The organism is Longicatena caecimuris (genome assembly GCF_004341945.1).
GTDB lineage: Bacteria > Bacillota_I > Bacilli_A > Erysipelotrichales > Erysipelotrichaceae > Longicatena > Longicatena caecimuris.
Genome location: NZ_SMBP01000013.1, coordinates 1 through 57,671, shown reverse-complemented (window position 1 = coordinate 57,671; position 57,671 = coordinate 1). Strand labels below are relative to the sequence as shown.

The 57,671-nt window shown below is 35.9% G+C and carries 55 protein-coding genes and 1 tRNA gene (1 of these 56 running past the window's edge); 12 read left to right on the top strand and 44 right to left on the bottom strand.

From position 1 onward, the window contains the following. On the bottom strand, positions 1–572 hold the 5' portion of the coding sequence (locus EDD61_RS08555) for a PRD domain-containing protein (RefSeq protein WP_008688183.1). 289 nt of this gene lie to the left of the window's left edge; 572 of the gene's 861 nt are visible here — the first part of the coding sequence; it begins with the start codon at positions 570–572; its stop codon lies beyond the left edge, outside the window. Between the two features lie 5 nt (positions 573–577). Further along, positions 578–1,069 carry a PTS sugar transporter subunit IIA gene (locus tag EDD61_RS08550; RefSeq protein ID WP_008688181.1) on the bottom strand — a complete coding sequence of 164 codons (492 nt, stop codon included), beginning with the start codon at positions 1,067–1,069 and terminating at the stop codon, positions 578–580. 514 nt (positions 1,070–1,583) lie between these two features. Here EDD61_RS08550 and EDD61_RS08545 point away from each other — a divergent pair. After that, positions 1,584–2,618: a M42 family metallopeptidase gene (locus EDD61_RS08545; RefSeq protein WP_008978488.1), complete on the top strand. Its 1,035-nt coding sequence runs from the start codon at positions 1,584–1,586 to the stop codon at positions 2,616–2,618. Between the two features lie 57 nt (positions 2,619–2,675). Here EDD61_RS08545 and sigK read toward each other — a convergent pair whose 3' ends face one another. From sigK to sufC, 16 genes are all read right to left on the bottom strand, one after another. After that, entirely contained in the window at positions 2,676–3,410 is a 735-nt protein-coding gene (gene sigK, locus EDD61_RS08540) for an RNA polymerase sporulation sigma factor SigK (protein ID WP_008688178.1), read from the bottom strand. A gap of 585 nt (positions 3,411–3,995) precedes the next feature. Then, positions 3,996–5,048, bottom strand: a complete 1,053-nt coding sequence (locus tag EDD61_RS08535) for a hypothetical protein (protein WP_132225007.1) — start codon at positions 5,046–5,048, stop codon at positions 3,996–3,998. 3 nt (positions 5,049–5,051) lie between these two features. Beyond that, positions 5,052–5,690: a GNAT family N-acetyltransferase gene (locus EDD61_RS08530; RefSeq protein ID WP_008688174.1), complete on the bottom strand. Its 639-nt coding sequence runs from the start codon at positions 5,688–5,690 to the stop codon at positions 5,052–5,054. A 469-nt stretch (positions 5,691–6,159) separates the two neighbouring features. After that, positions 6,160–6,885, bottom strand: a complete 726-nt coding sequence (locus tag EDD61_RS08525; RefSeq protein WP_119957456.1) for a SigB/SigF/SigG family RNA polymerase sigma factor — start codon at positions 6,883–6,885, stop codon at positions 6,160–6,162. Beyond that, the gene (gene spoIIAB, locus EDD61_RS08520) at positions 6,866–7,300 is read right to left on the bottom strand and encodes an anti-sigma F factor (protein ID WP_008688038.1); all 435 of its coding nucleotides are present in this window, start codon (positions 7,298–7,300) and stop codon (positions 6,866–6,868) included. Before spoIIAB ends, EDD61_RS08525 begins: the two co-directional genes overlap by 20 nt. Beyond that, complete coding sequence (locus tag EDD61_RS08515; RefSeq protein ID WP_008688037.1) at positions 7,297–7,614, bottom strand: anti-sigma factor antagonist; 318 nt, start codon at positions 7,612–7,614, stop codon at positions 7,297–7,299. Before EDD61_RS08515 ends, spoIIAB begins: the two co-directional genes overlap by 4 nt. A gap of 129 nt (positions 7,615–7,743) precedes the next feature. Further along, the gene (locus EDD61_RS13835) at positions 7,744–7,905 is read right to left on the bottom strand and encodes a hypothetical protein (RefSeq protein ID WP_008688036.1); all 162 of its coding nucleotides are present in this window, start codon (positions 7,903–7,905) and stop codon (positions 7,744–7,746) included. A 79-nt stretch (positions 7,906–7,984) separates the two neighbouring features. Further along, on the bottom strand, positions 7,985–9,163 hold the full coding sequence (locus EDD61_RS08510) for a D-alanyl-D-alanine carboxypeptidase family protein (protein ID WP_132225005.1): 1,179 nt from the start codon (positions 9,161–9,163) through the stop codon (positions 7,985–7,987). A gap of 87 nt (positions 9,164–9,250) precedes the next feature. Continuing rightward, the gene (locus EDD61_RS08505; protein ID WP_132225003.1) at positions 9,251–9,880 is read right to left on the bottom strand and encodes an SGNH/GDSL hydrolase family protein; all 630 of its coding nucleotides are present in this window, start codon (positions 9,878–9,880) and stop codon (positions 9,251–9,253) included. Between the two features lie 349 nt (positions 9,881–10,229). Further along, entirely contained in the window at positions 10,230–11,669 is a 1,440-nt protein-coding gene (locus EDD61_RS08500; protein ID WP_132225001.1) for a GntR family transcriptional regulator, read from the bottom strand. A gap of 359 nt (positions 11,670–12,028) precedes the next feature. Next, complete coding sequence (locus EDD61_RS08495) at positions 12,029–12,559, bottom strand: 5-formyltetrahydrofolate cyclo-ligase (protein WP_132224999.1); 531 nt, start codon at positions 12,557–12,559, stop codon at positions 12,029–12,031. Next, entirely contained in the window at positions 12,556–13,953 is a 1,398-nt protein-coding gene (gene sufB / locus EDD61_RS08490) for a Fe-S cluster assembly protein SufB (protein WP_008688030.1), read from the bottom strand. The genes EDD61_RS08495 and sufB overlap by 4 nt, the downstream gene beginning before the upstream one ends. After that, a complete protein-coding gene (gene sufU, locus EDD61_RS08485) occupies positions 13,950–14,396 on the bottom strand; it encodes a Fe-S cluster assembly sulfur transfer protein SufU (RefSeq protein WP_008688029.1) in 447 nt (148 codons plus the stop codon). Before sufU ends, sufB begins: the two co-directional genes overlap by 4 nt. Before the next feature lie 14 nt (positions 14,397–14,410). Then, positions 14,411–15,643, bottom strand: a complete 1,233-nt coding sequence (locus EDD61_RS08480; RefSeq protein WP_008688028.1) for an aminotransferase class V-fold PLP-dependent enzyme — start codon at positions 15,641–15,643, stop codon at positions 14,411–14,413. Continuing rightward, positions 15,636–16,424, bottom strand: a complete 789-nt coding sequence (locus tag EDD61_RS08475; protein ID WP_008688027.1) for a SufB/SufD family protein — start codon at positions 16,422–16,424, stop codon at positions 15,636–15,638. The genes EDD61_RS08480 and EDD61_RS08475 overlap by 8 nt, the downstream gene beginning before the upstream one ends. A 1-nt stretch (position 16,425) precedes the next feature. Beyond that, the gene (gene sufC / locus EDD61_RS08470; protein WP_008688025.1) at positions 16,426–17,244 is read right to left on the bottom strand and encodes a Fe-S cluster assembly ATPase SufC; all 819 of its coding nucleotides are present in this window, start codon (positions 17,242–17,244) and stop codon (positions 16,426–16,428) included. Between the two features lie 191 nt (positions 17,245–17,435). On the opposite strand from sufC, the gene EDD61_RS08465 reads away from it, so the two are divergent. The 3 genes from EDD61_RS08465 (at position 17,436) to EDD61_RS08455 (ending at position 19,802) form a co-directional block, all read left to right on the top strand. After that, positions 17,436–18,437 carry a peptidylprolyl isomerase gene (locus EDD61_RS08465; RefSeq protein ID WP_008688023.1) on the top strand — a complete coding sequence of 334 codons (1,002 nt, stop codon included), beginning with the start codon at positions 17,436–17,438 and terminating at the stop codon, positions 18,435–18,437. 12 nt (positions 18,438–18,449) lie between these two features. After that, positions 18,450–19,334 carry a peptidylprolyl isomerase gene (locus tag EDD61_RS08460; protein ID WP_008688021.1) on the top strand — a complete coding sequence of 295 codons (885 nt, stop codon included), beginning with the start codon at positions 18,450–18,452 and terminating at the stop codon, positions 19,332–19,334. A gap of 69 nt (positions 19,335–19,403) precedes the next feature. After that, positions 19,404–19,802, top strand: coding sequence for an HIT family protein (locus tag EDD61_RS08455; protein WP_008688019.1), 399 nt, complete (start codon positions 19,404–19,406; stop codon positions 19,800–19,802). Between the two features lie 100 nt (positions 19,803–19,902). Here the strand turns inward: EDD61_RS08455 and EDD61_RS08450 are convergent. From EDD61_RS08450 to EDD61_RS08430, 5 genes are all read right to left on the bottom strand, one after another. Next, positions 19,903–21,314, bottom strand: a protein-coding gene (locus tag EDD61_RS08450; RefSeq protein ID WP_119957509.1) for an IS3 family transposase whose coding sequence is annotated in 2 segments (ribosomal slippage) — positions 19,903–20,808 and positions 20,811–21,314 — 1,410 coding nt in all. Because the reading frame shifts where the segments join, the coding sequence is not laid out codon by codon here. A 124-nt stretch (positions 21,315–21,438) separates the two neighbouring features. After that, the gene (locus EDD61_RS08445; RefSeq protein ID WP_008688017.1) at positions 21,439–22,320 is read right to left on the bottom strand and encodes a hypothetical protein; all 882 of its coding nucleotides are present in this window, start codon (positions 22,318–22,320) and stop codon (positions 21,439–21,441) included. Positions 22,321–22,553: 233 nt separating this feature from the next. Continuing rightward, positions 22,554–23,045 (bottom strand): pantetheine-phosphate adenylyltransferase, encoded by a 492-nt coding sequence (gene coaD, locus EDD61_RS08440; protein WP_008688011.1) that lies wholly within the window; start codon positions 23,043–23,045, stop codon positions 22,554–22,556. Between the two features lie 188 nt (positions 23,046–23,233). Continuing rightward, positions 23,234–23,827: a 16S rRNA (guanine(966)-N(2))-methyltransferase RsmD gene (gene rsmD, locus EDD61_RS08435; RefSeq protein WP_132225028.1), complete on the bottom strand. Its 594-nt coding sequence runs from the start codon at positions 23,825–23,827 to the stop codon at positions 23,234–23,236. Positions 23,828–23,855: 28 nt separating this feature from the next. After that, positions 23,856–25,124 (bottom strand): FtsW/RodA/SpoVE family cell cycle protein, encoded by a 1,269-nt coding sequence (locus EDD61_RS08430; RefSeq protein ID WP_008688009.1) that lies wholly within the window; start codon positions 25,122–25,124, stop codon positions 23,856–23,858. A 135-nt stretch (positions 25,125–25,259) separates the two neighbouring features. Here EDD61_RS08430 and def point away from each other — a divergent pair, with 135 nt between their 5' ends. The 4 genes from def (at position 25,260) to EDD61_RS13945 (ending at position 29,677) form a co-directional block, all read left to right on the top strand. After that, positions 25,260–25,817 carry a peptide deformylase gene (def, locus tag EDD61_RS08425; RefSeq protein WP_132224997.1) on the top strand — a complete coding sequence of 186 codons (558 nt, stop codon included), beginning with the start codon at positions 25,260–25,262 and terminating at the stop codon, positions 25,815–25,817. Between the two features lie 141 nt (positions 25,818–25,958). Further along, positions 25,959–27,800 (top strand): ribonuclease J1, encoded by a 1,842-nt coding sequence (rnjA, locus tag EDD61_RS08420; protein ID WP_008688007.1) that lies wholly within the window; start codon positions 25,959–25,961, stop codon positions 27,798–27,800. A gap of 78 nt (positions 27,801–27,878) precedes the next feature. After that, complete coding sequence (locus EDD61_RS08415; protein ID WP_132224995.1) at positions 27,879–28,745, top strand: metallophosphoesterase; 867 nt, start codon at positions 27,879–27,881, stop codon at positions 28,743–28,745. Positions 28,746–28,789: 44 nt separating this feature from the next. After that, the gene (locus EDD61_RS13945; RefSeq protein WP_207901014.1) at positions 28,790–29,677 is read left to right on the top strand and encodes a DUF1835 domain-containing protein; all 888 of its coding nucleotides are present in this window, start codon (positions 28,790–28,792) and stop codon (positions 29,675–29,677) included. A 394-nt stretch (positions 29,678–30,071) separates the two neighbouring features. Here EDD61_RS13945 and pheT read toward each other — a convergent pair whose 3' ends face one another. The 8 genes from pheT to EDD61_RS08365 form a co-directional block, all read right to left on the bottom strand. Further along, the gene (gene pheT / locus EDD61_RS08400; protein WP_132224993.1) at positions 30,072–32,477 is read right to left on the bottom strand and encodes a phenylalanine--tRNA ligase subunit beta; all 2,406 of its coding nucleotides are present in this window, start codon (positions 32,475–32,477) and stop codon (positions 30,072–30,074) included. Positions 32,478–32,489: 12 nt separating this feature from the next. Further along, positions 32,490–33,533: a phenylalanine--tRNA ligase subunit alpha gene (gene pheS, locus EDD61_RS08395; protein ID WP_008687999.1), complete on the bottom strand. Its 1,044-nt coding sequence runs from the start codon at positions 33,531–33,533 to the stop codon at positions 32,490–32,492. A gap of 275 nt (positions 33,534–33,808) precedes the next feature. Next, positions 33,809–35,929, bottom strand: coding sequence for a ferrous iron transport protein B (gene feoB / locus EDD61_RS08390; protein WP_132224991.1), 2,121 nt, complete (start codon positions 35,927–35,929; stop codon positions 33,809–33,811). After that, positions 35,919–36,161: a FeoA family protein gene (locus EDD61_RS08385; protein WP_008687996.1), complete on the bottom strand. Its 243-nt coding sequence runs from the start codon at positions 36,159–36,161 to the stop codon at positions 35,919–35,921. Before EDD61_RS08385 ends, feoB begins: the two co-directional genes overlap by 11 nt. Positions 36,162–36,344: 183 nt before the next feature. Continuing rightward, a complete protein-coding gene (locus EDD61_RS08380; protein WP_132224989.1) occupies positions 36,345–37,463 on the bottom strand; it encodes an aldo/keto reductase in 1,119 nt (372 codons plus the stop codon). A 64-nt stretch (positions 37,464–37,527) separates the two neighbouring features. Continuing rightward, entirely contained in the window at positions 37,528–38,448 is a 921-nt protein-coding gene (gene metA, locus EDD61_RS08375) for a homoserine O-acetyltransferase MetA (RefSeq protein WP_132224987.1), read from the bottom strand. An 11-nt stretch (positions 38,449–38,459) separates the two neighbouring features. Beyond that, positions 38,460–39,725 carry an O-acetylhomoserine aminocarboxypropyltransferase/cysteine synthase family protein gene (locus tag EDD61_RS08370; RefSeq protein WP_008687992.1) on the bottom strand — a complete coding sequence of 422 codons (1,266 nt, stop codon included), beginning with the start codon at positions 39,723–39,725 and terminating at the stop codon, positions 38,460–38,462. A 64-nt stretch (positions 39,726–39,789) separates the two neighbouring features. Further along, a complete protein-coding gene (locus EDD61_RS08365; RefSeq protein ID WP_132224985.1) occupies positions 39,790–40,758 on the bottom strand; it encodes a Gfo/Idh/MocA family protein in 969 nt (322 codons plus the stop codon). Positions 40,759–40,869: 111 nt separating this feature from the next. On the opposite strand from EDD61_RS08365, the gene EDD61_RS08360 reads away from it, so the two are divergent. The 3 genes from EDD61_RS08360 to EDD61_RS08350 all read left to right on the top strand — a co-directional run bounded on the left by EDD61_RS08360 (position 40,870) and on the right by EDD61_RS08350 (position 42,171). After that, positions 40,870–41,547 (top strand): TIGR00266 family protein, encoded by a 678-nt coding sequence (locus EDD61_RS08360; RefSeq protein ID WP_132224983.1) that lies wholly within the window; start codon positions 40,870–40,872, stop codon positions 41,545–41,547. A gap of 126 nt (positions 41,548–41,673) precedes the next feature. Continuing rightward, positions 41,674–41,747 (top strand) — tRNA-Gly (locus EDD61_RS08355). A gap of 127 nt (positions 41,748–41,874) precedes the next feature. Then, positions 41,875–42,171 (top strand): hypothetical protein, encoded by a 297-nt coding sequence (locus EDD61_RS08350; RefSeq protein WP_117547522.1) that lies wholly within the window; start codon positions 41,875–41,877, stop codon positions 42,169–42,171. 42 nt (positions 42,172–42,213) lie between these two features. Here the strand turns inward: EDD61_RS08350 and EDD61_RS08345 are convergent, their stop codons facing one another. Further along, positions 42,214–43,926 carry an oleate hydratase gene (locus EDD61_RS08345; protein ID WP_117547521.1) on the bottom strand — a complete coding sequence of 571 codons (1,713 nt, stop codon included), beginning with the start codon at positions 43,924–43,926 and terminating at the stop codon, positions 42,214–42,216. A gap of 250 nt (positions 43,927–44,176) precedes the next feature. Here EDD61_RS08345 and EDD61_RS08340 point away from each other — a divergent pair, with 250 nt between their 5' ends. After that, positions 44,177–44,857, top strand: coding sequence for a peptidoglycan-binding domain-containing protein (locus EDD61_RS08340; protein ID WP_008687987.1), 681 nt, complete (start codon positions 44,177–44,179; stop codon positions 44,855–44,857). 514 nt (positions 44,858–45,371) lie between these two features. Here the strand turns inward: EDD61_RS08340 and EDD61_RS08335 are convergent. The 12 genes from EDD61_RS08335 to EDD61_RS08280 all read right to left on the bottom strand — a co-directional run bounded on the left by EDD61_RS08335 (position 45,372) and on the right by EDD61_RS08280 (position 57,550). After that, the gene (locus EDD61_RS08335) at positions 45,372–46,124 is read right to left on the bottom strand and encodes a DUF1828 domain-containing protein (protein ID WP_243642706.1); all 753 of its coding nucleotides are present in this window, start codon (positions 46,122–46,124) and stop codon (positions 45,372–45,374) included. Positions 46,125–46,161: 37 nt separating this feature from the next. Then, a complete protein-coding gene (locus tag EDD61_RS08330; RefSeq protein WP_132224979.1) occupies positions 46,162–46,605 on the bottom strand; it encodes a DUF6978 family protein in 444 nt (147 codons plus the stop codon). Positions 46,606–46,975: 370 nt separating this feature from the next. Beyond that, the gene (locus tag EDD61_RS08325) at positions 46,976–48,034 is read right to left on the bottom strand and encodes a type IV pilus twitching motility protein PilT (RefSeq protein ID WP_132224977.1); all 1,059 of its coding nucleotides are present in this window, start codon (positions 48,032–48,034) and stop codon (positions 46,976–46,978) included. A gap of 8 nt (positions 48,035–48,042) precedes the next feature. Further along, positions 48,043–49,716: a GspE/PulE family protein gene (locus EDD61_RS08320; RefSeq protein WP_008687984.1), complete on the bottom strand. Its 1,674-nt coding sequence runs from the start codon at positions 49,714–49,716 to the stop codon at positions 48,043–48,045. Between the two features lie 80 nt (positions 49,717–49,796). After that, positions 49,797–51,218 carry a PulJ/GspJ family protein gene (locus tag EDD61_RS08315; protein WP_132224975.1) on the bottom strand — a complete coding sequence of 474 codons (1,422 nt, stop codon included), beginning with the start codon at positions 51,216–51,218 and terminating at the stop codon, positions 49,797–49,799. Positions 51,219–51,242: 24 nt separating this feature from the next. Next, a complete protein-coding gene (locus tag EDD61_RS08310) occupies positions 51,243–52,211 on the bottom strand; it encodes a pilus assembly FimT family protein (RefSeq protein WP_132224973.1) in 969 nt (322 codons plus the stop codon). 26 nt (positions 52,212–52,237) lie between these two features. Then, positions 52,238–53,248: a hypothetical protein gene (locus EDD61_RS08305; protein ID WP_132224971.1), complete on the bottom strand. Its 1,011-nt coding sequence runs from the start codon at positions 53,246–53,248 to the stop codon at positions 52,238–52,240. 16 nt (positions 53,249–53,264) lie between these two features. Then, positions 53,265–53,891, bottom strand: a complete 627-nt coding sequence (locus EDD61_RS08300; RefSeq protein WP_132224969.1) for a hypothetical protein — start codon at positions 53,889–53,891, stop codon at positions 53,265–53,267. 10 nt (positions 53,892–53,901) lie between these two features. Then, positions 53,902–54,630 (bottom strand): GspL/Epsl periplasmic domain-containing protein, encoded by a 729-nt coding sequence (locus EDD61_RS08295; protein WP_117547516.1) that lies wholly within the window; start codon positions 54,628–54,630, stop codon positions 53,902–53,904. 12 nt (positions 54,631–54,642) lie between these two features. Next, complete coding sequence (gene pilM / locus EDD61_RS08290; protein ID WP_132224967.1) at positions 54,643–55,554, bottom strand: type IV pilus biogenesis protein PilM; 912 nt, start codon at positions 55,552–55,554, stop codon at positions 54,643–54,645. A 17-nt stretch (positions 55,555–55,571) separates the two neighbouring features. Continuing rightward, entirely contained in the window at positions 55,572–56,765 is a 1,194-nt protein-coding gene (locus EDD61_RS08285; protein WP_008978525.1) for a type II secretion system F family protein, read from the bottom strand. Between the two features lie 14 nt (positions 56,766–56,779). Next, positions 56,780–57,550 (bottom strand): prepilin peptidase, encoded by a 771-nt coding sequence (locus EDD61_RS08280; protein ID WP_008687975.1) that lies wholly within the window; start codon positions 57,548–57,550, stop codon positions 56,780–56,782. Positions 57,551–57,671 lie beyond the last annotated feature (121 nt).

Sequence of the window (57,671 nt, the reverse complement as noted above, 5' to 3'; positions counted from 1 at the left end):
GTATCTATATAATTTACCGTCCTTTCCAAATCCTTCATAATTGTTTTGTTTTGCAAACTGCTTAAATTAGATAACGCATTGATATAGTGAAAAGCAAGAAAGGCTGCTTCATGTTCATCAAAATCTGTATGTAACGCTTGATTGATGATAGCAATGGAATGTAATGCGGCATGAAACTCATTCGTATGAAACATCTTAATTTCATTTAGCAATGGATTCTCTATTTTCTGTTTATCTTGCCATGTCGTATAGGCGAAGTATATGTGATCTAAAAGCGATAGATACAACACGTCTTTAAATTTCGTTTGTAAATCTTCTTCCGCTGTTTTAATGACTTTCTCAACGATCATAAATAATGCATAAGGCATTTTATTCAAAATGGTTTCGATATATTTTTTATTACTAGTATCACTAACAAAGATACGCTCGATAAGTTGTTTATCCACAAGTGAATGGATTGTTCGATTACATTTAATACCTATTGCTTTCCCTAAGATAATCACTTCGTGATGATGTTCATCCATTGCGCTAATAGCATTATTGTTAATCGATTTTAGATAGAAGTATTTCATTGTAATTACCTCCTAATACATTTCAATACAACATCCCCCTCATAAATATCCTGTTCTTCTCTAATTGCTTTGATATCATATTCAGCACTGTTTGTGACAAATACATAAACATCCGGTAGTATCCCCAATTTTTTAAATGTGATAAGATCTATCTCACATATAGGCTGCATTTTTTTTACTACGTCATGTACCTGTAACCTACTTTCAATCGTATTTTTCTGTAGTTTTACTGTATCTACACCAATATGTAACATTACATCCATTCCATTCTTTGTTTGTATTCCGATGGCATGTTTAGTCGGAAAGATTGATGTAACAACACCTGAAACAGGAGCATAAATCTGTGAATCACTGGCTCTTACAAAGAATCCTTCGCCAAGTGTTTTTAATGCAAAAACTTCATCATTAGATGTTTCTAAACGTTTTAACTTACCTTCACACGGTGAAACGATTTCTGTTTCGTTTACTTTTTGATTTTTAAATATCGAAATTCGCATTCTTCATACCTCCAGAGAACAAAAAAAAGGCCACATCAAATATATGATGTGGTCTAGCATTAAGTAAATGGATTGATTCCTTAATTCGCTAACCTTTATACATGTATAGTATAGCAAGGTATGGAAGCGTTTGCAACACCTATTTTTTATTTTATGAAATATCCAAGAATACAACAAAAATAATCCTATGATCACTTCTATATCACAGATACTGATATAGTTAATACATGGCTTTTTCATGGTGCTGCTTTTAAGCATATGGCAAAAGCTTATTCTATTGCAATATACATACATTAGACTACTGTTTTCAGGATCAAAGCTCCCCTGTGGTTTTAACAAAAACTTACCTTTTCTTTCCTAAGGCTCTCTTATCAAACTACGTAGTTTCACATTGAGAAAAATTGGATATCGCGTAATTTTAACAATTGTTAATAATCACCATCACAGCTTTCAGCTTTACTTGTATCTCCTCTGAAAAACTGTTAAAATAATCTTCAGAAAAGAGGTAATCTGTATGGAAATTAATAAGAAAACAATTGAGCGTGTAACCAAAAAACTGATAGAAACGCCAAGCCCTGTCAGCTATTATGAAGAAATCACACCCGTCATGGAAGCCTTAGCTACAGAATTTGGCTATGCGGTCAGTTATGATCGCAAGCGCACCATCTATATTAAAGTAGAAGGTGAACATCCAGAAAAAACCATATGTGTGGGTGCACATTTAGATACCATTGGTTTGATGATACGTCATATCAATGAGGATGGTACATTGGCACTGCGTAATTTAGGTGGCATTAACTATAATAACATTGATGGAGAATGTGTGCATGTTCATACTCGCGATGGCAAATGCTATAGCGGATTGGTTGCTTGTACTTCACATTCCACACACGTATTTGATGATGCACGAAGTGCTGTTCGCGAAGAACGTAATATGATGGTCGTATTAGATGAGCATGTCAAGTGTGCACAAGATGTTCGTGCCTTAGGTATTGAACATGGTGATATCATCTCCATTGATCCAAATTATCATTATACCGAAAAAGGGTTTATCAAGTCACGCCATATAGATGACAAAGCGGCAGTAGGTGCTGTCTTTGCCGTACTGGAGAATTTACAAAAAGCGCAGAAAAAGCCATATTACAATGTGCTCTTTGCTTTCCCCTTTTATGAAGAAATCGGACATGGTGGTGCTTGGCTGCCTCCTGAGGTTGAAGAATATGTAGCTTTGGATATCGGCTTGATTGGTCCAGATCATTTAGGAGATGAATATGGCGTATCCATTTGCGCGAAGGATAATTATACACCCTATGATCGCGGCTTGACCAGTAAGCTTATCCAATTAGCAAAAACAAACAATATTCATTATTGTGTGGATGTTTTTTATCATTATGGAACAGATGCCAGTGCCGCAATACGTGCTGGTAATAATGTATATGCTGCCGCCTTTGGCATGGGATGTTTTTCAAGTCATGGAATGGAACGCTGTCATATTGATAGTGTTGTTGAAACGGCAAAATTATTATATGCCTATCTATTAAGCAAATAAACTATATAAAAACCTGAGAACAGAGACATTTCAAATGTTATACTGTTCTCAGGTTTTTTATTCTTTAAATATATTAATCCGTGGTTCTTTTTCGCCATGCTTTGCTTCTTCTTTTTGAAACTCACGATACAATTTCATAAAAGCTCTTTTTTCAATACGTGAAACATATGATCTGGAAATATGCAATTGCTTGGCAATTTCTCGCTGCGTTTCTTCTTCTACACCGTATAAACCAAATCGTTTCGTAATGATTTCCAATTCCCTGGAATCTAAAACATGTAGAAATTGTTTTAGTTTACTGATATTATCTTCAACGACCATATCTTCAATGATACTTGTTTCTTGCGGAGAACTGATTGCATCAATCAGCGTAATCTCACTTCCATCCTTATCCGTTGCAATAGGATCATTAAGCGATACATTCTGAAAATAATTTTTAGAACTACGTAAATACATCAATATTTCGTTTTCTATACAACGCGAAGCATACGTAGTTAATTTATGCCCTTTTTCTGGTTTAAAAGAGTCAATTGCTTTGATTAAACCTATAGTTCCAATGCTTATTAAATCTTCTGTTTGTTCTTTTTTGATATCATACTTTTTTACGATATGAGCTACTAGTCGCAAATTATGTTCAATTAATTTATTACGACATTCCTCATCCTGCAAGCTTAAGCCGGCAATACAATGTGCTTCTTCTTCTTTATCTAAAGGTTGTAAAAAAGAATTTGAACGTATATAGCCGACATATCCAAGAGCACTGCTTAAAATCTCAAATATCGGAAACAGCATTTCCATCACCTATTGTCAGTATATGAAAAATCTTATCAAGATATGTCTAATCAAGATTCGTGATAATGTGTCGTAAGTATGTAAGTAAGCTATTTGAAACAAGCTTTTTATACTATTGCAAAATATAAAATAGAAACGCTGATATCGCTTAAACGCTTGGTTTTAAGTAATACTTACCAAGCTGCTATCCTATCTCATAGCTGCTTTTTGTAATTTCATAAAAATTCACTGCAGCTTTTTCCAAAAAATCATTACTTCATTTCCATTTCAAGAATATCAAAACTGATGTTCTTTTACATGATCTTTTGTACTGTTTTGTTAATAAGTTTGCTTTCATCCCCTATGTCAAAGCTAGCCTTTTTCATTTATCCCATACAATAAAAGATAATAAAAAGTCTTATGGATAGATAACAAATTCGATAAATCCATCCTTAAGACTTATATGCTTTGATAAACCACAAAAAATTACAATTAGGTATCGTATTTACCATATACGTTACGCATCAAATAACTTAATGGTCTGTCATTTTCTTAATACTTACTTATTAAATGAAAGTTCCATGATCAATACCCATTACATGTAGCTTATTTCAAAAAAGGTTGATAATAAACTTTAAAATTCATCTTTTCATTGATTTTTGCTAATGCGATAGCAAAAGCATCTTTATCAAAAACAGCTACATCAATATAAGAATAATAAATACCAACGGCGCCACCCATCGTTCTGGCAATCGACATCTCATATAAAAGTTCATTTATTTCCTTTTCCAGTTGTTGACGAACCAATGCTTCTTTTTCATCCTCATATAGCTTTTCATAATAGAAGTATCCATATTCTCCACCACAGTCTTTGAACTCCTTACACATTTCATAACTATCGCTTAAGAGTTCTTCTTGTAGCTGTGGATTCGTCGTTACGATTAATTTCATATCTTTTCGCAATGTTTCGCTAACTGGCTTTTCATCAAGTTTATAAGCCATGTAAATAGATAATGGATCATGATATTCCATCCAATCTTGATCAATGATAATATCACAAATATCTTCATACAGGTTTGGCAATAAACAGAAATTTTCTGCCTCTTCATCTGGTGTATCTATGATTTCGATGCTTGATATGCGTGCTTCAAATTCTAACTCACCAATGAATAACTCCAACATAAAAGCAACCATCGACTCACGACGCTTTTCCTCCACATCTTTTAAAGCCTCGCAATATACTTTGATATCGAGCGTTTTGCTTATTTCATTTATCGTATAATAAACATGAAAATCAGCACCAGTAACTTCTTTATCTTTTATACGTAATATCGTATGCATAGCACGCTCACTTAATGGTGGTCGTACGGCATTAATGATCCAATCTTCACTTAATGCTTGCGGAGCATCCTTTTTTAATAATGCTGTGGCAAACTGCGCATTCTTATTTCCTTGTGGTGTAAAGGTCATTTCATAAAAACCTGTATCACTCATCTCAACTTCCATGCCACACGCACAAATCGTTTTTAAATGTTCATTTAAATCTTGTAAGAGATGTGTAATCTCATGGTGATCATTTTCTCGTAACGCATGCTCTAGTTCTTCACGGTTTAATATAAAATATTTCCAAAAGTTTTGTACACGATGTTTGATATACATAAGCTATTCCTCACTTGTCCTAAGCAGCATACAATACTGCGTTAAATCATATTCCTCATGAGTAATGGTACTCATCAGATGAAAACCAATTTGTTCATATAATGGTAAATTATCTTTATGATGTGTCTCTAACGTGATATCGCGATGTTCTTTGATTGCTTCCTGTTTTACTTCCTGTAAGAGATGTCCCGCCAAACCATGATGACGCATTGCTTTATCTGTGTATAATAAATCCACATGATAATATGCACCATTCACAAATTCTCTCGTCCATTTGCTAGTGAACATATCCATACAATCAAGAGCATGATGAATACTGCGAATAGAGTGAACACCTACAGCAATTGGTATAAGCTTTATAATTAGATGTAATAATCGCAAACGATATAACAGCGTTTTTTCCAAAGTACTGTCAAAGAGAACCATAACACAATTCAAGTCTTTACTATCCGCTATAAAATAACAATATGGTCTTACTGCCTGTAAATAATGTTTCAGCAGATATGGCAAAGCCCATCGACGTGATGGTTCTGAAGGAAAAATCGTCCGATACAAGTCATCATGAAAGAAATTATCCGCAAAACTATGGTAAATTTCGCTGATTTCATCATCACTTAAATGATATACATGTTCCAAATTCATCTTTTCACATCCATTTCTGCTACCGTTTATTATATCACAGGTGTTAAAACCAGCACAAGTAAGGATAAAGAAAAGATCTTGCGCGCAACAAAACAAGAGCTTTCTTTTTATATTGAGTAATCAATCATGCTACATATGATCAACAGATAAAATGAAGTCTTACACGATAAGATGATGTAAAAAGCCTAAGTCCTCTACTTAATTTAAGCATCAAACGCTAAAGCTAACACACGCAAAACATAAGAAAAAACTTTTATAGCCAAAGACTTATAATAAGAACACCGAAAATGCCATAAGCCCATATACACATTATGTTTTTTGCAAAAAGAAAGATACTGTCTTTGGTTGCTACCGTAAAAGCATAACCAATTAAGATTCGTTTCTTTCATCAATACAAAAACCAAAAGACGATGATCAAACCATTACATTCTCTATCCATCAACTCCTTTTCTTTCGAAAAGGAATTTCATCATGTTACCATAAGGCGCTCTTTTAATTTTAATAATATCTTTTTTTCTAAACGTGATACTTGTACTTGAGATATCTGTAATTTTTTGGCAATTTCTTCCTGTTTCATTCCCAGATCATATCGATAGTGCAATAACAATTGTTCCCGTTGTTCTAAATGCGCAATCTCATTTTGCAAAGACACCTTCATAACAACATCTTCTTCTTTGCGATTACTCACCTTATCCTCTAGCAATATCGGCGATCCATCGTTTTCATAAATAGTTTCATCTAAAGAATAAACAAACTGATTCGCTTCAAAGGCTAAGATAACATCTGCAACATCCATTGACAAAGCGTCGGCAATTTCCTGATAAGTTGGTTCGCGATTCAATTTCTGCAAAAGTTCTTCCTTCTTTTTTGACATTTGCAAATAACCTTCTTTTAATGAACGCGATATGCGCATATTTCCATCATCACGAAAAAAGCGTTTAATTTCACCCATGATGATGGGCACTGCATATGTTGAAAATTTAACTTGATAACTTGTATCGAAATTGTTCAAAGCCTTCATTAATCCAACACATCCAATTTGAAACAAATCATCAATGGCTATGCGTTGACGAGAAAAACGACGAACTATAGAATATACTAACGGTGAGTTCTTTTCTACAAAAATACTTTTTGCTTCTTCATCCCCATCTTTGATTCTTTGAATCAATTCTTCATTATTCGCTGACACATTCATGTTGAATCCGTTTACGTAATGTGACGACAGTCCCTTTTCCCTTTTCGCTTGTAATATGAAAATCATCAGCAAATGTCTGCATAATTGTCATACCCATACCACTTCGTTCTAAGTGTTGTTTGCTGGTGAATAATGGTTGCATAGCTTGTGATATATCGTCGATTCCACAGCCTTCATCTGCAACGATAATTTCGATCTGATTTTCATCATAAGATACATGCACACGAACAATCCCTTCATGATTTCCCTCATAACCATGAATCATCGCATTGACAACAGCCTCTGCCAGCATCGTCTTGATTTCCATACAATCTTCCATGGATAAATTTAATGGCATTAAAAAAGCGATCGCACTCGTTCTGATAAATGCCTCATTTTCCAGATGCGCCAAACATTCCAATGTCATCTTGTTCATAGTTTTACCCCATTTCTTTCCTCTTTCATTAACTGAAAAATTCCACTCATCGCAAAAATGCGATGATTTACTTTTGATAAATTACAAATAATCAACTCACCATGATATTTTTGCAACTGCTTATAGCGAGCTAAAACAAACCCTATACCCGTGCTATCTACAAAACTCACTTCTTCAAAATCCAGTTTGACAGTTTTTGGTTGATACTGATCGATTAAATCGATACATATTTGCTTCAAATTACAAACTGTCAGATTATCCAGTTCCCCATAAAAATAAAAATATAGGGTACCATCTTTAAATTGATGTTTCATCTTTTATCCCTCCGCAGCTCATCTTAGCATGAATTCTCTTATCCTTGGGGATATTCGACAAAGGATGTTTCACTTCGACAATTAGTAATTATTCTGTCACACGAAAAAACGGATATATCTTATCCGTTTTTAATACATATCATCTTCTTGTTCATCAAAGAAATCACTTGCATATTCTTCATCATAATTAGGCATATGATCTGATTGTGCTGCTGATCTTACAACAGCAAAAATTAAGAATAGAAATGCTAATATCGCTATAAATCCAATAATGGTCCACATAACACTCATCAATTATCCCTCTTTTCAGAAGTAGTATGCCTTTAATTAGCATCGTTATGATGAGCGTAGCAAACCTTTTTTTGGATATTTACGCAAAAACATCTTTTAAGGCTTTCATAAATAAATCAGTATAATCTAGCGCTGCTACATCATGTGCAGCTTTCAATGCCGTTTCCATAGTATAACCATCACTCATTTTAATTTGCACCTTACCGATAATTTCTCCCTTTTTAAAAGGCGCATGCGTTTTACGTAAGGAAATTTCTTTCGCCGTTTCCTTTGGCTCACTGCCTTTTTCAAACACATAAACTAAATCTTTATCCGTTAACACATCTACTTTTTGCGGCTTCCCATTTTCAATTGGTATTGTTTTCATCTTAGTACCTGCTGCATATAATAAGCCTTGCTGATATTGTGAGAAACCATAATCTAGCATTTGCTTGATTTCCCCATTGCGAACTTTTGAACTAGGCTCTCCCATAACGACCGCTATTAATCGTAAATCTTTCTTTTTTGCGGTAATAGTGATACAGGACATCGCTTGTGAGGTGAAGCCTGATTTCAAGCCATCAACGCCAGGATATTGTTTTAATAATTTATTTGTATTTACCAACCAGAAAGCTTTCTCACTATCTTCGCGAATATAGGCATCATATGTTGAAGTGATTTTTAACAAATCATCTCCGCCTTCCTTAATTAAAGCTTTCCCAACAATTGCCATATCTTTAGCACAGGTATAATGCTGTGGATCATGTAAGCCAGTAGGATTCATGAAATGGGTGTTACAAAGATTTAATTTTTTGGCTTTTTCATTCATCATCTCAACGAAATGTTCAGCACTTCCTCCTACTTTTTCAGCCATGGCAACCATAGCATCATTAGCTGAGGCAATACAAATACTTTTTATCATATCTTTTACACTCATGGTTTCATTTTCTTCCAAGAATACCTGACTGCCTCCCATGCTAGCAGCATATGCACTCGTAGTAACCTCATCTTTCCAATCCAGTTTACCATCGTGCAAAGATTCAAAAATAAGTAATAGACCCATCATTTTCGTCATACTAGCTGGATATAATTTCGCCTTTTCATTTTTAGCATAAATAACTTTCCCACTTGTATATTCCATTAAGTAGGAGGATTTCGCGTTCTGGGCAATTTGGGGATCGTTTTTTGTCGTTTGTTTTGTTTTCTCATCTGCATGTATACTTGTCAGCATCGTCATGCTCAACACTGCCACCATACAGCAAAGTATCATTTTTTTCATGGTATCAACCTCAATAAAGCCTATGTGAAAGAATAGAAAGATATACCTAAATCCCCCTGCAGAAAATAAAAACCGCAAAATATGCGGTCATATAATAAAATTTCTTTTTAAAAGTCCCGTGATGTCAGCCATATGATACAGCCATTTGGGATAGAATGGATATTTGGGATGAATACCATCAAATTCAAACAATTCATCTTTCCATTCGATTAATGCTGAATTGTCAATAAATCCTATACCCTCTTTTTCACACATCAATTGTAATAGACTATTACACGTTTTAAATACTTCCAGACCACCAATGCGTTCTAATTGACATTGTCCCATAGGAATTAAAGAGTTGACATATAATGTTGTTTCCGGCAATTCTTCCTTTAATGTATGGATATGCTTACGATACAAGGTAATAAAAGAAGTAAAATTATCCCGAAAATGTAGGATATCATTTTTTCCATACTCCAAAATAATCATTTCCGGAGCCATACAAATGGCCCGCTGAATATCCCCCTCAATCATATCCACACAGCGCCCTCGCTTCGCTATAACATTTTTCTTTCGTAATAATCGATAATCCAGAATTGACTCTGCTAATGAATCCCCTAAGATGATGACATTTTCATAATAAGGCAACATCGCATAAATGGCCTTATTTCGTTTTTTTTCTGAAAGATAATTCACATATGTTTTTTCTTTTTTTGCAGTTGTTGTTTCATTCATGCCACCATTCACCTCAATTCTCCCTAACAACGTACCTTGAACTATATAGTACTGCTTAAATTATATAATATATAGTTGAATTTTCAAGCAATTTGTAGATTTTTAACCGTAAAAAGCAATTATATATAAAAAACATAACAAGAATTCTAAAAACAAATGGTTATATTTTTACCAAATAAATTCTTTTTGTTGTATGATATACTGTTGTTATAATTTAACAAAGCAATATAAAAACAGATGCTTACTAACATCTGCCTTTCACATAATATAAAATATCGTAATGTCTACTGCCGTTTTGGAGTTATGAGTATCATATTATTCTAAAATAGTATTTGTAAAATAAGGTGTCTTATTGGAACGCTTTTTGACAAGCAGCAATTGCCATATCTGCCATTTGCAAGCGTATTGCGAAAACCTTATGCATGATTTCATTCATCTTATGAAAATGTCGTTTTCGTAGATGCTCACAATAAAGTGGTTGCAGGGCTTTAATTTCATTAATCATCTCCTGTTTATCAGCCATGATACAAGCTATCAAATTCCAATTCATAGGTTTATTCAGCTCTTCATAAATTACCCGCAGGCAATCATTTTCTTCTGTGAAAAGAAGCTGGAAGTATTCATCGAATGTAAACACATCCAATTCACCTATTTTATCAGCTAATGATTGACAACGTTCTTTATTAAATTGATTTTGTACATGCGGAAATATAAAACCAGCAAATAAATCCAACAGCTGCAAACTATGGCGATAATGCTGTAACCCATTCAACATATGATCATCTGCACTCTTCATGAAATCTTTAATCGTTTGATCATCGAGTTGAATACGACTGCCAATGCCGTTTATTGTATTGACAATATGAAATTCATTCAGTTTTTTGACCGCTTTACGGCTTGTCCGCTCACTGACTTCATACAGTGTCGCAAGCTTTGCCAAAGATGGCAATAAATCCCCATTATGATAAATACCTGTTTTGATATCGTTCATGATGTCCGTTACTACACGTGTGTATAAATATTCTTGTGAGCGATTGCTGACCCAACTGAATTTCGCCTTTTCCTTTATCGTCATCCCCTGAGTCAAACGTTTGGTATAACTTAAAGTAATATTCTTTATTCCTTTACATAATGCAAAGATTAATTTACGAAGCATGAAATCATTTCCCTTTAATACAAAACGCAGAGCTATCGTAAAGGTTTTCTTCATAGCATCAAAATTGTTTGTTAATTTTTTATGCTCTTCTTCGTTTTGAACAAGCGGTAAAGTAAGAGAATTCATTAATGTTAAAAACAAATCATTTAATATCGGATTATCTAAAAAAGATAATACATAAAGATAAAGATCATATAGGTACTCATAGACGTCAATTTCATTCACCAACTGACGTTGTGATAACGCAATGACCTTTTCTTCTAATCCCTTTATTTGTTCTTTGCTTGCTTTACGCATACAAATAACACTAATATCCGGCATGATCCATTCTATGACCGTGAAAACATCATAAATCATTTGATAAGAGTCTAGCATAGTCTGGCGATATTGTACATTGTTATCAAAATCATTAATATCAAACAACACTTTAGCCGGGCTGCCTTTTTCAAGCACAACATAACCATGACTTTGCAATTTTTGTAATGCTGTGCGCATGGTATTACGCCCAACACCATACGCTTTACATAAGGTGTTTAAAGATGGAAGTTCTTCATTATAACGATATTTTCCATTATGAATCGTATGCAAAATCATGCGGTAAACACACTCATATAATGTCTTTTCTTGTTCCATCTCTACACCTCTTTCCATATATTTCTAATTGTTATAACATATAGTAATATATACCACTCATTTCTATAAAAAGCAACACAGAAACATAACATAAAATAAAAATTACATATTCTGTAAACACATATTTGCGATTACTGCCTTTTCTTTCGTTTTATATTGCTTTCACATGGTATTCCTTACTACCTTTTGTCGTATAACTATATATAATTTTTTAGTAATGTATGGTTGAACATTTGATAGTTTCTAAACATGTGTATGTCGATTGATAATAAGTCTTGCATCAAACTTAAAAATGAAGAAAACTTAAAGTCTAGCATAGCACTGCTATGTATGCTTTGTCTTTTAGCATGAAAAAAAGATCATAAGTGATCTTTCTTACGTATGCATGTTTCTGTAATAATCATATCCAAACACACATCATGTGGTTCTATTGGTACTTTTTCAACCTGTTGACAGTCATAAGCCACACCAATTTTAAGAGCCCTGCATTGTTTCAAATAACGATCATAATATCCTTTTCCATGTCCCAAACGATATAGATGCTCATCAAAGGCTACAATTGGCACGACGATCACATCCAGTTCATCAGCCAAAAGCACTTTTCCTTCGATTGGCTCTTGAATTCCATAAGCTCCTTTTTTCATTTTACAACCTTTATACCACATGCGAAAACACATGGAAGTATCGTGTAATACTACTGGAAGCCCATAGCTCTTTAGATGTACATCATCTATGCAAACTTCATTGCCATAACTACGATATAAGGCAATGGTACCTTTTAAATATGGTTCTAAGCGTTGGACAATGGCTTTACTTTTGCATGCTATCTCCTTTTGTGTCAAAGCATTACGACGAGCAAGAGCAAGCTTTCGCACAGTTTCTTTCATCATCCGATAGAATCACTCATATCCAGTTTTAACAGCTGGTTTAATTCAACTGCATATTCCATTGGTAATTCTCTGGTAAATGGTTCTAAAAAGCCCATTACAATCATCTCAGTTGCCTGTCCTCGTGATAAACCGCGGCTCATGAGGTAAAACAGCTGTTCCTCACTGATATTAGAAACCGTTGCCTCATGTTCAATCTGACTTGTCTTATTCTTTGAAACATTCGTTGGAATCGTATCACTGCGAGATTGTTTATCAAGAATTAAGGTATCACATTCCACTTTGCTTTTCGCCCGTTGTGCCTTTGGACCATGGAATACCAACCCGCGATAATTTACTTCACCGCCATTTCGCGATACGGATTTTGAAATAATGTTGCTATACGTATCTTCTGCCAGATGTATCATTTTCGCACCAGCATCCTGGATTTGCTTTTTCCCAGCTACAGCAATAGAAACACAAATTCCCTTTGCATATGGTTCCGCTAATATACAAGCAGGATATTTCATATTGACACCTGATCCGATATTGCCATCGATCCATTCCATACTGCCATTCGCAAAAACTTTTGCACGTTTTGTAACTAGATTGATAATATTATCACTCCAATTTTGAACAGTGGAATAGCGACATCTGGCATTTTTATGAACGAAAATTTCAACAACCGCCGCATGCAATGAATCTTTTGAATAAATCGGTGCTGTACAGCCTTCTACATAGTGTACATCTGCACCTTCATCTACAATGATCAGCGTACGTTCAAATTGCCCCATACGTTCGGTATTGATACGGAAGTAAGACTGTAGCGGCTTTTCTAAATGAACGCCCTTAGGCACATAAATAAAACTTCCTCCGCTCCAAACGCAACTATTCAAAGCTGCAAATTTATTATCGGTATACGGTACGAGCTTACCGAAATACTTTTTAAAAAGATCAGGGTGTTTTTTTAAAGCTGTATCCGTATCAAGAAAGATCACCCCTTTTCTCTCTACTTCCTCTAACATGTTATGATATACAGCTTCGGAATCATATTGTGTTGTCACTCCGGCTAAGAATTCCTTTTCTGCTTCTGGTATTCCCAGCTTGTCAAACGTTTCCTTAATCGTTTCTGGTACATCTTCCCAACGTTGCTCTGTTTTATCACTAGGCTTGATATAATATGTATATTCATCAAAATTCAGTCGCGAAAGTTCTGGTCCCCAATCCTGGATTGGCATTTCCATAAATTTAGCGAATGCTTGTAAACGATAATTCAGCATCCATTCTGGTTCTTGTTTAATACGAGATATTTCCCGTATTGTTTCCTCTGTTAATCCTTGTTTCGTTTTATAAAGGCTTATATCTTCATCATGAAAACCATATTTATAATCTTCACTAGGTATCTGCATATCACTCATTTTTTAGCCTCGCTTTCCTCAATCAGCTCTTCCATTGCTTTCCAGCCGATCGTAGCGCATTTGATGCGATTTGCTTGCTTTCCTACGTTATGAAAGGCAATCGCCTCCTGTAAAACATTTTCATCAAAATCTTTGCCATCAATCATCTGATAATAATTAGCAATTATTTTTTTTGCCTCATCGATGGTTTTCCCTTGTAAAAGCTCACTCATGATGGAAGTTGAGGAAGTTGAAATGGTGCATGCCACACCATCAAAACGTATATCCTCAATGATTCCATCTGTTATCTTGCTTTGCACATAAATATCATCGATACAAGATTCACTGGCCATATGTTTCTGTAGATAGCCATCCTCTTTCTTCAATTCATGATTTCTGGGATATTCGTAATGATCCATGATGATCGAACGTAGCATCATGGGATCGTTCATGAAATTATTCATCTTACTTCCTCCTGCTAGAAAAATACATCTAAACATGTTTCCATAGTTGCATTTGCGCATACAGCTAAGAAACGATCAATCTCTTCTTTGGTATTATAGAAATACAAACTGGCACGAATCGTCGCACTTGTCTGTAATACTTCATTTAATAATTTAGCACAATGTTGTCCGCTTCTTACGGCAATACCATTTGCATTAAAGAAGGTAGCCGCATCTTGTGCAAACACCCCTTTCACATTAAAGGTGATGATGCCGGTATCATTGTTTTCATTGTAAAGGATAATATTATCCATCTGTTTCAATCTGGCTACAGCATACGCATGCAATTGTTGTTCATAACGATGGATTTCTTTCATCCCAATTGCCTGCAAATAACGTATGGCTGCATGCAATCCAAAAATACCTTCGATTGGTTGTGTACCACTTTCAAATTTATAGGGGGCATCCTTTAACTGGATATTTCCACAAACATCAAAACGTGCATTACTGTCACCGCCCAACAGCATTGGTTCCATTTGCGCAAGTAATGCTTTCTTGCCATATAGGATACCAACACCAGTAGGTCCACACATCTTATGCGCAGAAAACGCCAGAAAATCACAATCCATATCTTTAACATCGATTGGCATATGAGGCGCACTTTGTGCAGCATCAACAACAACGATAGCTCCATAACGATGGGCCAGGGCGCAAATTTCCTTCATTGGTGCGATATAGCCAAGTACATTGCCAATATGTGCTAATGCAATAACCTTGACACGCTCATTCATCATTTGTTCCAGCATGTCCATATCGATGCGTCCATCTTCTTGTAAAGGGATGTAGGCTAAGCTAGCATGACATTTGGTAGCCACACGCATCCACGGCAATACACAAGAGGCATGCTCTGCCTCACTGCTTAAAACGATGTCGCCTTCTTGCAGCAAACGTTCTCCAATACCGTAAGCCACCATGTTTAAGCCAGCTGTAGCACCTGATGTGTAGACAATTTCTTCACTTTCCGCATGTAAGAAAGCTGCCACATCTTCTCTTGTCTGCTGATATTCCTGATCTACAAAATAACTGAGATCATAATCTCCACGGTGTGCATTGGCACCATACTCTTCATAATATTTAACAACAGCATCAATCACAGCACGTGGTTTTAACGTCGTTGCTCCATTATCTAAATAAATTAATGGATGTTGTTGCATCATTTTTCCTTGCAACATTGGAAAATCCTGACGGATGTTTTCTACATTAAGCATGCAATCCCACCCTCTTTTCGATTTCATTTTTCATTTCATCATGATATGTCGCATCATCAAACAAATCACTGATAGGCATTAAATAGCCGACTGTCAAAAGACCTAATGCTTGTGAACGGCTTAATCCGCGTGATTGTAAATAATATAATTGATTTTCATCCGGTTGCCCAAGCGTCGTCGCATGACTTGCCTTTACATCATTTTCATCAATGTAAAGCACAGGCACAACTTCACTGTTGTGATGATCACTCAAAGTCAAAACGCGTGTTGTCTGATGCGATTCGCTGGCATGTGCACCCTTAACGATCTTACCAATAGCTTCCATGCGATAATTACCTTCATCTTCGACGATCGCATAATGCTCCATTTGACTTTTCGTATGTGCTACCTCATGATGACATTTCACATAAAAGTCTTTTTGTTCTTTGGCAATACAAGCGCTGCGCACCATTACCTGCGCACCACTTTCCATCAATTGTACATCCAGTCTAATCTGTGATGCCCCATCCTCAATTTCCCAATAGGCGATTGTTAATATTGCATCTTTATGTAAAACAGCCTGCTGATTCAACATATTCTTTTGCTGTTTTACATTCTTCATCAAGATTGTAAGGGAAGCTCCTTCTTCTAATTCAATACAAGAGGTTCTTAATGCCTCTATACCACCATATGGAATTGCCAGTTTTACGTTCAGGTGTTTGTCTACATGAAGATTAAATTGTGTTTCGTTATCATCAAGCGTTATCACCTGAAAGCCAGATGTTGATACATGCAGTTCCATATTAAACACCTTTGGTTCCTGCAGCACATTGCTGCAACAACGCAACTTTTTTCTTTTCTTCCTTTACGACCTGCACATGATATTCCTTTTCAATCCAGTCATAACCTTCTTGATCGATTTTTTCTATTAACTCACTGCCACCGCTGACCACAATAGCACCATCCACTAAAACATGGGCGTGTGTTGGCTTTAATAAATCCAAAAAGCGTGCATAATGACTTACTACGACCAATCCCATGCCTTGTTCGATTTGCATTTCATGGATCATTTTAGCTACCAATTTCAATGCATCGACATCTAAGCCTGAATCTATTTCATCAAGCATTGCAATTGATGGTTTCAACATCTTCATCTGAACAATCTCATTACGTTTCTTTTCACCACCAGAAAACCCTTCATTTAAGAAACGATGTGCCAAATCCGGTTTCATTTCCATTTCTTTTACTGTTTTTTCCATTTCACGGATAAACGTGAATAAAGGAATCGGACGTTCTCTTCTTGCATTCATTGCCGCTCTTAAAAAATCAGAATTCGTAACACCGCTAACCTCACTTGGATATTGCATACCTAAAAAAAGTCCAGCTTTACTACGTTCATCTACTTCCATGGCTAAGACATCCTGACCATCTAACGTAATACTACCACGTGTTACATGGTATTTGGGATTTCCCATAATGGCAGCTAACAATGTACTTTTTCCATTCCCATTTGGACCCATCAACGCATGTGTTTCATGCTCATGTATTTCCAAATTTACACCTTTTAATATCTGTTTCCCATCCACATCTACATGCAGATCATCTATTTTTAAACAACTCATGTATATCATCCTTTCAAACAGTATTATCATACCAAATTTTCTTTTGATTCACAATTGTAACGATTATAAAGTCTTATGCAATGTGAACGATAAGTGAAGGTTTATGGGAAATTGTCGTAATCCTTTTGAAAAAATTGCAATTTATCTCCATATTTATTATAATAAAACAGTATGAGTTTAGGAGGACCTATATGATAGACACATTAAAGAAGCAATGGTTCGTTGTATTGATTGCACTTATTTTCATCGGATTTACCGTATTTATCATCTATGATACAAATAAGGGCAAGCTCCCTGGTAAAAGCGAAAATGGTAAAGATGTCATTGCAACGATCAATGGAAAAAGTATTTCAGCTGATGATCTGTATGATTCCATGTACAAATCAAACGGTGGTAATACCCTTTTATATCTGCGTTTCCAAGCAGCTGTTATTGATGAAAGCGTCAAATCTACAGATGAAATTGAAAAAACTGCAGATCAATTAAAAGAGTATTTGAACAGCAATGCGCAAAATCAGGCGAGCAGTTCTGGTCAGAGCGCTGAAGAGTATTTGAAAACAGAATTAGCAAAATATGGATTCCAAGAAGATGAATTAGATTATTTCTGTAACGTACAAGCAAAAATGTCAAAAATGCAGAAAGACTACATCGACAAACATATGGAGGAATTATTTACACCGCTCTATGAGAAAAACAAGGGACGTACGGTTTCTCATATCTTAGTGAAAATGAAAGATGCTAACAATCCTACTGAGGAAGAGATGAAAACCGTCAAAGCAATTGAAAAAGATTTAAAGACCATGAGTTTTGCCGAAGTCGCTAAGAAATACAAGGATAAAGGCGACACATCAAGTGCTGAAAAAGGCGGCTATCTTGGATACATGGATTCTACAACAGGCTTTGTAGACAGCTTTAAGAAACAGGCGTTGAAGATGAAAAAAGGTGAAGTTAGCAATTGGGTCAAAGAAAGTAATGACAATTACAATGGCTGGCATATGATCAAGGTAGAAGAAACCGATAAAGATGCTATCCTAAAGGATAAAAAAGCAAAAGACTCCATCTATAGCGCTATTGAAAACGCAAATAGTGATTTAGCAAGCAAATACATCAGTGAAGCCATGAAGAAATTAGATGTAACATATGGTAATGATGATATCAAAAAAGACATCCAGGCATCCCTGGAAAGCAAATAAGGAGGCATGGAAATGAAAAAAGCAGGACTTATCGTATGTGCATTCGCCATGCTGGCAACTCTTACAGGATGTAAGGATGCCGTTGCGGATATATCGAATGGCAGTGAAAAATTAGTAAGCGTTGGCGATACGACAATAACTAAAGATAAATTGTATAATCTGCTAAAAGGCAGCAATGGTGGCAGTGCTACAATAGAATTAGTACAAAATAAAATATATGAAAAAGAAGGTATCAAGCTTAGCGAAGATATGAAAAAAGAGGCCAAAAAGACATTGGCATCCACGAAAAAAACGTTTGGCGGCGAAGAAGCCTTTCTAAATGCTATTAAAAGTTATGGATTCAACAGTGAAGAAGAATATTTAGAAAAAGCGAGCTACCCTTCTTTATTAAACAAAGAATTATTAAAGAAATATGCAAAAGACAATCAAAAAACATTATTTGAAAAATACCATCCGGTAAAAGCGAATGTGATTCAGATAGAAAAGCAAGAAAATGCCGAAAAAGCACTTGCTGCCTTAAAAAAAGGCGATAGTGCGAAAACAGTAGCTAAAAAATATGGCAAGACAGGAACCTATGATGGAAGTGAAAAAATCTACTTCAGCGGATCTGGACTTCCTGATGTTGTTTTCAGTAAAATTACTGCAACATCCAGTAAGGGACTTATCAAAGAAGTGATTGAAGATACAGAAGGTAAAACCTATTATCTTGTCAATTTAACAAATATTGATCCTAGTAGTTTTGCTGATGAAGCAAATGACGCTTTAGTTGCTGGTGTTAGTGATTTATCAAACACCATGATGGAACATTATTTGAAGAAGTATAACTTTACAATCTATGATATTGATATCTTAAATCAGATTAAGAGCACAAACGAAAGCTATATTACCCAGAAATAAGAGCGTTGCCGCTCTTTTTCTTTTATCTGAATTCTGTTATAATGACGTTACAGAAAGGATGATCATAAGATGTGTATTTTTTGTAAGATTGCCGCAAAGGAAATTCCCTCCTATTGCCTTTATGAAGATGATGAGGTCATGGCTTTTTTAGATATTTCACAAGTAACCAAGGGCCATACTCTGGTAATTCCTAAGCAACATTATGATAACTTTTTAGAATGTGACAGTAAAACCTTGAAACACATGATGGAAGTTGCTCAAAAGCTGGCTAATAGAATATGTAAAACATTGCAAGCAGAAGGAATGAACATTCTTAGTAATGTAAATGAAGTGGCTGGACAAAGCGTTCCGCATTTCCATATCCATTTAATTCCACGTTATTCAAAGGAAGATGCTTGTGTCATTCAATTTCATGAAAGTGAAAAACAAGATTTAGAGGCTTTGGCTGAACTCTTAAAGACTGTATGACATTGTTATCACGATAGCATTTAATGAAGGTAAAAAAAGGATCCATTAATTGTGAAATGAAGTGAACCCAATTATTTGGACAAAAAGTAAATAAGCTAAATCAAGTAGTTAATAAGGATTGATTTCTGTATTGTACAGGAGTTAATCCTTTTAATTTGGTTGTTATTCTCTGAGTATTATAATACGTAATATATTCTTCCATGGCAAGTTCTAATTCTTCTAATGTTTTATATTCATATTCATGTCCATAAAACATTTCATTCTTCATCTTACCAAAGAAATTCTCCATAGGAGAGTTATCTAAGCAATTTCCTTTACGTGACATGGATTGAATAATCCCTTTCTCTTCTAGGCTTTTATGATAAACTTCCATTTGATATTGCCATCCTTGATCAGATTGAAAGATTAATCCATTAAGGTTTAGATGTTTGTCAAATGCTTGATCAAGCATGTCCTTTGTTTGTTTAAAATTAGGACTTTTCGATATGCTGTAGGATATGATTTCACGATTATGTAAATCGATGATTGGGGATAAATACAGTTTACCTGCTCCTATATGAAATTCAGAAACATCTGTCGACCATTTCTGATTGCACCGTGTTGTTTCAAAATTTCTCTCATAATAAGTTTTGTGATTTTCTTTATCGATAACTTGTGTAAGCAGTTGGTTTTTTACAGTGCCATTCATATCACCTTTATAAGACTTGTATTTTGCTTTTGGTGTAACGCCATATAAGCCCATCACAGACATCAACCGTTTTACCTTCTTATGATTCATCATAAACCCTTTATTTATCAATTCTAGCGTGATTCTGCGGTATCCATAACGACCTTTATGTGTATAGTAGATATCAATAATAGTGTTCATAACTTTATCGTTCTTCATATCCTTATTGGTCTTAGATAAAGTATAATAATATGTAGATCTTTTCAGTCTTGAAATATGTAGAAGAATACGAATTGGGTATTTACGCTGTAATTCAAAAACAACCGCTACTTTTTCTTTGATTGTTGATTCTTCCTTGCCTGAATTACAGCTCTCAATTTTTTTAAATATTCATTCTCCGCTTCTAAATATAAATTTTTATCTTCAAGATATTTAATCTTTTCCTCTGGTGTCATATCTTTATAATCTTTATTTACAATGTTTTTCTTTGGCATAGTTGGAGGCCTTCCTTTTTTCCTCTCTACTATAACATATCCATTCTCTTTATACGACTTAATCCAATTAAATAATATACCATCTGAAGATAGTCCATACTCAATTGCAGTGGACATAATCGTGTGATGTTGATGTAAGACTTTGTTTATGATTTCTTCTTTTAATAAAGGAGAGTAGTGCCTATTCTTATCTTTCCTTAGAATATCTTCACCATGTTCATCTATTAGTTTTATCATGTAATATATATTACCCTTAAGAACAGAATATTCTTTTGACAATGATTTTAAGTTTTCTCCTTGCTTTCTTCTTTTATATATTTCTATTTTTTGTTCTCTTGTAAGTTTTGACATTTAAAAATGAACCCCTTTCATTTGATTGTCCAAACTTTGGGGTTCATTTCATTTCAAAATGAATCCTTTTTTTATTACGCTTCGTATCATGCCATTCCATATAAGAAGCTATCCATGGTCATTGTTATTTGTCATCGGTATACACAGGTAAATCTAAAAATGTTATATGGAATTGTTTCCCATATTTATTCTGAATGACTTTTTCAAACACTTTTTGATTTGTTAAATCTTTTGTACCACTATAAATCAGTTTTTCACCATAGATATTTTCCTCACGTAACATGAAAGAGGTATTAATTTCATTATATGTAATCATATAATAAATCGTACTTTCCTTCTCTTCTAGCTTTTCACCTTTTGCGGAAACATTGACCTGACCTTTTGCCGTTATGGCATAAATATCTAAGATTCGGTCTTTATTACTTTTCTTGTTTGCATCCATAAAAATACGATACATTAATTTTTGCTCTTGTAGTTCTGGTTTCGAATTAATGTAGAAATCAGTGAAATCTTCATTTAAAATCTGTTCCATATTCTTTTTTAAATAACTGGTTCCTCTTTGATTGATTTCTTTCAAAAAAGCTGGTTGCAATTCATCGACACTGCTTAAACGTTCCGGTAAATTTTCTACTGTTATCTTTCGTATCGTATGAATGGGATGAATATGGTATTGATCCGCCAAATCTTCATCATAGGTGCTGCTTATCAAAAGCGTATCGCCATTTTGCAAATTCTTCTTAGGTGAAACCTTATACGCAACGGAATCCATAAATTCTTGTTTCCGTTGATTGTAATCCGTAATACTATTAAAAACCTTAACACTGGCAGAACCACTTTCTCCATCATATACAATAGAAATGTCCTTTGTTAAATCAACATCAACTGTTCTAAAAAACAACATATAACAAGTCGCATACAAGCTGATGATAATTGCCAGCATACAGATTGAGGTAATGGTTTTACTTTTCATTGCCTCTTTTCCAGGCGGTTTAAAGTGTGTGCTCATACACTCATCCTTTCTGTTGACTTCCTATTTAGTATACCATTTTTTATGAATCGTTACCATGCTTTCTTCTTACGTATTTCTTACTTATTACGTATCGCATATTTGATTTCTCCTTTATCAAGTCTCAACAAGACCATCTTTTTATATAATCATACGATGTTGATGAATATATGAAATAAAAGAATCCAACACTGCTATGATCAATCCTAAGCGTGTTGGATTCCTTCCCTTTTCTATTTACCTTCTTCATCTTTTAAACGTTGTACACATGCCTTCCTTACTTCATCATTCACAAATGCGGAAATATCTTGACCATAGCGTACCATTTCCCGAATGATGGTACTAGATACAAAAGATTGTGAAGGAGAAGCAAATAAAAGGATTGTTTCAATATCTTCAGCCATATGCTGATTGATACTAGCAATATCGCGTTCGTACTCATAATCCTTCACACTGCGAACACCGCGAATGATGGCAGAAGCTCCATGTTTTCTTGCATATTCTACCGTCAGACAGGTATCGTGATCAATGCGTACGTTCGCTAATTTCGCACAGGCTGCTTTCATAAACTGTAGGCGCTCTTCTAAAGTGAACGCAGAACGTTTTTCTGAATTCTCTAATATGACAACAATAACTTCATCAAACAAATGGCTAGCTCTGGTGATAATATCCAGATGTCCATTGGTGATTGGATCAAAGCTGCCGGGAAAAATGGCTTTTTTCATAATAGCCTCCATTCTTTCGCTACATGCGGGCACAAATTTTCTAAACACACTTACCACTAGTTGTTTTATAGTTTTTAGGAAAGAACAATATAGAGCATGTGGAAGTAAATGGTATTTCTTATTTGCTTAATTTAAATAAGTACCTTTGCCGTATTTTTAAGTTCCCCATTTTTATCAAGTTTTCACCCTTACCTCTTCTTATAATATGTAATACGCGTAATGCCATAGGTGGCATCTTTTACCTGCTCTAATGTTCCATAATACTCTTTAAAGGAATCCTCTTTAAGACTTTCGCAAACAACATCAGCTCCTGAAGAAAGCAGATCATGTTCCTCCAAGTAAGTTAAGATCCAATCAATCTGTTGTATTTGATAAGGTGGATCTAGATAAACAAGATCAAATTTTCTTCCTTGTTCACTAGCAGCTGCTAGAGCTTTCTTGTAATCCATCTTCCATATTTCACAATTTTGCTGAATGCCTAATGTTTTAATATTCCGACGTATAGTCGCAATCGCCTTGCCATGAATATCACAAAGGATGGAATGGGATATGCCACGACTGATAGCTTCCAAAGACATATTTCCACTACCGCCAAACAAATCCAGCATCTCACCACCATCAAAATATGGCCCAATTCTTGAGAATACTGCCTCTTTTACTTTATCTAAAGTAGGCCGTGTCGCATCCCCATCTACTGCCTCTATAACACGAGAACGAAATTTTCCTGCAACTATTCGCATTTTTTTCAACTCCTTATGTATAAACCAAAATTGGATGGGCATCATACTAGTGCAACCAAGTAAATGGTTGCTACCCCCCAATCTTTGTTTCTCCTCTTCCCTTTCTTAAAGAGTCCCTACCCCTTGGGGCTCTTTTTTTATCTACGCCTACTTTCACACTGCCCTGACGTCGAATGCGTGAGATGACCCCCTGAGATATTCCTATGGCACTCATGATAGACATCAAAGAACTACCGCCACTGGATATAAACAATAATGGTACACCAGTCAACGGTATCAATCCGCTGACACCACCGACATTCAAAACAAAATGTACAAAAATATACATGCCGGTACCAATCAAAATAATTTTATAGCCTTCACTTTGCGTATGAAAAGCATAATAGAATAAGCGTTGTAAAATAAGCAAGTAGCCGATTACTACGATACCTAATCCAAACACGCCTAATTCTTCTACAACGATAGAGAGGATGAAATCATTATCGGACTGTGTAAGATATCCATATTTTTGAATAGAGCTACCAAAACCTACACCTGTGATACCGCCTCTGGCGAAACCATATAAGCCATTAATCAATTGATACCCTACACCATGCGGATGTTGGAAAGGATCGATGGCGATATCCACACGACTACTTACATGTTTAAAAACAGGCAGTTTTGCTACCATCGTACTTCCGGTTTCACTCATAAGGAACAATGTACATACTGTGCCAACTATGAGTAACAGTTTTACCGTACGCTGTGCTTTTCTTAAGCTGCGATGGGAAGGTATTAAAAAGCAGATTATCGTGATCATCGTCAATACCAACATCGTACCTAAATCGCGCTGAAATAAAATTATCACAAAGAAAACAATAAAGAATATGACTGGAATGCGCACAATTGTCCAAAAATCATAGTTTTTGCGACCTGCCAATTCTACATACACAGCCATGATAACCACCATGAAGATTTTAGCAAATTCCGAAGGCTGCAAAGTGACCTCCATTCCAGGAATCGGAATTTGAATCCATGCCTTAGAACCAAACGTTTCTTTTGATACTAAAGTAAATGCCAATAAGCCTAATAGTATTAAACCAGCATAAAGATAAAGCTTCTTTGCCCTTGTCATCGTAAAGTTATTAGCAAAAAAAGTCATTAAGACATATGAGAATACCACAAAAGCCATCTGTTTGAGGATAACTTTCACCAGAACCAGTAAGCCACCGGCCTTTCCGGCATTCGTTGAAATGATCATTAAAGTACCAAAAGCAATTAGGATCAACACAGCTGCCTGCAGCGCCACATCAAATTTCTTAGGCATCTTTAAAGATACAATTATATTTTTTATCCGCAAGTGACATTCTCCTTTCTTTCATGTACTCTTAATGATATCATATTCTATATCATTTTTTAATATTTATTTAGCAAAACTCTTCCATTCTGAAAGAAAAGCGTATAAAATAAAGAACGAAAGAAAAGGAGTCTGTATATGAGCTTTAATTATGATAACATCGTTAAGGATAGTGATCCTATCGTTAGAGAAAAAAGCGTCACCGTACCAATTCCGATGCATGAAGAAGATAAAGAATTGTTAATGGACATGTTGCAATATGTTCATGACTCACAAGACAGTGAACTGGCAGAAAAGCAGAACCTACGCCCAGCCGTCGGCATAGCGGCGATTCAATTAGGAATTCCTAAAAAAATGCTTGCTGTTGTTGTTCCTAAAGATGAAGAAGAAGATTATGAATTTGCTTTAGCAAATCCTAAGATTATTTCTGAATCAATTCAAAAAGCATATCTGAAAAACGGTGAAGGCTGTTTATCTGTAGAAGAAGAACATGAAGGCATCGTTCCTCGAGCTGCCCGCATTAAGGTCAAAGGCTTTGATTTATTACGTAATGAAGAAATCGTAATTTCAGCTAGCGGTTATCTCGCCATTGTATTACAACATGAAATGGATCATTTCAATGGTACTTTGTTTTATGATCATATCAATGTTACGAATCCTTGGCAGGAAATTCCAGACGCTAAGGTTATTGAATAAATGCTCATTAAGAGCATTTTTTATGCCCAAAACAGGTAGTTAAATGAAAAAAAGATACAGAAGCTGATTATTTTCGCTGATTTATGTTATAATAGAAAAAGATATAGGGTGCATATCAAATATAGTAAGAAAGGAGTTATTATGATAAATCATCATACAACAAATAAAAATCGTGCACCGAGAATCAGTCAGGATACAACGAATAAAGACAGTTATAATAAAATAAATACCGAACGAGGCGATACGCTAATTTATGCAATGGGCGGATTAGGCGAAGTCGGAAAAAATATGTACTGCTTTGAACACGAGAATGAAATCTTAATCATTGACTCTGGTGTTCGTTTTCCTGAGGACGATCTTCTCGGTGTCGATTATGTCATTCCAGATTATAACTATCTGGTGAAGAATAATCGTAAACGTAAAATATTAATTATCACGCATGGTCATGAGGATCATATTGGAGGAATTCCCTTCCTTTTAAAAAGTGTTGATATCGAAGCTATTTACGCACCGGCTTTTGCGGTAGCGTTAATCAATAAAAAATTAGAAGAACGTAAAATGCTAAGAGGCGTTAAAATCGTAGAAATCAATGATCGTAGTTCGGTCAAGATGCAACATTTCACATGTGGTTTCTTCAACACGACACATTCGATACCTGATTCTTTGGGTATTTTGATTAATACGCCAAATGGGCGTATCGTTGAAACTGGTGACTTTAAATTTGACTTGACACCGGTTGGCAGCAATGCTGATTATCAGGTCATGGCTTATATGGGACAGATTGGCGTAGACTTATTAATGAGTGATTCTACCAACTCTGGTGTAGCGGATTTTTCCATTTCTGAAAAGAAAGTGGCAGCAGAAATTTTAGATACCATGAAAAAAACGGATGGACGTTTAATTGTAGCAACCTTTGCTAGTAATGTCTATCGCGTTTCGCAAATCTTAGAAGCGGCTGTTGCTTGTGGACGTAAGGTCATTATCTTTGGACGTAGCATGGAGAATGTTGTAACCATTGGACGTAAAATGGGTAAGATCAAGGTTGGTGAAGAACACTTCTTAAAACCGGAACAGCTTTCTCATACACCAGCATCAAAGACATGTATCGTATGTACCGGCAGCCAAGGAGAACCACTTGCGGCATTGTCTCGTATTGCGAATGGAACACATCGTTTCATCAAACTGATTCCTGGTGATACCGTAATTTTCTCTTCTTCTCCGATACCTGGTAACGGAGCTAGTGTCAATCAGGTTGTTAACAAATTATTTAAAGCCGGGGCAAATGTCCTGACAAAATCAATTTTAGGTAATTTGCATACGACCGGCCATGCCTCACAGGAAGAGCAGAAATTGATGCTGCAGTTGATTAAGCCGAAATACTTCATGCCTGTCCATGGGGAATATAAAATGTTGAAACAGCACAAAGAAACAGCTATGGAGACTGGTATTCCTGAAGAAAATATCTTTACTTGTGCAAATGGGGATGTATTGATTTTGCGTAATCACCATGTATACGAAAGCAGCTTCCGTATTGCGGCTGATGATATTTATGTTGATGGTAATGATATCAGCGGTGTATCTACTGCCGTTTTAAAAGATCGTAAGATTTTGGCGGATAATGGATTAGTTGCAGCTATCATAGCGATTGATTCAAAAGAAAATAAAGTGTTATGCAAACCTGTTATTGTATCTCGTGGATTTGTCTTTATTAAAGATAGTCAGGGCTTATTGAAAGAAGCAGAAATGATTGTATACGATGCATTGAAGGAAAAAATGAAACAGCGTACAACCTTTTCTGATTTAAAGAATTGCGTGCGTTCTACTTTGGAACCGTTCTTATACAATAAGACACATCGTAATCCTATCGTTATTCCTGTTATCATTAATTCAAAAGCGGCTATGGCAGCCATGGCACAAGCTAGAGCCACACGCGTCAATCAACGAAAAACGCCACGAAAACCAACAACACATGAACCATCTTAACCGAAGGAAACCTTCGGTTTTTATTTTCTTATCCTCTTCTTTATGGTAAAATAAATGAGAATATGAGGTGTAAACAGCATGGTGAAAAAACTAGTAAAAATTGTTTCTGTATTATTACTTTTTGCCCTTCTAATTGCAGGTGTTTTCTTTTATTCTATCTACTATTCTGTGGATCATGTGAAGCTTGTAAATGAAACAATCAGTAGTACAAAAATCCCCACTTCAATGAATGATATTAAAATTGCTTTTATAAGCGATATCAAATATCATGGGTTTATGAAAAAAGAAAGACTTTCTACCATGATGGAAACCTTAGAAACCGCAGGGGCTGACATTGTTATCTTTGGCGGCGATGTCTTTACTTCCTTTGAAGAACAAAAACCCGATTCACAAACCGTGCGTGAAATTACTTCCCTGTTACAAGATATTAAAGCTCCATTAGGTAAATTTGCTGTATTAGGAGATGAAGATCTAGTAAGCAAAGAAGCCAAGCAAAAAGTCACTACTATTCTTTATAACAGTGATTTTGAAATTATCACCAATAAGAAATTGCAAATTCGCAACGGCAGTAAAGATAGCATTACACTCATTGGCTTAGATTCCATGATCAATGGCAACCCAAATGTATCCAAGCCTTTTGATAACATTAGTTCTGATGAATTTAATATTATGGTAACGCATTGTCCTGATATCATTAATAATAATGAAATTAACACAAAGTATTTAGATATCATCCTCAGTGGTCATTCTCTCGGTGGTCAAATTTATTTGCCATTGATAGGAGCTTTACAGAAAAGTGAAGGTGCTGATACATATTCACATGGTAAATATAGCATCAATGAAACTAAGCTCTATGTTTCCAATGGTTTGGGGACTGTTAATATGGATATGCGTTTGTTTGCCAGACCACAAATTTTGATCTTTCGTTTGGTGCATGAAAATTAACATGCACCTTTTTACAAACATCACTTCTAAAAGGAGGTTCTTTCATGATTGAAATCACATTTACAGAAAGTGCCGGTGGCGGTTTAAAAATGGCTCATGCCCTTTTGCACAATCAGCAATCTTCTTCACAAACCACCTTGCCAACAGAAATCCCACCTTCTTTTCAAGCATATGTAGGGGAAAATGTGTTTTGTTTTTCCCTTATGTTAAGTGTTGGAAAGATTTCTGAAGAGCTGTTCTTTTCCCAACGTCAAGATATACTGCAGCAGCTTTATCATGATTTACCAAAAGATCTTCCTAGTGGAACACAAATGGCTAAGGATTGCATAGAACAAACCAAGCAGCAAATGACGATGTTAAAGAAACGCTTACAAGAAAAAGAAACAATCCGTATCTGGTACAGCCAAACACCGGATGATATTTGTGGATTTTATTGGTTTTGTCATCTATTACAGCAATGGCAGTTTTCAAATACTGTATATCTTCTGAAACTACCTGATTGGGAATATCATGATGGAGATCATGTTAATGTGAACCATCTTTGGAGTGAAGTTGCCCCAGAAGCCTTCTTCTCTTACCTTCCCCTTCAACAAGTTGCTCCCCCATCGCTGATTCAGTATTATGCACAATGCTGGCATACATTGCAAGAGGAAAATGGTAGTTTACGTGCCATCATCAATAATAACTTACTTACTGTTCCACTTACTTTTTATGATTTCCTCATCATAAAAACTTTTGCTAAATTTCATAAACCGGTTGTTGAAGCCTTTGTAATAGGAAAGCTTCTTAGCAAAGAAGCTGTTGGAATTCATGATACTTTTTTACATGCACGCATTCAATTTCTCCTACAAAAAAAACTATTGAAATGCATTGAAAAAGCTGAAGATAAACCTTATTATGATAAACTTCTCCTTAGCGACTATCTGATGTAAGCATATTTCAGCTATGTACTAGTCTTTTGTTTACGCTAAATTCAACAGATAATTATGAAACATACATAAAATAGTACGAAATCATAAATTTATGGAAGTTACTATAAGAATCATATCACAGAAGGATGTCTAGCTGGCATAGTTTATCGTAAAGCCAGCGCCTGCACAAATATATTAAAGCATCCCTATTTCATGCAATAAGGAGCAAATCGCATTTGCTGAGAATCGAAAAAACGATTTATAATGTTACTATTTCCTTTTCCATGCATTTGCTAATCCTCTTACATACTATGAATTCATTTTATCGCAAACATACATACAAAAAGAAAAAATCAGGCAGTGTTTTGCCTGATCTTTTTACTATATCTACGCTTTGATTCTAATACTTTTTTGTCTATGCGCGTAATTGGGCATCAACATCATGTTTCAAAGTTTCCAGGATTTTATCAAAGATTTCATTGATTTCCTTATCCTTTAAGGTACGCTCATTTGACTGGAAGTTGATGGACAATGCTATTGATTTATGTCCTTCTTCTACATGTTCACCGGTATAAACATCAAAGACTTCCACGTTTTGAATGATGTTTTCTTTACCCAATTTACCATTTTTACGAATGCTGTTTAAGATATCCGCAACCTTTACATCTTCTTTAACAACCAATGCCAAATCACGTGATACACTAGGATATTTGCTGACTTCGATAAATTTAACCTTACTTGCTTTATTGTTTAACAGCACTTCAAGATTTAATTCCATGCCATACACATCATCAATCGCATATTCTTTTGCCATTGCCGGATGAATTTCTCCAAAAATACCCAGTAATTCTTTACCCAAATATAACTCTGCACTGCGATATGGGTGGAAATGTTTCGTATCTAATTTATTTTCTTGAACACGAATACGATTATTACTAAAACCTAATGCTTCCAGCATGCTTTCAGCTAAGCCTTTTAACGTGTAGAAATCAACATCCACACTGAATTTCTGCCAACGGTTTTTCTGCAAAGCACCACTTGCCGCAACAGCTAAGCGTTCTTCTACATGATGATTGCCATACACATTACTGATTTCAAACAATGCTACATCATGCTGATTTCTTGCCTGATTATAAGCAATACATCCCAACAAGGATGGCAGTAAGCTGTTTCGTACATAACGGCGATCTTCACTCATTGGTGATGCCATTTCTACGATATCCTGACTGCATGGAAGGATAGCATCTTCGATATGTTTTTTACTTACCAAAGAGTAGCTGACAGCCTCATTATAACCAAGATTACTTAAGATATCGCGCACTCTTCTACGCATTCTTTGACGTTTATCTAAAGCCCCTAAAGTTGCTGGCATATATGGCAAAGTGCTAGGCAAACGATCATACCCTAAAATACGAATGATTTCTTCTGCAATATCTGCTTCCATACTGATATCGGTACGATAGCTAGGAATGCAGACATGAATGTTTTCCCCTTGTTTGCTAGGAGCAAAGTGCAAATCCTCTAATACTTGCATAACTTCTGCTTCGGCAAAGGTTGTACCTAGCAGTTTGTTGATGCTGTCCAGATTCACATCAAAGGCAACCGGTGTATAGTGATTATCCCCATACTGAACAGTTTCTTCAATACCATCCGCATCTGCATATTCACGTAATAAAGCAACTGCTCGATCCATTGCCTTGAAGGTTGCCATCGGTTCAATGCCTTTTTGGTAACGCACACTGGCATCGGTATTCAGATTCAAACGGCGTGCCGTATTACGGATTGCCACATGATGGAAGATGGCTGCTTCAATGATAATTCCACTTGTTGTATCTTCAATCTTAGAATCATCGCCGCCCATGATACCGGCAATACCAATTGGTTTTCCTTCGGTGGTAATTACGATATCATCATCAGTTAAAGCATAATCAACACCATCTAACGCGGTATATGTGCATGCTTGATGATCTTTTACCGTGATTTCCTGAGCCGGAATCGCATTGATATCATAGAAATGCAAAGGCTGTCCGGTTTCTAACATGACGATATTGGAAATATCTACCACGTTATTGATCGATTTCATACCGGCTGCCATTAACAGCTCTTTCATCCATTTTGGTGAAGGTTTGATAGTCACATGATTGATAACCTTTCCTAAGAATAATGGACATTTTTCTGTTTCACTGGAAACTTTTAATTTCGTAGGTGTTCCTATATTAGCACTGCCTTCTTCATAGGGCAATGTCACTTCTTTATGTAAGATAGCCCCGGTTTCCAAAGCCATAGACCAAGCAGCCATACAATCGTTACGATTTGGTGTTAATCCAACATCCAAAATGGCATCATCCAAGCCTAGATATCCTAATGGATCTTCATTGCCAACAGGTGCATCTTCATCCAAGACCTCAATTCCGTTTTTACTTTCTTCACTCAGCATATGTGCATCAACACCAAGCTCCAATAAAGAACAGATCATGCCATTAGAGGCTTGTCCGCGAATCATACCGGCTTTGATTTCACCATCAGGTAACTTTGCCCCAACACGAGCAACGATGACCTTTTGTCCAGCGGCAACATTTGGTGCCCCACAAACAATTTGCTCACTTGTATCCCCTAGATCCACCTGACAAACATGCAAATGGTCACTATCTGGATGTGCTTCACAGCTCAATACCTTACCAATCACCAATTTACTGCCACTTGACATATGCGCAACGCCTTCAACTTCCAAGCCAGCATCGGTAATGCGTTCGGCCATTTCTTCTATCGTAATATCGGACAGATCCATGTACTGTCCTAACCATTTTTTACTTATTATCATGCCAACATCCTCCTACTCGAAACGATTAAATGTCTTCAAGAAGCGAAGATCATTTGTATAGAAATTACGTATATCCGTAATGCCATATTTCAGCATAGCTACACGTTCAATACCGACACCAAACGCAAAACCGCTGCATTTCTCAGGATCATACCCAGCCATACGTAGCACATTTGGATGCACCATGCCGGCACCTAAGATTTCAATCCAACCGGTTCCTTTACAAACCGGGCAGCCCTTGCCTCCACATACATGACAACTAACATCAACTTCCACGCTAGGTTCTGTAAACTGGAAATAGCTTGGACGGAAACGAATCGTACGGCTTTCACCGAACATTTTCTGTGCTAAGAATTCCAAGGTTCCCTTTAAATCAGATAAGGTGATGCCTTCTGCGACAACCAAACCTTCACACTGCATAAACTGATGAGAATGCGTTGCATCATCATCATCACGGCGATAGACCTTACCTGGGCAGATGACCTTGATTGGCAGATGGCAATTTTGTTTTGCATAGTATTCCAATTGGCGCATTTGTACGGCAGTCGTGTGGGTACGTAGCAATTCTTCTTCATTGATGTAGAAGGTATCCTGCATATCTCTGGCAGGGTGATCCTTTGGTATATTGGCACGTTCAAAGTTATAGAAGTCTTCTTCTACTTCCGGACCTTCAGCTACCGTATAGCCTAAACCAATAAACAAATCTTCAATTTCCTGCTGGATGAGCATCAAAGGATGTAAATTGCCCAGGTTCGGCTTTTGACCATCTAAAGTGATATCAATTTTTTCCTTTTCAATCTTTTCTTCCATTTCTTTGATTTCCAACACCTGCTTGCGTTCTTCTATCGCATCCGCAAACATTGTTTTGACCTCATTGACCTGTTGGCCAAAGGCAGGGCGTTCTTCCTTAGGAAGATCTTTCATTGATTTCATAACTTCCTGAATCGGACCTTTTTTACCAAGATACAATACACGTAATTCTTGCAGATCATGCAAACTTTCACAGGCTGCAATCTTAGCAAGGCCTTCTTCTTTGATACTTGTAAGCTTTTCCATACTTTCATTCCTTTCTGCTTATAAAAAAAGCCGCAAGCTACAGGAACCCATGCGTATGGGCGGTACCATCCTGTTTCATCTTGCGACACACTTACTTACAATACACAGATAACCGCTGTGTGATACGGGGGATCATTACTCCCACTCCTAGGTGAATTCATAAAGGCTTTTCACAAAAAGACTTTCAGCTGGTGTCTTTTCTCTCTGGGTGAAGGCATTTTACTACTAGTCCTCATCAACGTATTCTTTATTATTATAAAGAACTTATGCTGAAATTACAAGGGGAAAATCAGAAGAATCAGATGTGCAACAGCATTCACACTCATACACAACAGGATTCCTAATATTGTAGGAATCAGAAATGCCAGCCATGTCCATTTCCAGCTTTGCGTTTCTTTATGAATAGTCAATAATGTGGTAGCACATGGAAAATGCACAAGGGAGAACAGCAGCGTACAAATGGCAGTGATCCATGTCCAACCATGATCAACAAATAAACTCTTAAGTAAGGTCAGATTACTTAGATCATTCATAGAACCACTTGCCATATAAGCCATAATCATAATAGGTACGACAATCTCATTTGCTGGAAATCCTAATAAGAATGCTAATAGAATTACCCCATCCAATCCCATCAATTTCGCAAAAGGATCTAGAAAACCGGAGACATATGCTAAGATCGTAATTCCCTGCACCTCCACGTTGGCGAACAACCAAATGATGATGCCGGCTGGTAACGCCACACTGATGGCCCTTCCCAAAACAAATAAAGTACGATCAAAGATAGAACGAAGGATGACCTTACCAAACTGTGGGCGGCGATATGGCGGTAGTTCCAGAGAAAAACTAGAAGGTATACCCTTTAATAAGGTTTTCGATAAGAATTTTGATACCAAAAAGGTCAAAAAGATACCAAACAAGATGACAAGAGTCAGCAGGAGCGTAGCAAATAAACCATTCCACGGTGCTGCAAACATACCGGCAAAAAACATGGTGATAATACTGATAAGCGTAGGAAAACGTCCATTGCACGGCACAAAGACATTCGTCAAAATAGCAATCAAACGCTCTCTAGGGCTATCAATAATGCGAGCACCGCTAACCCCAACTGCATTGCATCCAAAGCCCATTGCCATAGTCAATGCCTGTTTTCCACACGTACAAGCCTTTTGAAAAAAGCCATCCAGATTAAAGGCAATACGCGGAAGATAGCCAAAGTCTTCTAATAAGGTGAATAAGGGAAAGAAAATAGCCATAGGTGGCAACATGACGGCAATGACCCATCCTGCTGTCTTTACCATACCATCCACGAATAAACCTTCTAGCAGTTTTGCCACATGCAGCTGCTCACAAGCCTGATGTAGCCATGCTTCCAATTGAACAAAGAAGGCACTTAGATAAGCACTTGGAACATTGGCACCGGCAATTGTGATCCAAAAAATCAATGCCAATAACACGATCATACACAAAAAGCCCCACACCTTATGCGTAACGATACGATCCATACGCATATCCTTTTCTAAATAGGATCCATCCTCAATCTTGACACACTGATCACAGATCATCTTCGCTTTTTTTTGTAAGGCATTCACTATGATATCCTCAAATTGTTCATAGCAGCCACTTCTTTTTAGATGTTCCTGTTCCTGTCTGACCATAGTCTGAACTTCCTCTTTATTCGTCAAGACGGCATAAAATTTTTCGTCCTCTACTTGCGGATCAAGTAATTTTAATGCCAGAAAATGATGATTCCATCCAGGCGCATGAATAGTCTGTGCCAGTCTTTCGATTGCCTGTTGCAATTGTGCATCATAAGACAGTACACACCACTCACGCAGTGGTTTTTGAGCTGTTTTTTCAATGGCTTCCTTTAAGCTGCGAAATCCTTTTCCATTACGAGCACTCATGCCAACGACTTCAACCTGTAATAAGTTAGCTAATTTATCAAGATCCAGATGGATGTGTTTCTTTTCGGCTTCATCCATCAAATTAACAATTACTACAACACGATTCGTAATTTCCATGGTTTGTAAGACTAAATTCATATTGCGTTCTAACATCGTCGCATCACAAACGACCAGACAGACATCACATTTTTCAAAACAAACGAAATTGCGTGCTACCTCTTCCTCACTAGAATGTGCTAAAAGTGAATAAGTGCCAGGAAGATCGATCATTTCATGAATGCAATCATGATGTGTAAAAGTGCCACTAGCCAGTTCAACAGTTTTACCAGGCCAATTCCCCGTATGCTGTTTCATGCCTGTCAAACCATTAAACACTGTACTTTTTCCGACATTTGGATTTCCCAACAAGGCAATTGTATAGCCCTTTGTTTCTTTTTCATATAATTCATTAATTTCCTCATTCATCTGCATTAATTTCTCAAACAGCACGAAACTCCCCCTTTTCGCGAACTTCGATGTTCTTTTCATCGCTCGCACGCAAAGCAATCTTACCACCTTTTACAATATATGCCCGCATACCTTTGGAGGGTGAGGAAAGAATAGGTTCTACGATATTACCCACAACAAAGCCCAGATCCATCAGCCGGCGTTTCATATGTGCCTCATGATGTAATGCTATGATTTCCACCTGTGTAAGCAAAGGCACCTCCTGTAATGTCATCCTTAAACACCTCCTATGTTAGTATATTGAACCTGGTAAAAATAGCTGATGGCAAATACCTAGACATAGAATAAGATATGTGTACAAATGCAGCTAGGTTGTATAACTTAAGACAAAAACATAGAGAATTCGTATATAATAAAAAAGATATCTGCAAGAGATGTTTGCAAATATCTTATCGGTTTATAAATTAGTTAATTCCTCATCTAAACATTTTAGATCCTTACGAATAGTTAAGGCTTGCGGACATAGCGTTTCACACTTTCCACATTGTTGACAATGACTAGCTTTTTCTTCTTCCTTCATACTAGTATACGCATCTTTGGTTTTTTGTACAAAGGCATATTTAGCATACTCATTCCACAATTTGAAATTTTTAGGAATATCTACACCGAAAGGGCAAGGCATACAATAACTACATCCGGTACAGCCATTGCGGGTACGCTCTTTGATCTTCTTCGCTGCTCTTTCAACCAACTGACGTTCTTCCTCTTGCAATGGTGTGAATTGCTCGAAGGTGGAAAGATTATCCAAGACCTGTTCCATGCTTGACATGCCACTTAAGACAACCTTCACATTTGGTTTGCTGGCAACCCAACGCAATGCCCAAGAAGAAATGCTTTTTTCTGGAGCGTATGCCTTCATTTCGGCAGCGATATCTTCTGGTAAATAAGATAATGAACCACCCTTGATTGGTTCCATAATGACCATTGGAATCCCTAGCTGCTCAGCTAAAGCATAGCCACGATCTCCGGCCTGTACATCCGTATCTACATAATTATATTGAATCTGACAAAAATCCCAAGCACGATAAGTTAGAATTTCTTCAAAGACCTCATAACTATCATGAAAAGAAAAACCAAAATTGCGAATCTTTCCTGCTTGCATTAATTCCTCACAATAGCTCACAATACCTAATTGTTTTGCCTTTTCCCATTTTGCTTTGTCTAAGGCATGTAACAAATAAAAGTCAACATAGTCTACATCTAAACGCGCAAGCTGTTTCTCAAACATTACCTTTGCATCATCTAAAGAAGTAAGATCCCATAAAGGAAGTTTGGTTGTCAGGTAAAAACTATCACGTGGATATTTTTTCAGCACCCTGCCCACAAAAGGTTCACTATCACCATGATGGTAAGGAAAAGCCGTATCAATATACGTCACTCCATGGGCAATGGCTGTATCCAACATTTTCGTTGCTTGTTTCTCATCAATGCTGCCATCCTTGTTCGTTGGAAAACGCATACAGCCAAATCCTAATAAAGATGGTGTATATCCATGTTTCATCTCTCTATATTCCATGTGAAAATACCTCCTACTTTTTTTATCATTATACTATGAAATTTTAAAAGAAAACAGGACTATTTCATCCTGTTGTCAATTCCTTTAGGTCAAATGGTGTCATTTGGTATACATAATTCAGCCAGTTGCGATAAAGCAAGTTGGCATGGGCACGCCATTTAAAAAGCGGTTCTTTGCTAGGATCATCTTCAGGAAAATAATTATATGGAATCTGAATTTCTTTGCCCTGGTTCAGATCACGGAAATACTCCTGTGCTAAGGTATCCTTTCCATATTCTAAATGCCCCATAATGAAGATACGGCGAAAATCACGTGTAGCAATAATATTAGAGCCTGTTGTATTAGAGCGTGATAAAACTTCCAGTTCCTTGACCTCTGCTAAAGCTTCTTCATCAATCGCTGTATGGCGAGAATGCGGTGTCATATGTACCTCATCAAAGCCATTGGTCAAAAAGTTATATTCATCACACAAGAGCTGCGGGAAGATACCAAATACTTTATGTGGAAGTAAATGCTTTTGGATCCCATAATGATAATATAAGCCTGCCTGCGCACCCCAACAGATATGCACGGTGGAATAAACATGGGATTTGCTCCATTCCATGATCGTACAAAGCTCTTGCCAATAATCCACATCTTCATATTCTAAATGTTCTACCGGTGCTCCGGTAATGATAAGACCATCGTAATGATTTTCCTTCAACATGGAAAAATCATCATAAAATTTCAATAGATGATCGGCACTGGTATTCTTAGAAACATGGTTACTGACCTTCATAAAGTCAATATCTACCTGTAAAGGTGATTTACTGATCAAACGCAAGATCTGCGTTTCTGTTTCAATCTTTTTCGGCATCAGATTTAAAATAGCAATGCGCAATGGACGAATATCTTGTTTTCGGGCAACATCCTCTTCTAAGGCAAAGATTTTTTCACTTTCCAAAATCTCCTTAGCAGGCAATCCATTTGGTATATTAATTGGCATACCAAATCACCCTAAATTTGCGCAAAGGCCTGTTTCAGATCATCTAAGATATCTTCCACATTTTCAATACCGCATGATAAACGTATCAAGCCTGGGGTAATACCGCAATTTACCAACTGTTCATCACTTAACTGACGATGTGTTGAGCTTGCCGGATGCAAGACACAGGTACGAATATCGGCTACATGGACTTCCAAAGAAGCGAGTTGTAAATGATCGATAAAGGCAGCGGCGCGCTCCCTTCCCCCTTTAATGGAAAAGGAAATAACTCCACAACAGCCATTTGGCAGATATTTCTGTGCCAAAGTATAGTATTTAGAACTTTTTAAGCCTGGATAGTTTACAAATTCAACAGCTTCCTGACTTTCTAAATATGCAGCCACTTTCTGGGCATTTGCACAATGACGCTCCATGCGCAAAGCCAGTGTTTCTAAGCCTAGGTTTAATAGGAAAGCAGAATGGGCAGCTGGATAGCAACCTAAATCACGCATCAGCTGTACGCGTGCTTTGGTAATATAAGCAGCCTTACCAAAGCTTTCGGTATAAACAATACCATGATAAGATTCATCCGGTGTGCTTAAGCCAGGAAATTTTCCATTATCCCAAGGAAAGTTCCCACTATCTACGATCACACCGCCTACCTGCAAGGCATGTCCATCCATATATTTTGTCGTTGAATGGATTACGATATCGGCACCCCATGCAAATGGACGGCACAAAATCGGTGTAGCAAATGTATTATCAATTAATAAAGGTACATCATGGGCATGTGCTAGTTTGGCAAACTTTTCAATGTCCAACACATTCATGGCCGGATTCGCCATGATCTCACCAAAAACGGCCTTGGTATTCGGACGAAAAGCAGCTTCAATTTCGGCTGGCTGTGCATCCGGGTCAACAAAGGTAACTTCAATGCCAAACTTCTTCAAAGTAATGGCAAATAAATTCACCGTTCCGCCATAAATCGTTGAAGAAGAAATCACATGATCTCCGCTTTCCAACAAATTCATCAAAGCTATGAAAGAAGCACTCTGTCCACTTGTTGTACATAGTGCACCGATACCGCCTTCCAATGCGGCAATCTTTTTTTCTACTGCATCTACAGTAGGATTGGAAATACGTGAATACATATGCCCTTCTGCTGTTAGATCAAATAATTGTCCTACAAAATCAGTTGAATCATATTTATATGTCGTACTTTGATAAATGGGCAATACACGTGGTTCCCCATTCTTTGGTTCATACCCTGCATGTAAGCATTTTGTTTCTATTTTCATAAACACTCCTCCAATTTTCATATGTTTAATTTTACTATCATTTCTTTCATTATTCAATCTATTTTTATTTCACTCCTACACAGGTTCTTCCTTTGATCTGATCCAATACCCGCATGACCTCCATACTGGCTGCCTGTGACATTAGCGGACTTTCCAATAGTCCTTGTTCCATGCAATCTACAGCATGTTCGATTTCCGGTGTAAAATCACTCTCCATACAAACTTGAATCTTCTCTTGCCCATCCTCTTTCACAAGAAGTGCCTCGGTGTTCTTCCAAAAATTTTCACAAACGATATAGCCGTTATCTCCATATAAAAACCCCTTATTTTCAACTGTCATATTCCAACAGCTGCGAATACTAGCCATGATGCCATTTTCATATTGCAATAAACATTGCATAAAATCATCATATCCTTTTTGCGTAAGATGGACCATATCTTTGCAGGACACAAGTCTGCTATTGGCAAAAAAGTTTGCATAAACCAATGGGTATACACCGACATCATAACTACAGCCACCATCTTCTTGACGATAGCCCCAAAAATCATCCGGCATATTTTCCTTACCAAGATCATAACCATAACTTGCCTCAATATAGCTCAATTGCCCGATTGCTCCATCCTGTATCATTTGTTGAATGGTCTGATTTAAAGGAGTAAAAATCGTTTTTTCTGCCTCCATTAAAAAACATCCTTGTTTTTTCGCAAAGGCAAAACACTCCACTACTTGCTCATGATTAGCAACAAATGGTTTTTCACATACTACATGCTTATGATGCTGTAAGCATGCCATGATATGTGTATAATGCAAATAATTAGGGGTACAGATATACACCATATCTACCTGAGGATCATGCAGCATTCCCTCATAGCTCCCATAGGCTTTGGGGCAAGGATGTTGTTTTTGAAAATCTTGAGCGTGTGCGATATTTCGCGATGCTACCGCATATAGCTGTGCATTGTGTGCATAGGCAATCCCCTTTGCAACACGATGTGAAATCTTTCCTAATCCCATGATACCGATATTTTTCATAGACGTTACCTTCCTTTTCCTTTATTGTAACGCAAGGAGATACAACTCGTAAAGAAGTCATTTTCATATGTTTGATTCTTTGTTATAATGAAAAAAAAGGAGGCTTTTAAAATGGAATATGAAATCGAAGGCGGGCAATTACCGGTTGTTGTTTGTCATTTACAAAAAGATGAAAAAGTATTTACCGAATCCGGTGGCATGTGCTGGATGGATGATGGATTTGAAATGTATGCGAATACACGTGGTGGTTTACTAAAAGGATTAGGCCGAGCTATGGCTGGTGAATCTATTTTCTTAACAACCTATACTGCCGGCAACGATAATAGTGAGATTGCCTTTGGCTCTAGTTTCCCCGGTAAGATCTTACCCATTACCTTAGGTGATGGAGAATGCATCATCATTCAGAAAACAGCCTTTCTAGCTGCGGAAGACAGTGTCACCCTGCAACCATTCTTCCGTAAGCGTTTAGGAGCCGGTTTCTTTGGCGGAGAAGGTTTTATCCTGCAAAAACTGATAGGACCGGGAACTGCCTTCTTAGAAATTGATGGTGATATTGTCGAGAAGGAGTTACAACCAGGACAGCTGTTAAAGATCGATCAAGGCTATATCGCGATGTTTGAAGAGCATGTGGATTTTGATATCACAACAGTAAAAGGTTTAAAAAATAAGTTTTTAAGTGGTGAAGGTTTCTTCTTGGCAACCTGTAAAGGTCCGGGCAAAGTATGGTTACAAACCATGCCATTCTCTGTCTTAGCTGATCGTATCATCGATATTGTACCACACCAATAAACCATGCTTCCTTTCAAAGCCATCTATCCGGATGGCTTTTTCTTTTGCGAATATAGATGGCTCTTTTTTACAAAAAGGTATTGTCAAATTCACAAAAATATTGTATATTATTAACGCAATCAAGATGCGGGTGTAGTTCAATGGTAGAACTTCAGCCTTCCAAGCTGACTACGTGAGTTCGATTCTCATCACCCGCTCCATTAAGAACGATAAGCGATGATTCCTATCATCGTTTTTATTTTGTACTTTCATCATATTTCTTTTGCTTCATCGATTTCATCATAGTATTTTACCCTTATTTGCGATACAATAGGCATGGTGATAAAGATGAAAAGAAAACAGACTTGGTTTTATATAGGCGTTGGTGTTGTCCTATTGTTACTAATCTATATGATTGGTGTAGGTGCCAATGGGAAAGCTTTGGCTGCCCGCCAAAAAGTTTTTACCTTTCATAAAGGTGAAGTCTTGCCAAAGAAAGCAACTTATTATGTAAAAGGCATCACCAATCCCAAAAAAGTAGAAATGGACATGTCCCAAGTCAACACAGATAAAACCGGCAACTATATCCTACATATCAAACAATCTTCACATACCTATGATGTAAAGATTCAAATCATTGCATGAGAAAACACCGATGAAGGGTAGCTTCACCGGTGTCTTTTTTTATTAACGCAACATTGTTTTTGCTGCTACTGCTAATACTTTGGGATTTCTATTGTATGGTGTTACCGGACATATCTTCTTATCAATGCCTAACAACGTATACACAGCAATACGTGCTGCACGGACGCTGTATTCTTCAGTAAAGACCATATCCTCTGGAATCTCAACAAACTGAGAAATCATCGCAAAGTTTGTAGAACCTTCAGGCACAACCAGTGGACGATCAGATTTCGCACGTGGTTGGAATTGGGAATCAATGTATGGCATCATGCAAGGAATGACATTCACTACAGTTTCAAGAATATCCTTCGTATCCTTTTCAAAATGCAGATGTCCTAATAACTCAAGCAACAGTTCTTCTCCTGTACATTCCCGCATAGGTTTTTTAACATAATCTCCGATTGCCTTGGTATAGAGACCATAGCCCCAGAAAATCGTGGTATCCGCATCTTGCGCTTTAAAATGCGGTTGTGCGGCAACTACAATGCTCATCAGCCAGCTAGAGTCTTTAAATGTCATTAACGCTCCGCTGCCTGGGATATTCCCTGAGAATTGCTCAATCATCTTTAACAGCTTATTACCTTTCATCGTGACTGTGAAACTTTCCCAATTTGTTTCCTCAGGTTTGCCAAAGAATGGTGTTGGATCACCTAGTGAAGGTTTCTTTTCAGCAACCTTACGCCATAATTCTCCACTCATAGGGGCATCCGGGGTAAACGCTGGAGCGTGATGATAGTCGCCTAAAGTAGCATTATCAGTCATACAGCCATTGGTCATGATACAAATATCTTCTTCATTTAGATGAATGGTACGCTCTTTGCCATTTTCATTGAGATGAATGTCAGTAACTGTAATGGCATCCTCTTTAAAATCAATATCCTTCACAACTGCCTTGATGCTAAAATCAACACCAAAGCCATCCAAATATGCCTTTAAAGGAAGAATAACGGATTCATATTGGTTATATGGTGTACGTGTAACACCTTCTAAGGTTTCAATACGTGGGAATTCTAAGATCATGCGGTTCATGTACCGGCGGAATTCAAATGCGCTTGACCATTTCTGGAAAGCGAATGTTGTCTGCCACATATACCAGAAATTCGTTGTAAAAAAATGAGGACTGTTCGCAAACCATTCTTCAATGGTCACATTATCCAATTTTTCCTCAGGGGTTGCCAGAAGTTTTGTCATCAACACCCGATCAGTGTTGTTGAACTGCATGCTGGTAACATCCTGAATTACTCCATAGCGATCTATTAAACGTGCTTGTGCATGCGTAGGATGCAAATGATCAAAGTTTAAAATTTCTTCTGTAACGCTTTTCCCTTTCCAATCGAGAGATGGAATCGTTGAGAATAAATCCCAGAAATTTTCATAAGTTTCTTCATTCAACATTCTACCGCCACGACAAACAAAACCGTTTTGCATATTGCCGGCACCATCATTACTGCCGCCAAGGATCGGTAAACCTTCTATGATATGAATATTTTCTCCATGAAATCCACCATCCTGCAGTAAATAGGCAGCTGCTGCCATCGTTGCCAAACCTCCACCAATTAAGTAAGCTTGGCGCTCTCCTTCACGTCCTGATGAAACTTTACAACGAGCAGTTTCCCTATTTCTTTCTTGCATACGTTTTACAACGCCTGCGGCTACACCGGCGCCGGCTGCCACACTTGTTGCGATAATGAGTTTTTTTACATTTTCCTGTTTCATAATGATATTCCTCTCTTCTGTATGTTTATCTACAATTTAAGTATAGTCATTTCCATTTGGAAAGTATCTATACATATATGTTTTTTTGTATGATTTGTTTATGATACTTAAATATAGCAAGTTCAGAAATCACCAATATCTGCATAAGCTAATATTTTTGCTTTGTAACTGTTTTCAAGGAAGTTTGTGGATTTACCCCATACCATTTGTCCAGAAATTTCATAAAGTGGAAAGAAAGGAGGTTCTTCATGTGGCAAAAGTTATCGTTTATGATGTATATAGCGAAGCTTTAGAAGTTTTTGATTTGAGTGAAAATGACACTATGCCATATGTGTATGGTGATACCATGCGGGTAAGTGAGTTCCGTGGTTCTTCACGTTCTAATGTTTTATGGACGACGAATGCTGCCATGGAATCCTGGAACGCGACAAGACGATCTTATGGCGCTCCCATTCCCTTTCGTTATGCCTTTAAACGTATATGGGAAGGCGGGCATGGCAGACAGTCCCAGCATTATGCAGGGGTATCCTTTGATGTCGGTCAGGCGTTGTCGCAAACACAGCGAAATCGGATATGGAATGTCGCAAAGAATCTAGGTGTTTGGGTATATGTAGAGCCTATTTCAATGACACCGACATGGGTTCATTTCGATAAACGTTATGGCACTCCTGCGTGCAGTGCTGGTTATCCTACCCTGCGACAAGGCAGTCGAGGTGTGTATGTGCTCATTTTACAAGATGCTTTAAATGCTTTAGGTTATAGCACACAAACATTGGATGGCGCCTTTGGAAGTAATACTCGCGCCGCTCTTATCGCTTACCAACGTAATAATGGATTAACAGCAGATGGCATAAGTGGTTGCGGAACATGGACACGTCTTGTGAATGAAGTAGTAGGTATTGGCAGAACACCTACAGTTATTGATCCATAATAGAAAAATCTTTATAAAAACACATCTATCCTAATAGTTTCTCTTATTTCTTTTATAGCACACCTATAGCACACCGAAAACAAAAAAGATGGGTGTGCTTTTTGTATGTTTTAAATTCTTTAACCAACAAAAAAGGCACTCTAAAATAGTGTGTTAGTGTGCCAAATGTTTAAACTTTAGTGTTGCTGTTTTTTACCATTTCTAAGTTTTTGTGTAGATACCTCTAGTAAGGTATCTATTCCAAATAATATCTTTGTATTATGACGAAAAGTTTAGTAATATACATTCTCAAAATATTCATAGAATCTGACAATTTACAATGGTATAAATAACTTTTCATGTTTGATAAAAAATGCATTATCTCTGAATCATCATGTTTATTGTTTAACCAGTAGTTATACGATACTGAAAAAAAGAGATGGTAAAACTAGATATATTTTTTTATTAGAGTAAAAATGCTGTTCTTATTCAATAGAATAATTACTATATTTCCTTTTGAATAACTAAACTTTTATTAATTTGTAAATAAATCTAAGCTTTCTTCTATATTACTCCAGTATATTGGATTTATATTTAAGTTTTTAAAACCGTCAATAACACCTTTGTCTATTGGATTTTTATCATTTATAATGACAAACATTTGCTCATTTTCGTCTCGCAATGCTGCAGTATCATCCCATCCAAATGAGGTGGCAATGCAATTTGTTTTCGAAGCCTTATTCACTATATTAACCCAACGTGTGGGTTTTAATTTAGTGCGTTGGAATGACATATCAAAGCAAAATGGGAACCCTGATTTACCGACTAAAGAAACATTTTCCGTAAAATACAATTCTTTTTTCAAAAAATATTCTTTTACATCTTCACTGAAAAAATTGGCAACATTTTCTCTAGATGTATAACACAAATCATCTACTTTAACAATGCATTGTAATATAGCATCAAGTTTCGCTCCAAAATCATCTCTACTAGTTCTTGCAAATATTTCATCCTCTTCTAATTTCATCCCAAATTGTGCACATATTTTTTCTATTAAAATAATTCTCTTTTCTGAAAAAGAAAGTCCTCCAGCTCTTAAATTACTTATAGTATATGAATCATCAGTTATGGTTATTTCATCACCATTAATACTTATGTAAACCTGTATATAATCATTAAAATGATCCAAAAAAGGAGTCGTAATTTCATGAAAACCATTTATTTCTTTTACTTTAATATTATTTTTTATAAAATTATAATAATCGTTTATTAATTCGTTGATATTCACAAATACCACCTCCTTCATAATAAGTATACTTCATAATTTAATTAAATAAAACTGCTTGTTCAACAATCGTAGGATATTCAATTACATTAAACTTTTTTAGGAAAGCTACACAATTAGCAACTAAAGATGGATCATTTATATCAAATCTAATAGCATAAGGTATGTTATTATTAGTATTATAATTATCTTTAAAAATATGAAGATGAGGTCCTTGAATTCTTTCGCCGTTAGGGTTTTTATGCTCCACATTTCCTATATCCAAACGCAACAAATTAATTCCAGTATTTTTATCACGTACTATATATGTACATTTATTACTAATTCGAACCTTCCTATTAATAATAAAGAAGAACTTGAATCTAGGATTGTCTATACCTTGTATTTCATATTCTTTATCATATCCGATATTAGGAATTTCGAACTTTTTTGCTAACAATTTTTTTAAAATTGTAATCAATTCTTCAGCTTCACTAGTCGTCATATTTCAATCTCCTTTCATCACTTATTTTGAAAATTTACTCTCTAGCACTTAAGCAACACAATTACCCAAGTCCTCTTTCTTGGACTATTATTAGTTATTATAATATAATTTATTTAAATTTTTTTCAATATATCAACTTCATTTTTGAGAAAATTTCGCAAAATCATTTCCACTTATATGCTTTTAACTATGTAAAATAATATTTTCTCAACCTCCTTTCCCTACATAGGTCCACTTTAAAAACACATCTATCCTAATAGTTTCTCTAATTTCTTTTATAGCACACCGAAAACAAAAAGGACGGATCTGCTTTTTGTTTTTATATCTACATCTGTAAATTCTTACAGCAACAAAAAAAGCACATGATTTCTCACATGCCTAAATACTGACGTAATTCTTTTGCATCATCACTATATTTCTCCGCAATATCCAACCCAATTTTCTGTGTACGCACAAGCTTAGCTAACGCAAAATTCAATGTCTGCATGCCATCTTTTGCCCCTGTTTGAATCTGCGAATTGATCTGATGTACCTTATTATCACGAATCATACTGCTAATCGCATCATTTCCAACCATGATTTCCAAAGCAGCTACTCTGCCTTTTCCATCTAGTGTTGGAAGTAATTGCTGTGTGATTACCGCACGTAAGATTCCTGATATTTGCATACGGATCTGTTCCTGTTTATGAGGAGGAAACACATCAATGATCCGATCAATTGTTTTAGCTGCACCAATCGTATGTAAGGTGGAAAATACTAAATGTCCAGTTTCCGCCAAAGTAACTACTGCTGCTATCGTTTCATAATCACGCATTTCTCCAACTAAAATAACATCCGGATCTTCACGCATTGCACTGCGTAATGCCGTATCAAAGGAATCAACATCACATCCGATTTCACGTTGATGAATCAAAGCTTTCGAGCGTTCATATAAATACTCTACTGGATCCTCAATCGTTAAGATATGACAATCTCTACGCTCATTGATATACTGCATGATAGCTGCCAATGTGGTAGATTTCCCACTTCCGGTAGGACCTGTCACAAGTACCAAACCACGTGGTTCCATTGCTAAGTTTTTAAGAACATCCGGCAGCATCAATTCCTCTAAGGAACGAATACGATTATCAATAATACGAATAGCCGCTGCTAACTTATCTTGTTGTCGATATACATTCACACGTTGACGTTCATGCATTTGATCAACATACGTAAAGTCAATATCTTTTCCCTGTTTCAACTGTTCCATTTGCAAATCATTCAACATGGATAAGATCATTTCTGTTGTTTGTGCATTATCAAACTGTTTAGGAAATTCAATCAGCTTTCCATTTTTACGAATCATTGCCGGACCATCTACATTCAAATGTAAATCACTGCATCCATTCTCACGCGCATATTGCAAAGCTTCTTCAAGTAATTGATTCATAAAGCCTCCTAATCAGAGTATACACTGATTTTACGTAATTCATCAATCGTTGTTAAACCATCTTTCACAAGCTGTATTGTTTCTTCACGCAGCGTTCTTAAATTTTGACTTTTTTTCACATAAGCATAAATATCATCAATATCTTTATGACTGGATATCATACGTCGCATTTCTTTATCAATCAAAATAATTTCATGCACTGCGGTTCTGCCTTTATACCCTGTCTGGTTGCATTGATGACATCCTGCTCCACGATACATATATTCGACATCTTCACCAAGTTCTTCACGTTCAAGCGCCGTTGTTCGTATCTTTTCTTTACAATGTGGACAGATTGTTCTAACCAAACGCTGTGAAACACTACCAATTAAAGAATTGGCTACCATATACGGCTCTACCCCCATATCCTGCAAACGAACAATCGTACTAATTGCATCATTGGTATGTAAAGAGCTTAATACCAAGTGTCCGGTGATTGCTGCTCTGACAGATATAGAAGCGGTTTCTCCATCACGTGTTTCACCAACCATGATAATATCGGGATCCTGTCGCAATAATGCACGCAATCCCTTTTCAAAGGTCAAGCCTGCCGCATTATTAATCTGCATCTGATTGACACGTTCAATGTTTTTCTCCACAGGATCTTCGATCGTTGAAATATTTACCTGACGTTTTGCCAAAGTTTCCAAAATCATATATAACGTCGTTGTTTTCCCGCTTCCGGTAGGCCCGGTTAAGTATATGATACCATGCGGCATTTCCATCATCTTGCGCATCTTTTGATAATTTTCTAAATTCATACCATATTGAGTATCATTCAGAATTGGCGTATTGCTATTTAAAAAACGTAAAACGGCCTTTTCTCCATACACTGTAGGAATAACAGATACACGAAGGTTCATCTTCGTACCTTCTAAGGTCGTAACAAAATGACCATCCTGAGGAACACGTTTTTCAGCAATATCCATATTTGCCATGATCTTGATACGCACAATAAGAGATTGATGTAGATTCTTTGCCAGCTGAACATAATCAATGATCATTCCATCAATACGCATACGTACCATGGTTTTATCTTCAAATGGTTCAATATGAATATCACTTGCATTTGCATTATACCCTCTTGTCAGCAAAGAGCTAAACAGTTTAACAACCGGTGTATCATCTTCTTCAGAATTAAATAATTCACTTTCATCAAATTCAAAAGAAACAACATTTTCATTTGCCACACTGGCAGCTTCACGTGCCTTGATTTCCGCATAATAATAATCAATCGCTCGTAGAATTTCTTTCTTTTCACTTAAGCATATAGCAAGATTCATACCTGTAACTAATCGTACATCTTCAATACCATAGAAATTCAATGGATCACTGGTAACCACCGTTAAGCGTCCATTATTCTCAGAAATCGCAATCAGATCATACTTTAATGCTAAAGTCTTTGGAATCTTTGCTACGGCATCGACTTCGATTTCTACATTGTTCATATCAACCAATGGTTCATTTAACTTATCACTCAATGCTTTTAACATCTGTTTTTCGCTGATAAAGCCTAAATCAATCAAATGCTGACCTAAACGTTTTGATCGATCTTTCTTCTGCTCGGCAAGTGCTGTTTGAAGTTGTTCTTCAGAGATATAACCATATTCTTTTAACACTTCACCTATTGGTATATTTTTCATAAGAGTGCGTCCTCCTTTTTATGATAATGATTACTTCTTCTACATTTAGGTGGGAAGTAATGAGTAGGTTATAAAATAATTTATAACCATGAAGTTCTACATGATGGAGTGGTAATTGAAACATCATCAATATCAATTAATTTCCACACTGCAGGAACAAGACTAGGATGATGTGTTGTTGTCGTATTTTCTGTAAGTAATTGATAATATTTTCCATCTGTATCTTTAACTATATCTCCTTTAAAATACGTACTGTATTCATCAAAATCCTCGCTGATCTTTTTCCAATATTTCTGACTATTTATTGTACCTGGTGGTAATTGATGAGCATGTCCCCAGTTGATTTCTTCATTACTAATACAGCGATATAACTGTCCATTATATTTTACATATTCTCCTGGATATAGTTTATTTCCACTATCCCATTCCAAAACATTACTTGGGCAACGTTCATATTCACTTGCTACCGTTTTACTGCTGTTATCTGTAGGAGTATCTTCAATAATTTTACATTTTAATGGCTGTATATCTTCCTTTTTGATAGGTTCCCATACATCTCGATGGTCTGGATTATAAATTTGACCTCTGTGAGCAGGATTATAATCAATAATTTTTCTATAATAAAACTTCGTATTTATTGGAAATTCAACAACATCGCCTTTTTCATAAGAGCTTGTAACTTGCCAGCCTGTCATAATAGCTTTCCATTGCCCTTTATCATTCGTATGTGGATCAGAATCATCATTTTCGACATCTACTATTGCCCTATACCAAGTACCTTTAAATTCAACAAAAGTTCCTTTTTTATAAGTTCCCCTTGCTACCCACTGAGTTGCGGTATTTAATTCATTCTTACAAGCGATTTCCCCTCCAACAGTTCCATCATAATCTGTATCATCCGGTTCTTCTTCACCACCGCCACTAGATTCTTTATTTTCAAATTCACCATTGCGGTAATAAATAATATGGTCTGTCAAATTTTTTGTTTCCGCCTGTAGAGGATTTGCATTTTTATTATGTTCCATATTCAAAAGTTCTAATGTTGTTGAAGTTTTATATACTTCTTTTTTCTCGCTATCGTTATTCTTATAATAAATGAATTTCAAATCAAGTCGATTTTCATTAAAACCCTTAGCACTTATTTCTAATATTCGTCTATTATAAAAATCATCATTATATGCTTCACTATCTGTTGCGTCAACATGACCGAGCATTAATCTACCATCTTTGACATAAAGCCATTTCCAATCATTTCCCTCAGGTCTTTCTTCATTACTTTTTAAAACCTTTACATCACTTGCATATAACAGCTGATCTCTTACGAAATCCGCCAATAGATCTAAAGATTGTTTATCCGCATCTGTTGTGGCAGCTTTATTAAAATACCCTAGAGAGTTCAAAATTAAAGAACCAGCAATCATCATAACTAAAGAAGAAATAAGCAAAGTCACAATGATTTCCATTAAAGTAAAGCCTTTATTATTAAGTTTTTTTGACTTCATAGTTATTTCTCCTTCCTAACGTCATCATGAATTTACTGAAATCCAACAATCATCAATATTTTCACCATCATAGTTCTCATCAGGATCTAAGACATACCAACCTGAATTTTGTTTCTTCACTTCTTTATGTATAAAATCCTGAAAATCATCATACCTTTGTTCTGTTGCCCCATTTACAGATATATAAGTGTCATGATAATAAGCGCCACTAAACATCTTATCATCATAAACAATCGCAACTGTAATATTGGAAGGCTTACAATACCATTTATTATCTAAATAATTATAAATAATTGAAATATTATCGACATTTAATTCATAAGGAGAATATTCATAATATTTATTAGTTGTCGATAAATATATCAACTTTTCATTACTACAATTTGTTGATATCGTCTTATTTTCCCAAGCATAAAACGCATTTATATAAAATGATTGGCTTTTATATTCAGAAGGCAATAGTTCATTTGGAAATGGTTGAATTTGATAAGTATCTTTTAAATTTTTAAAAACATGATCATTATAGCCATCTCTTTTACAAGTACTTTGATTTAATCCACAACTCTTTGTTTCACTATCATTTAATGTAGCATATAGATCATTTCCTATATTTACACTATCTTTATATACATCAAAATCCTTTAACGGAGTGGTGCTCTGTTTAATTTTAGTGATTGCTTTTAAAACGATATCTGCACCGTTTGTACCTGTATACTCATTATAGGTAGCTTGTACTTCTATATCATCAACACCATTATCAGCATGCAATATATAAGAGGCATCTTGATCTTTTTTATTCACCTTTACTTTATCTTTAACTTCTTGATTGCCTTCGATAAAGGAAAACATCTCATTGCTAGCTGTTTTAACTTTAGCAGCTTTGCCCATTCGTTGAATAACACCATTGAACCCTGCCGCAATCGTTATAGAGGAAATAGACAGAATCAAGATAGCGACAATCATTTCAATTAATGTAACACCTTTATTGTTCATACCTATAACCTCCTTCTCATTTTAAGCTATTTGTCTGCTATATTTTCTTCTACAAAGCTACTTACTAAATTATCATATATAATTCTTCTATTTTCGGGAGTCCCACTATTCAATTGTGCCATGCTAAGATAATCATTATTCCCCCATTGATTTACTCTAAAATACCAGTGTTGCGTAATTGGATCAAAAACTAAAATTGGTTTCCAATCAGAAACAGCACCACTTTCCGTTGCCGTTGCATAGATGAAACAGACAGGCTCGCCATCTACTACACCAAACATTACATGAGCATATAATTGCGAACCAGCTAATGATTTTGGCAAGTTAAACTCATCCATATTCAACTTTGGTGAAGAGCCATTCATAAGCACTTGATAAATATAAATTCGTAATTTATCGTTATTAAATGTTAATCCATCTGTTACGCTTATACCATGTTTCTTATACTCTTCTTGCATTGCCGCTTTATCACCATTCTTAAAATAAGTGAAAATTGTATCAATAGAATCATATGTATCCTTACCTGTTTGAATATTATATGGTAATTGAACTTCTTTACTGCCTTCATAATATTTAATCAATGTCCAATTTTTATTTGATTCAGTTACAAGTCTTTTTAAATCCGCACTTATGGTACATGTCTTACTAGCATAAGTTACAGTTCCACTAATCGTTAAAAAGACATATTCAACATCATCTACCGTTTTAGTAGAAACACTCAATGTCAATAATTTTAATTTACCTAATGCTTCTGGGAATGTATGTTTACCATTCACCACGTCATTGATCGTCGTAGTCACACTATTTGTACCATCTGGAATTAACTTTATATAATCTGAATTTTTATTCAGAATATTTTCTGTAACATTTGTCACAACACTCTTAGCAGAAAGATAGGCCTGCCTTTCTATATTCTTTTCAACTGAGCGATTATAGTAAGAATATGCAATCGTCATTGAGGCTGCAATAACAATCTCAAGAACCATAACGACAACAATTGCCCATAATAAAGCTGAGCCTTTTTTATTGTCTTTCATATTCTCACCTCCTACTTTATGACAGCATAAATAATTTAAAAGTTACCATCATGCTATTTGATTTTTCATCTTTTGAAATGACACTATTGTAATTCACGCTTGCCACTTTTAAAGATTTCATTTTATTCGCATCATTTATCATATTCTGCAAATTTAAGACAGTTCCATCTACGCTTAATGAAATGTTATACACTTTGAGGATGTTTTTCTTTTTTTCTTTTGTACCGTCCTCATTTTTATTTTCATCTTTTTTCTCAATGGCTTTTAAACTTTCCTTATAATTAAGAATTTCTTCTTCACTAACATCTGTAATACTCAAGCTTGTTGGTTCTAAATAATGATCCATAGCTAATTTCGTGATTATTTTATCAACATCTTCTTTTTTCAGATTGTCATAAAATTTTGCCTTTATCGCTTTTAACTCTTTGCTAGCCTCTTTTATTTCTTTATCAAGATCATCATATCGTGGAATAGATGCTTTTGTACTAATCAATTCCATTTCTGCAGTATCTTTTTTTGCTTGCAAAACCGTATGTTTTTCCATCGCTGGCATAATTAAATAAAAGAATCCACCTACAACGATGATGATACATAATAATATATACAACAATACTTTTTCACGTTTTGTTAATGTCTGTTTCATGTTTCATCACCTACTTCAATGTGCACAGAATAGTCGCAGTATAAACTTTCTGTGTTTCTGGTTGTTGTTTAATTGTTTCTTGTTGTTGTGTCTTATTCAAATTTTCTAAAAGTTCCATCAATGCCTGAGCATCACTTACATTCTTATTCGTCTGTTTATTATCTGTAGCGTCTTGCTTTTTACTTACAGTATCATTGTTTGCAAGTATTTTTTCATTCTGTACATATCCAGAATAATTAACCATCGCAAATAAATCGGTATTTTTTAACCTTCTCACAAATTGTTCCGTGGAGTTTACATTCGTGCCTTCGATTTGCAGGGTAACAATTTGCGATTCTCTTGTATAATTAAAGCTAGTAACAGTAATATCTACATCACTTGCCAATAAAATTTTATCAAAAGTATCCTGACTAAGTTCCGGATAGGATTGAATATCTTTTTTAAATTTTTTATAAGCAGCAATATCTCTTTTTACTGTTTGTAAGGAATTATAGCGTTCTAGGTTAGGATCATTCGCGATTTGTTCTTGTATTTTTGTAGTTTGTTGCTTTAAATCTTCTGTTTCATTTTCTAATTGATGATTTGATAACGTAAAGTAAATAAATAAAGCTAAAACTACGATCAGCATACCTGATGGTAATGCCGCATACTTTAAAGCCCCTGTATATTTAGGTGTTTCTTTTTTCTGCTTATAAGCAGAAAGCAAATCAATATCTTTCTTACTAAGCTTACTTGCCATTTCAGGTACACCTCACTTTCTAATCAGACATCCGACAGTAAATACATAATCGTGTAACTGAAATGCCTTTTCTCTACTTTTATCTGTTATGTATATAATTTTTGAATTGGGAAATTCTTTTGCTTCAATATCAAGATTTTCCCTTATATTCTTAAATACCTTTTGTTCTTCTTCATCATCTAAGCCACAAAAATAAGCCGTTTCAATAGTATACTGACTCCGTTTCGATTTGCTGAATTGTATTAATTGTGAGATATTACTATTCATTTCCATAATAAATTCATAAGTTCCTCGATCAGAAAATAAACGTGTACGATTTGAAAAGGTATAATGGTTATTCTCAAATAAATAACTGGATACATTATTTCCATCAATAACAGATATCACATAGGTTTTATCCGCCATATCAACTAATTCATTTGTTAACTTTTGCAATGCGTTTACAGAAATATCAATCCCTTTTAAAGTGATTTCTGCATTTTCAAACAGTTCTATATAAGAAGCTAACAGTTTTCGCTCAATCGCGCAACATAAAATTTCTCCACCTTTTCTGCCATCTTCATATTTGGGACGTAACACACAGTAATCATATACCAAATCTTCATAACTGCCTTCAATATCTGATAATTCATCTCTTGTGATTTGCAGTAATTCTTTCTTTTTTAAAATAGGTACATCTACATTTTTGGTAAGAATCTGTCCGCTGTCTATCAACAATCTGGCAGTCGTTATCCCATTACTTCTCATTTCCTTTAAGATTTCCAAAATAGGGGTATCATCCGTGATAACACCATTAATCATAGCACCTTCTGCTAACGGATATTCGCGGAAAGCATCCACTTTGATCATATCTTCTTTATCATTAGAGCCGCTGATTAGCTGTACTCCATGTGAAGATATATAAATAACATTTTCCTTTCCCATGCTACTTCCTCCCATCTTTATCCAATTGTTGGATTCTGATACATTTGATAGATTGGTAATAATACTGATAACATAACACATAATACGATAAGTGCTAAAAAGATAATCATAATTGGTTCTAGCATAGCAACCATTTTTTGTGTTGCCATTTCTGCCTCATAGTCAAAATCATCTGCTAATGATGATAGCATATCCTCTAGCTTACCGCTCTCTTCGCCAATATAGATAGAACTTGCTAATTTTGCATCAAAACCATCAATTTTTTGAATACTTTGAGATAAAGAAGTGCCATTACGTACCATGCGAATAACTTGATCAAATTGTGATTCTATATATTTATTTCCAATATTATCTTTTACGATCATTAAGCCATTAATAATAGATATCCCACTTGTATATAAGGAACACATATTTCTGGCAAATCTTGATGTATAAATCGTTCCTAATAATTTACCTAATTTAGGAAATTTCAATTTCATTTGATCCACTTTGTATCGTATTTTTTCAACACGCAACATACCTGCAATCAAAGCCACCATACACAACACACCAATAAGCATCCAATACCAATAAGCAAGCATTGCTTCACTGATTGCATTTACAATTTTGGTGATCATAGGAAGTTCCATACCATTAAAGACCTTAGAGAAACTTGGAATGATAAAGGTGAATACTCCAATTACAACAAAAATCGTAACACATATCAGAATAATAGGATAAATCATCGCATTACGTACTTTACCTTTTATTCGATTATCTTTTTCATATTGTAAAGCCATCGTCATCGCAACACGTTCCATTTGACCGCTGGTTTCACCAGTTCGATACATATTAATCATTAATTCTGGAAAAGCTTTTCCTTGCTCTTCCATAGCATATGATAATGTCATACCCTGTTGCAGCTTTCGATAGATATCTGTATAAATAGCTTTGATTTTAGGATTTTTTTGTCTCTGCACTAAGATTGAAATCGCACGTATTAAACTTACTCCAGAGCCTATCATCGTTCCTAATTGACGTGAGAAATCTGATAATTCCTTCAATTTTAGTTTATAAGTGTTTTTTTCAATATTCGTAACATCTTTACATTCTATTAAAAATTTGCCGTCACTACGCAGAAAAGCGGCAAGCTCTTTACGATCATTTGCCTCCATCTTGCCGGTTATTTTTTTTGCATCCATATCTTTTGCAGTATATTTAAACGTAGCCATGATCGTCACCTCGTTTATTTTAAACCAAACATAGATAAATACGTATGTATGATAAATTCACTATACATTAATGATACCACAATTCCAAAGCATAAATAAGGACCAAACGCAATATGTGCGCCTTTTTGTGTTTTTTTAGTTATCAATAACCAACTTGCATAACAGCCACAAGTTAAAACACCAATAAATGCTCCTAAAAGTATGCCTTTCCATCCAATCATAAAACCTGAAACAGCCAATAATTTAATATCCCCACCGCCAAAGCAATCAGGAATCATTAAAGTTAAAAGATACATTGGTAAGGATACGATAAAAAAGCCAATACCTCTTTCAAGCAACGTGATTTCAGGATGTAAAATAGTCATCAGAACAGCCGGTACTACCAATGCGATAATAAGACCGTTTGGAATAGTCATCGTATCAAAATCAATCATTGTTATTGCCAAAAAAATCATGATAACAGAGAAGATGATAAGGGTATCCCATGTGAATTGATAACGATGAAAGCAAAAGATTGCTACACCACCACCAAGAAATTCTATGATCGTATCTCGCATGGGAATTTTAACACCACAATAACGACATTTCCCTTTCAAAAGGAGATAACTGAAAATAGGAAATAAATCATACCACGCTAATGTATGATGACAATTGGGGCAATATGATCTACCCTTTGCCACAGACAAACCTTGAGGTACGCGCCAAATCACGACGTTGATAAAGCTGGCAATACATATACCGATTAAGAATGCATATACGTAAAATATGATAAGTATCTTTTCCAACTTTATCCCTTCCTTTCTATAAAGTGAAAGAGGCTGTAACGAATAAGAAATAGCCTCACAAATAAAAATACGTCAAACTCATAAGAGAATGGCGTATTTTTTTGGTATAATTTAACTATGG

What these genes read in the sequence shown, in the direction of transcription:
- EDD61_RS08320 (WP_008687984.1), bottom strand. Translation starts at nt 49,716, where the DNA reads ATGAAAAATATACCAATAGGTGAAGTGTTAAAAGAATATGGTTATATC.
- EDD61_RS08345 (WP_117547521.1), bottom strand. Translation starts at nt 43,926, where the DNA reads ATGAAACAGGAAAATGTAAAAAAACTCATTATCGCAACAAGTGTGGCA.
- EDD61_RS08455 (WP_008688019.1), top strand. Translation starts at nt 19,404, where the DNA reads ATGTGTATTTTTTGTAAGATTGCCGCAAAGGAAATTCCCTCCTATTGC.
- EDD61_RS08530 (WP_008688174.1), bottom strand. Translation starts at nt 5,690, where the DNA reads ATGAATTTGGAACATGTATATCATTTAAGTGATGATGAAATCAGCGAA.
- pilM (WP_132224967.1), bottom strand. Translation starts at nt 55,554, where the DNA reads ATGGGAAAGGAAAATGTTATTTATATATCTTCACATGGAGTACAGCTA.
- EDD61_RS08475 (WP_008688027.1), bottom strand. Translation starts at nt 16,424, where the DNA reads ATGGAACTGCATGTATCAACATCTGGCTTTCAGGTGATAACGCTTGAT.
- rsmD (WP_132225028.1), bottom strand. Translation starts at nt 23,827, where the DNA reads ATGCCCATCCAATTTTGGTTTATACATAAGGAGTTGAAAAAAATGCGA.
- EDD61_RS08360 (WP_132224983.1), top strand. Translation starts at nt 40,870, where the DNA reads ATGGAATATGAAATCGAAGGCGGGCAATTACCGGTTGTTGTTTGTCAT.
- EDD61_RS08310 (WP_132224973.1), bottom strand. Translation starts at nt 52,211, where the DNA reads ATGAACAATAAAGGTGTTACATTAATTGAAATGATTGTCGCTATCTTG.
- EDD61_RS13945 (WP_207901014.1), top strand. Translation starts at nt 28,790, where the DNA reads ATGATTGAAATCACATTTACAGAAAGTGCCGGTGGCGGTTTAAAAATG.
- sigK (WP_008688178.1), bottom strand. Translation starts at nt 3,410, where the DNA reads ATGCTGTTTCCGATATTTGAGATTTTAAGCAGTGCTCTTGGATATGTC.
- EDD61_RS08325 (WP_132224977.1), bottom strand. Translation starts at nt 48,034, where the DNA reads ATGAATCAATTACTTGAAGAAGCTTTGCAATATGCGCGTGAGAATGGA.
- EDD61_RS08465 (WP_008688023.1), top strand. Translation starts at nt 17,436, where the DNA reads ATGATAGACACATTAAAGAAGCAATGGTTCGTTGTATTGATTGCACTT.
- metA (WP_132224987.1), bottom strand. Translation starts at nt 38,448, where the DNA reads ATGCCAATTAATATACCAAATGGATTGCCTGCTAAGGAGATTTTGGAA.
- coaD (WP_008688011.1), bottom strand. Translation starts at nt 23,045, where the DNA reads ATGAAAAAAGCCATTTTTCCCGGCAGCTTTGATCCAATCACCAATGGA.
- EDD61_RS08380 (WP_132224989.1), bottom strand. Translation starts at nt 37,463, where the DNA reads ATGGAATATAGAGAGATGAAACATGGATATACACCATCTTTATTAGGA.
- sufC (WP_008688025.1), bottom strand. Translation starts at nt 17,244, where the DNA reads ATGAGTTGTTTAAAAATAGATGATCTGCATGTAGATGTGGATGGGAAA.
- EDD61_RS08305 (WP_132224971.1), bottom strand. Translation starts at nt 53,248, where the DNA reads ATGAAAGACAATAAAAAAGGCTCAGCTTTATTATGGGCAATTGTTGTC.
- EDD61_RS08370 (WP_008687992.1), bottom strand. Translation starts at nt 39,725, where the DNA reads ATGAAAATAGAAACAAAATGCTTACATGCAGGGTATGAACCAAAGAAT.
- EDD61_RS08525 (WP_119957456.1), bottom strand. Translation starts at nt 6,885, where the DNA reads ATGAATGTGTCAGCGAATAATGAAGAATTGATTCAAAGAATCAAAGAT.
- EDD61_RS08545 (WP_008978488.1), top strand. Translation starts at nt 1,584, where the DNA reads ATGGAAATTAATAAGAAAACAATTGAGCGTGTAACCAAAAAACTGATA.
- EDD61_RS08295 (WP_117547516.1), bottom strand. Translation starts at nt 54,630, where the DNA reads ATGGCAAGTAAGCTTAGTAAGAAAGATATTGATTTGCTTTCTGCTTAT.
- pheT (WP_132224993.1), bottom strand. Translation starts at nt 32,477, where the DNA reads ATGATAATAAGTAAAAAATGGTTAGGACAGTACATGGATCTGTCCGAT.
- sufB (WP_008688030.1), bottom strand. Translation starts at nt 13,953, where the DNA reads ATGAGTGATATGCAGATACCTAGTGAAGATTATAAATATGGTTTTCAT.
- EDD61_RS08285 (WP_008978525.1), bottom strand. Translation starts at nt 56,765, where the DNA reads ATGGCTACGTTTAAATATACTGCAAAAGATATGGATGCAAAAAAAATA.
- EDD61_RS08300 (WP_132224969.1), bottom strand. Translation starts at nt 53,891, where the DNA reads ATGAAACAGACATTAACAAAACGTGAAAAAGTATTGTTGTATATATTA.
- EDD61_RS08495 (WP_132224999.1), bottom strand. Translation starts at nt 12,559, where the DNA reads ATGATGAAAGAAACTGTGCGAAAGCTTGCTCTTGCTCGTCGTAATGCT.
- EDD61_RS08510 (WP_132225005.1), bottom strand. Translation starts at nt 9,163, where the DNA reads ATGAAAAAAATGATACTTTGCTGTATGGTGGCAGTGTTGAGCATGACG.
- spoIIAB (WP_008688038.1), bottom strand. Translation starts at nt 7,300, where the DNA reads ATGAACAAGATGACATTGGAATGTTTGGCGCATCTGGAAAATGAGGCA.
- EDD61_RS08415 (WP_132224995.1), top strand. Translation starts at nt 27,879, where the DNA reads ATGGTGAAAAAACTAGTAAAAATTGTTTCTGTATTATTACTTTTTGCC.
- sufU (WP_008688029.1), bottom strand. Translation starts at nt 14,396, where the DNA reads ATGAATAATTTCATGAACGATCCCATGATGCTACGTTCGATCATCATG.
- rnjA (WP_008688007.1), top strand. Translation starts at nt 25,959, where the DNA reads ATGATAAATCATCATACAACAAATAAAAATCGTGCACCGAGAATCAGT.
- EDD61_RS08500 (WP_132225001.1), bottom strand. Translation starts at nt 11,669, where the DNA reads ATGGAACAAGAAAAGACATTATATGAGTGTGTTTACCGCATGATTTTG.
- EDD61_RS08460 (WP_008688021.1), top strand. Translation starts at nt 18,450, where the DNA reads ATGAAAAAAGCAGGACTTATCGTATGTGCATTCGCCATGCTGGCAACT.
- EDD61_RS08365 (WP_132224985.1), bottom strand. Translation starts at nt 40,758, where the DNA reads ATGAAAAATATCGGTATCATGGGATTAGGAAAGATTTCACATCGTGTT.
- EDD61_RS08350 (WP_117547522.1), top strand. Translation starts at nt 41,875, where the DNA reads ATGAAAAGAAAACAGACTTGGTTTTATATAGGCGTTGGTGTTGTCCTA.
- EDD61_RS08550 (WP_008688181.1), bottom strand. Translation starts at nt 1,069, where the DNA reads ATGCGAATTTCGATATTTAAAAATCAAAAAGTAAACGAAACAGAAATC.
- def (WP_132224997.1), top strand. Translation starts at nt 25,260, where the DNA reads ATGAGCTTTAATTATGATAACATCGTTAAGGATAGTGATCCTATCGTT.
- EDD61_RS08515 (WP_008688037.1), bottom strand. Translation starts at nt 7,614, where the DNA reads ATGAAACATCAATTTAAAGATGGTACCCTATATTTTTATTTTTATGGG.
- pheS (WP_008687999.1), bottom strand. Translation starts at nt 33,533, where the DNA reads ATGGAAAAGCTTACAAGTATCAAAGAAGAAGGCCTTGCTAAGATTGCA.
- EDD61_RS08445 (WP_008688017.1), bottom strand. Translation starts at nt 22,320, where the DNA reads ATGAGCACACACTTTAAACCGCCTGGAAAAGAGGCAATGAAAAGTAAA.
- EDD61_RS08480 (WP_008688028.1), bottom strand. Translation starts at nt 15,643, where the DNA reads ATGCTTAATGTAGAAAACATCCGTCAGGATTTTCCAATGTTGCAAGGA.
- EDD61_RS08535 (WP_132225007.1), bottom strand. Translation starts at nt 5,048, where the DNA reads ATGTATATCAAACATCGTGTACAAAACTTTTGGAAATATTTTATATTA.
- EDD61_RS13835 (WP_008688036.1), bottom strand. Translation starts at nt 7,905, where the DNA reads ATGAGTGTTATGTGGACCATTATTGGATTTATAGCGATATTAGCATTT.
- EDD61_RS08330 (WP_132224979.1), bottom strand. Translation starts at nt 46,605, where the DNA reads ATGACGACTAGTGAAGCTGAAGAATTGATTACAATTTTAAAAAAATTG.
- EDD61_RS08315 (WP_132224975.1), bottom strand. Translation starts at nt 51,218, where the DNA reads ATGAAGTCAAAAAAACTTAATAATAAAGGCTTTACTTTAATGGAAATC.
- EDD61_RS08385 (WP_008687996.1), bottom strand. Translation starts at nt 36,161, where the DNA reads ATGACATTACAGGAGGTGCCTTTGCTTACACAGGTGGAAATCATAGCA.
- EDD61_RS08505 (WP_132225003.1), bottom strand. Translation starts at nt 9,880, where the DNA reads ATGAATGAAACAACAACTGCAAAAAAAGAAAAAACATATGTGAATTAT.